This window comes from Rhodococcus sp. IEGM 1381, from assembly GCF_030056795.1.
Taxonomy (GTDB): domain Bacteria; phylum Actinomycetota; class Actinomycetes; order Mycobacteriales; family Mycobacteriaceae; genus Rhodococcoides.
Map to the genome: position 1 here is coordinate 56,771 of NZ_JASHKQ010000003.1, position 57,474 is coordinate 114,244.

The window sequence follows — 57,474 nt, forward strand, 5'->3', positions numbered from 1 at the left end:
GCCACCGTCACCATCATCGAACAGACACCGAAGGCGTTCGATGCGTTGATCCTCATCACCAAGGAACTGGCGCGTCAGCTGCAGACGGAATCGATCGCGCGTGGCGGTATGCGGCTGACATTGGAATCGACCACGGCACAGAATCCGAACGCTCGATCGTTCGACGATTGGATCGAGATGATCGCCACCCTGACCGGCCGCGCTCAGAGCGAAGGCGACGTCGTCGACGATGTGGATGTCGTGGCCCTCGCCAGGCTGATCGTCGCGTCGTTCACCGGAGTGCAGACCGTCTCGGAAATGCTCACCGGCCGCGCCGACCTACAGCTGCGGATGACCGAGATGTGGCATCTACTATTGCCCTCGGTTGTACCGCGCCGACGGCTCCCACGGGTCCGGGCTGTGGTCGACGGGCCTCTTATCGACTGGAACGTTCACTAGTTGCCAGCCACGGTTCCGATGTCGCCGTGACGGACACTGCCGACAGTACGGCTCCGTCGTGCTCGAACTGGATTCGGTGCACGCCGTCCGTGCAATCGGTGTCGACGATCACCGAGCACGGATTCGCCCACTCGGCGAACCCCATGAAGCGCACCTCGCACGAAGTGAAGTCCAGCGTCGGCGTTCCGGTTGCCAGACGCAATGCCTGACGGGCAGCTTCGAGCATGGTCACGCCGGGAAGATATTCGACGGAATGGTCGAACATCGCCAGGTTACGAGGATCGGGTGCGACGACGATCGTCCCGTCGGAGGTATGCCGTGCCAACACGACGTCGGAAGGATCGAGCCGTCCTACGGCCGAGGCCTCGACCACTTCGGTCCCGGCCGGCAGATACCGGAAGTGGGGGTCGGCCATCGACGAGGTGCGAAACTGCGAGTAGACCTCGGGGCCGAGCGACCGAACGGATGCCGTTCCGAACGCAACGAGTCGGCTACCGTTCAAGAGTCTGGCCGACAACTTCATGTTGTCCATCGACGTGTCGTCGAACGTCACGTCGCTCGTGATCGACTCGGCGACGAGCGAATCGTCGATCTCATCGACCGACAACGGATCGAGAATCTCGAAGCGAGAGTGCTCGATAAAGACGACGTGGTCGAGTGGCACTCCGTGATTGACGTGGCAGAACAGGCTGATCGCTTGACGCAGAGCCTCGGCCACCATCAGTGAGTCGTGGGTTCGACGAATCGGAGCGAACATCCGATGGGACGTCGGGAACTGAACAGCTGCCCGATGGGTTCCGTCCACCGTTTCGTAATCGGTCAACAACACGTCGGCCGGCGACCGCCGATGCACGAGGTGACGTGGAACGGTTGCTGCGTAACTCAAACTCATGAAGCCCCTTAAAACCGACCGATCCGGTTTTTTATAGCACTGTTGAGCCTCCCGGACCGCTCGTTCAGTATGTCGCGGACGACCGACAAAACCGGCATCCGTCGGATGGATTCATTCAATCGATATACAGCCAAGAGCGTCACGATCTGATAACTGACCGGGACCCGTGGTACCACCAACCCGGACGACGAAAATCCCCGCCCGGAGAACCGGACGGGGATTGCGCTCCCCCACCTGGACTCGAACCAGGAACCCTTCGATTAACAGTCGAATGCTCTGCCAATTGAGCTATGGGGGATTACCTCGCGGCGTCACACTCTCGTGCGAGCCGTTGGAAACAATAGCGCACTCACCCTGGTGAGTACCAAATCGCCCTGCTCGAGCTTCGTCGGAACTCCGTCGGGCAAGATGGACGTACAGCCGCACGCTCTAGGGAAGGACCCACTGATGATTCGTTTGGTACTGGCGGCTGGAGCTGCGTATGTGCTCGGAGCCAAGGCAGGACGGGGCCGGTACGAGAAGATTCGCAAGACTGCCAGCGCCGTTGCGTCGTCCCCGGCCACCAAGAAGGCCATCGAGGTCGGCCGTCAGAAGCTCTCCGATTCCCTCAACACCCAGCCGCGACTCGAGCCGATGCAACCGATCGACGACGAGACCCAGGTCTACGTCCCGCGCGATCAGCTGCGCCGCTAACCGACCTCGGCGACACTTCCGACGGCGAGCTCGAGCAGACTCCGGCGATACTGCTCGAGCGCGATGAGGTCGCCGAACAGCGCGTTGTAGTCGTCGGGCTTTTCGACCGGCGACATGCGCTGCAGCTTCGATTTGAGTTCTGCCACCTGCTGGCCGACCCACACCTCCTGCAGCCTCGCGAGTACACCCGAGATGTAGCGCGTGAGTGCGTCGTCGGCCACGCGCATCGGGTCGACGGCCAGCTCGGTCACCAACGACACCACTACGGCGTCCTTGGCCTGTTTGGCCACGGCGTCGACCCACTCCCCTCCGCCCAGTCCTGCGGCGGTACCTCCGGCAGCGGCCACCGCATCGCGCACGGCCGAGTATGCCGGGTGATGAAAGCTTTCCGGCGGGAGTGAGTCGAACACCGTGCCTGCCATGGCAGGCATCTGCAGTACCGCCTTGAGAGCCTCACGCTGCGGCCACAGAGACGGATCGGTGGGGTTCGGACGCGGCGGCCCGGCCGGGGCCTCGGTCGGCGTCGCCTGACGCTTCTCGAACGGCACACGCTTGCCGCTGGTGTCGCCCCGAGCCCCCTTCTTCGCCTCGTCGCGCACGCGGGCGAGCACCATCGCAGTGTCGTCCCAACCGGTCCAGCCGGCCAATTGCCGCGCGTACTCGTCCCTCAGCGACGCGTCCTTGATGCGCGCGACCACGGGTACGGTTCTCTTCAGGGCTTCGACGCGCCCCTCGGGTGTATCCAGATCATGTTCTCGTAGTAGCGATTTCACTACGAAGGCAAACATCGGGGTACGTCTGGCGACCAGATCGCGAACGGCGTTGTCGCCGGACTTCAGCCGCAGGTCGCACGGATCCATTCCGTCGGGCGCGACGGCGACGAAGGTCTGCCCGGCAATCTTCTGATCACCCTCGAATGCCTTCATGGCGGCAGCCTGCCCGGCATCGTCTCCGTCGAAGGTGTAGATCACTTCGCCGCGAAAGTAGCTGTCGTCCATCATCAATCGGCGCAGCATGGCCAGGTGGTCCTCGCCGAATGCGGTGCCGCACGATGCCACGGCCGTCTTGACCCCGGCCAGATGCATCGCCATGACGTCGGTGTAGCCCTCGACGATGACGGCCTGATGCGACTTCGCGATCTCCTTGCGCGCCAGGTCGAGACCGAACAACACCTGAGACTTCTTGTACAACATGGTTTCCGGGGTGTTGATGTACTTTCCCGGCATCGTGTCGTCGTCGAACAGTTTGCGGGCACCGAAACCGATGACGTCGCCGCTCTGACTGCGAATGGGCCACACCAATCGGCGCCGAAAACGGTCGATGGGCGTGCCGCGCTTGCCGGGTGTCGCCAGGCCCGCGTCCACGATCTCCTTGGCCTCGAAGCCCTTACCCAGCAGGTGTTTGGTGAGAGTGTCCCAGCCGTCGGGTGCGTATCCGCAGCCGTAGGCAAGGGCAGCGTGCCCGTCGAAGTTGCGTTCGGTGAGGTAGTCCCGCGCAGCCTGGGCGTCAGGACCACTGAGCCTGCCCGCATAGAACTCCTGCGCTGCCGCGTTCGCGGCGATCAGGCGCGCTCGAGTGCCGCGGTCACGTTGAACCGATGGCCCTCCGCCCTCGTAGGAGATCGAGTAGTTCAGCCGATCGGCGAGTTGCTCGACGGCCTCCACGAAGGAGATGTGCTCGATCTTCTGGAGGAAGGAGTAGGCATCACCACCCTCGCCGCAACCGAAGCAGTGATAGTGACCGTGGTTGGGCCGAACATGGAACGACGGCGATTTTTCGTCGTGGAAGGGGCACAACCCCTTCATGGAGTCGCCGCCCGCGCGCTTGAGAGAGACGTAGTCACCGACTATGTCTTCGATCCGTGTGCGTTCGCGAATGGCGGCGATGTCGCGTTCAGGAATTCGGCCGGCCACGTGTGAAGTCTAGCGTCGAACCAGACACCCGACACCCGCCGATCAACCCCAGCTGGCCTGAGCTCCCAGTGAGCGCTTGTCGATCAGTTCGAGTCGACTTTCGGTGTACGAGGCGATCTGATCGACGACCACTCGGGTTCGTTCGCCGTCGCTTTCTGCGCGCTGCCAGGCCGGGACCAGGATGGGGTCCAGCTCCCCTGGAGCCGAGCGCAGCAACCACTCGGCGACGCGGTGGATTCGGTCACGTTGACGCTCCTGGCGGATCTTGTGACCGGCGTCGGACATCACGTACCGCAACGCCATGGTTTTGAGCAACGCAACTTCTGAGCCGACGATCGACGGAACCACGAGGTCGGCGTCGTACCGGCTCAACGGCGCGGTGCCGTATCTCTCGTGGGTGCCCTCGATGGCGGCAGTCGCGAAGCGCCCGACGAGTTCGCTCGTCATGTGCTTGAGTGCGACGGACGCTTCGAGGGTTCCGTCGTAGCGTCCGACGGCGATAACGACGGGCATCCTCCACAACCGGCCCGCAGCGTCGATCAACTCGTCGACATCGAGTCCGCGAAATTCCGAGACGCCGAGTTCGGCGAGGGCGCGTTGCTCGATCGGGTCGGACAGCGCGCGTAGGTCGATGCGGGCGTCGATGACGCCGTCCTCGACATCGTGTACCGAGTAGGCCACGTCGTCGGACCAATCCATGGTCTGCGCTTCGAGGCACTTGTGCTTGTCCGGAGCACCGTCACGTACCCAGCCCAGAATCGCGGAGTCGTCGTCGTAGGCACCGAATTTCGCGCCTGGTACCGGCCGGATCCATGGATATTTGGTCGCGGCATCGAGAGATGCTCGGGTCAAGTTCAATCCCGCGCTGCGCCCGTCGGCGTCGAGAATCTTCGGCTCGAGGCCGGTGAGAATGCGTAGGTTCTGCGCGTTGCCCTCGAACCCACCACAGTCCGTGGCCACTTCGTCGAGGGCCCGTTCACCGTTGTGGCCGTAGGGCGGATGGCCGATGTCGTGGGCCAATCCCGCGAGATCGACCAGATCGGGGTCGCTGCCGAGGCCTTCGGCGATGCTGCGGCCGATCTGCGCGACTTCCAGCGAGTGCGTGAGCCGAGTCCGCGGAGTGTCTCCATCCCGAGGCCCGGTCACCTGGGTCTTGTCTGCGAGACGGCGCAGTGCGGCGCAGTGCAACACCCGCGCCCGATCGCGCGCGAAAGCACTTCGATGCGAGGCGTTGTTGGCCCCCGGTCTGAGGCCGGCGGTCTTCGGGGGTTCGGTGACGAATCGTTCGACGTCGTGCGCCGAGTAGGTGCCGGTCATGTCACTGGCCTGCCGTGTAGGAGAAGTCTGCCGTGAAATGGGTCAGCTGGTACCACAGCAATGCGCCTGTCTCCCTGGCAATTCCGTGTGCCTGGGACTCTCTGGTGTAGACGGCCGGGCCGGTACGCGTCGGTGAGGTCCATGCATCCAGCCCGGCGTCACGCGCCATGGTTCGAGTGCGCAGCGAATGCCATGGATCACTGACCAGCACCACCGACGACTTGCCCTCGTTGCGGAGTGTGTCACTCACGGCCTCGATGCTTTCGAGCGTGTCCGAGCCGGTCTCGACGGCCACGATGGCGTCGGCCGGCACACCCTGCTCGATCAGATAGTTGCGACCCGACGCGGCCTCGGTGAAGAGGTCGCCTTCCTGCTTGCCGCCGACGGTGACGATCTCGGGGGCGATGCCCCGCTCGTACAGCGACGCGGCCTGGGACAGTCGAGCCTCGAACACCGTCGAGGGTGTCCCGCTGTACTGCGCCGCACCCAGCACGACGATGGCGTCGGCCTTGGAGTAGTCGTCGATGCGGGCAACCTGCCACACCCGGACCGCAGTCCCTGCGACCAGCACCACCGCCATCAGGACCACTCCCGCGACCAGCCGACCGGTCCAGCGTCCCAGCGTTCCGAAGAAGCCGAGGCGCTCGGGACCGGGGTCCGAGGCATACCGATCGTCGTACGGGTCGCCGTACGGATCTCGGTCGAGAGTTGAATTCACCCCTCGAGTTTGCCAGGCCCGCGCATCGGCTCGGTCACGGCGCGCCTCGTGGGAGCTACAGCCACCCGCGGTCCTCGGCCACTCGGACCGCTTCCGCGCGAGTACTGGTACCGGTCTTTCCTATTGCAGACGACAGGTGGTTGCGCACCGTTCCCTCCGACAGGTGCACGGTGGCAGCGATGGAGCCGGCCGTCCCACCCTGAGCTGCGGCACGGAGAACCTCCTGCTCACGGGCCGTAAGTGGCGAGACGCCGTCGGTCAGGGTCTCGGTCGCCAGCGTCGGATCGACGACGCGAAGCCCCATGTGCACCCGCCGAACTGCATCGGCCAGCTGCTTGGCTGGAGTGTCCTTCACCACGAAACCCGACGCACCCGCATCGATCGCGCGGCGTAGGTATCCGGGGCGGCCGAACGTGGTGACGATCAGCACTCTCGACTCGGGTGCCACCAGGGTCAGCTCGGCGGCCACGTCGATCCCGTTCTTGCCCGGCATCTCGACGTCGAGCAATACGACGTCGGGTCGATGTTCCAGCACAGCCGCAACCACTTCGTCCCCTCGCCCCACCTCCGCCACGACGTCGAGATCGTGCTCGAGACCCAGCAGTGCTGCGAGGGCTCCACGCACCAGAGCTTGATCGTCGGCCAGTAACAGTCTGATACTCATGGTGCCGCGACCTCCACCTTGAATCCGCCAATCGGAACCCGGGCGACCGTCAGTGAACCACCAGCGGCGCTCACGCGTTCACCCAACCCGCGAAGCCCGTTTCCCCCACAGGTGTCCTCGGCAGGTCCGCATCCGTCGTCGACGATGGAAATGCTCGACGGCGTCAGCGTCACTCGGCAGTGTTGCGCGTGCGAGTGTCGAACCACGTTGGTCACCGCTTCACGCAGGACCCAGCCGAACAGTTCGCGGTGTCTCAGCGGCACCACATCGGCATCAGCGGGCAGGTCGACATCGATTGCTGCGGCGACCAGAGCTGTTCGAGCACTGGCCAGTTCGGTGCCGATGTCGATCTGCCGCATGCCGCCGACGGTGCTGCGCACATCGGCGAGAGCTTGCCGGGCAAGGGTTTCCAGTTCGGCGATCTCCACGGCCGCGCGGGCGGGATCGATCTCGATGAGCCGTCCCGCCAGCTCGCTCTTGACGGTGATGACGGTCAGAGAGTGACCGAGAATGTCGTGTACGTCCCGGCTCATCCGCTCACGTTCGGCGACGATTGCCAGATCAGCCAATTGTTGCCTGGCAACGGCCAATTCGTGGTTGCGCTGGAATACCTGAGTGATGCCCCACGCGGCGGCCGAGCTGATCAGCAACTGAAACGCAAAGAAGTTGTCTGGCTCCCAGGACGAAACGGCGCGGGGTACGAATTCGACGATCACCACCATCACCGCGACCAACGACCATGCTTGGCGGACCGGCAACGTCATCATCGCCAGGACCGCGATGTAGACGGTGGCGCCGAAGCCGGTGGTTCCGACCAAGGCACTCATCGCGACGGTCAGGGCGACCATCGCACCGAGTGCGATCCACGCCTGGGACGTGGGCAGCGGGTTTCCGCGGCGGTGACCGTTGCGAAAGCGCCAGAAGGTGGTCGTGAACACCACACCGAAAGAGACGATCGCAACGATCCCGGCGGCCCGTGCCGCCACCGAGGGAAGAGCAAGTATCTCGTTCAACGGATAGATCAGGTAGATAAGCCAGATGGCTCCGAACATCCAGCCGTATCGCCAGACCCGCCCCTCCGGCAGGTCGGCGGTGAACGTGGTCATGTCGCCCACGGTATCTCCGTGGGCGACATGATCGGTGGTTTCTGCGTCAGGCACGCTTGGTGTCTTTTCGGAACAGCAACGACGCTCCGGCGACGAAGACCGCAGCCCACACCACCAGATTGACCACGGCGATCGCGAGGGTGCCTGCATCGGCCGAGGTGAACGGTGCCCGGGCCACGGTCGCCAGGCCGTAGAGCGGGGTGAACTGGGCGAGCATCGGGAACCAGCCATCGTCCCCGAGTGGAACGAACAGGCCACCGGCCAGCGCCAGGAGTGCGAGCACCGGGCCGAGAATCTGCATGACATTCTCCGAGGGCAACAGGTAACCCATGAACAGCCCGAACGCGGCGAACACTGCAGATCCGAGCCACGCGATCACACCGCAGGCGAGCCACACCCAGATCGGCATATCGGCTCCGAAGAACTTCGCGACGACGAACACCACGACGATCGCAGCGGCACCCATCGTCATGGCCACGAGGACCTTGGTCACGATGTAGGCGACGGGCTTGAGCGGCGTCAGACGCAGTTGCCGACTCCAACCCTGCGCGCGTTCGACCGAGACCATCGCTCCCCCACTGGTGGTGGCAAGCATCGCGCCGTACACGGCCATACTGATCGCGATGTAGCCGGTGACGTTGCCCTGCGCGAAGGAGTAGTCGTCCTTGAAGCCGGACTGTGTCCCGAAGATGACGAAGAACATCGGCGGCATCACCAAGGTGAAGATCAGGGTCCGCTTGTTTCGGAACAGCCTGCGGATCTCGAGTCCGAGGAAGGTCGGCGAGAATCCGCCCCACGCAACGGCTCGGGCCGGTGTGCGGGTGGTGGTATGAGTGGTCGTGGTCATCGGATGCTCCCAGCGAGCTCGTTGTCGGAATCGGTGGTCAGGGCGAGGAACGCGTCTTCGAGGTTCCGCGAGACGATTTCCAAGTCGGTTGCGTGTGCATCGTTGAGTAGATAGCGGGCCACGGAGTCGGAGTCACGTCCGTGCACGATCACCCGATCGCCACGAGTTTCGACGCGGTCCACCCCGGGGAGTGCGAGCAACATCGACTGGTCGACGCCAGGCAGCGTGGCGGTGACGGTGCGTCCCGCGGCCAAGTTCTTCACCTCGGCGGCGCTGCCGTCGGCGACGATTTTGCCGTGCCGCACCAGCACGATGCGATCGGCATAGGCGTCGGCCTCGTCGAGATAGTGCGTTGCGAACAGCACCGTTCGACCGGTACTTGCATCCTGGCGAATGGCATTCCAGAAGTCGCGACGTCCCTCGACGTCCATACCGGTGGTCGGCTCGTCCAACACCAGGAGATCCGGGTCGGGTAGCAGTGCGAGCGCGAACCGCAGCCGTTGTTGCTGGCCACCGGAGCATTTCGCGACTCGTCGGTCGCCGATGTCGGCGATACCCGCGCGGGTGAGCACTTCCTTCACCGAACGGGTGTGAGAGAACAGCGCCGACGTCAGCTCGACGGTCTCGCGTACGGTCAGATCGCGCAGCAATCCTCCGGTCTGCATGACGGCCGAGATGCGGCCTTGTGCGATGGCGTCGGCAGGCGATCCGCCGAACACCGAGACCGACCCGGTGGTAGGTGTTGCCAGGCCGAGCATCATGTCGATGGTGGTCGTCTTTCCTGCTCCGTTCGGTCCTAGGAATGCGACGACCTCGCCCGGTTCGATCGACAGGCTGAGCCCGTCCACCGCCCGGACCGAGCCGTAGGTCTTGGTGACGTTGCGCAGTTCGACTGCCTTCGTTGTGGTCATGACAACTACTCTGCTGCCGTCAGAGCCCATCCACCTCGACCGAGCGTCACGATTGCACGATGACAACTGTCATGGATCGACCTGCTCGATTCGGACGCGACCCAGCCGGTAGATTTCATCGCATGGCAGTCCAGCACCGGCGGCACTCCAGCGCCGCAGTCCGTAGGTCGGTTCATCGATTTCGTCGTTTCGCCGCTACGGGTGCTCTGACCCTGTTCGCCGCGGTCTTGCTCGCGCCGGGGGTTGCATCCGCCGAGGCTCCCTCGCGGCTGGCCACCCAGATCACCGACAACGTCCAGGCTCTCGACCCTGATTCGCTGGCCGAGGTGCAGACCTCCATCGACGACCTCTACGGCAGCAGCCAGCTCAGGCTGTGGGTCACCTACGTTGCGGATTTCGACAACATGTCGGCCGCGAGCTGGGCCGAGCAGACGTACACCAGAAGTGACCTCGGTCAGCGCGACGTTCTGCTCGCCGTGGCCACCGTCGATCGGTCGTACCGCCTCGCCGTCAGTAACGATCTGTCGCAGATCACCGCATCCGAGCAGGACGATATTCGCGTCAACGACGTCGAACCCGCACTGGGCGAGGAGGATTGGTCCGGAGCCGCCATAGCGGCTGCCGGCGCTCTCGGCGAGGCCTATGCGTCGAGTGGCGGCGGTGAGTCGTCGGCACCGCTGTTGATCGGTGTCGGTGTGTTGGCGGTTGCAGGCGGCGGAGCAGTCGTCTACTCCTCGCGGCGCAAGAAGGCCAGGGTGGCCGCCGAGGTGGACGCCGTGGCGAAGATCGACCCGAGCGACCCGGCCGCGCTGGCTCGGTTCCCGATCGACGTTCTCGACACCCGCGCCAAGGAAATTCTGATCGAGACCGACAACGCCGTGCGGGCGAGTGAGGAGGAATTGACCCTCGCCCGAGGCGAATTCGGCGATTCAGCAGCCGCACCGTTCATCACCGCGTTCGACAACGCGAAGAAAGCTCTGGCCTCCGCCTTCGAGATCCGTCAGCGCCTCGACGACGCCATTCCCGAAACCCCTGATCAGCGTCGGGCGATGCTCGTCGAGATCATCTCCTCGTGCGGCCAGGCAGACCGCGAGCTCGACTCTCGGGTCGAGGAATTCGATGGATTCCGCGACCTCGTCATGAATGCCGGCTCGCATCTCGACGAGCTCACCCAAGCCATCATCGGCTTGACGGTGCGCATCCCGCAGTCCGAAACCGTACTGGCTCAACTGCATTCGGAGTTCTCCGAAACCGCACTGAAGTCGATAGCCGACAATGTCACGATGGCCAAGGATCGAGTTGCGCTAGCCGAGGAGAACATCGAAGCCGGCCGCAAGGCCGCAGCACTTCCGCCAGGAAAACAGGGCCCGGCCGTCACCGCGATTCGGACTGCAGAACGAGCCCTCGATCAGGCGAAATCGCTGCTCGACGGAGTCGACCACGCCCGCGACGACATCGGACACGCAATAGCCACCCTGCCCGACGCCATCGCGGACGTCCGACGCGACATCGAGCAGGCTCGCGGGTTGACCGAGCACGGCGGTGCCGAACTGCAGGCCGCCGTGGCCGCGGCGCAGACCGCATTGAAGAATGCGGAGGCCGCGCAGTCGTCCGATCCGCTCGGCAGTTACACCGCCCTTGCCGCAGCAGATTCCGAACTCGAAAAGATCGTCGACGTGGCGTCGGCGGAGAAGGCGGCCGAGGACCAGCTGCGGGCGCGTCTCGATCGCGATATCGCAGCTGCTCAGGCGCAGATCACCGCTGCCGCGGACTACATCTCCACGCGACGCGGCGGTGTGGGTGCCGATGCTCGTACACGTTTGTCCGAAGCCGAACGGCACCTGAGTGCGGCACGCCAGCTCGAACCCGAGAACCCGGACGAGGCGCTCAAGCACGCACATGCCGCCAGCCAATTGGCCTCGCGCGCATCGCAGATCGCCCAGTCCGACGTGCAGAACTGGGAGAACCGCCATGGGCCACGCGGCGGCGGCTTCGGCGGGGGCAGTGGCGGCGGAAACATCGCGGGCGCAGTACTCGGCGGCATCCTGATCAACAGCGTGCTGAACGGCAGTGGGGGCGGCGGCTTCGGTGGGGGCTTCGGCGGCGGCGGCGGGGGCGGCGGCGGACTCGGTGGCGGTGGCGGCCGCTTCTGACCATCGACCCAGAACACTGGTCAGGGCCCGACCTCTACACGAGATCGGGCCCTGCCGGTTGTCGTAAGTTCTTACGCGCCGATCAGTCGGGACGCGATGTAGCCCTCGACCTGATCGAGAGCCACCCGCTCCTGCGCCATTGTGTCGCGTTCGCGGATGGTGACCGCGTGGTCGTCGAGGGTTTCGAAGTCGACGGTGATGCAGAACGGGGTACCGATCTCGTCCTGACGACGGTAGCGGCGACCGATGGCTCCGGCGTCGTCGAATTCGACGTTCCAGTACTGACGCAGTTGCTGCGCAAGATCTTTCGCCTTCGGCGTCAGATCGGCGTTACGCGAGAGCGGGAGCACCGCTACCTTCACCGGGGCGAGACGGCGATCGAGCTTGAGCACGACACGCTTGTCGACACCGCCTTTGGCGTTGGGAGCCTCGTCCTCGGTGTACGCGTCGACGAGGAACGCCATCAGCGAACGCGTCAGACCCGCGGCCGGTTCGATGACATACGGGGTGTAGCGGGTGTCGGTGGCCTGCTCGTAGTAGCTCAGGTCCTGGCCCGACGCCTTGGAGTGCACCGAGAGGTCGTAGTCGGTGCGGTTCGCGACGCCCTCGAGCTCACCCCAGGCACTGCCCTGGAAGCCGAACTTGTACTCGATGTCGACGGTGCGCTTGGAGTAGTGCGACAACTTCTCCTTGGCGTGCTCGTAGAGACGCAGGTTCTCCGGGTCGATACCGAGGTCGGTGTACCACTTCATGCGGTAGTCGATCCAGTACTGATGCCACTCGTCGTCCTCGCCGGGCTTGACGAAGAATTCCATCTCCATCTGCTCGAACTCGCGGGTGCGGAAGATGAAGTTTCCGGGAGTGATCTCGTTACGGAAGCTCTTGCCGATCTGGCCGATACCGAACGGCGGCTTCTTGCGCGAGGTGGTCAACACGTTGGCGAAGTTGACGAAGATGCCCTGCGCAGTCTCTGGACGCAGGTAGTGCAGGCCCTCTTCGTTGTCGACCGGGCCGAGGAAGGTCTTGAGCAGGCCCGAGAACGCACGCGGCTCGGTCCACGAACCGGGCTCACCGGTCTCGGGGTCGCGGATATCGGCCAGGCCGTTCTCCGGCGGATGGCCGTGCTTCTCTTCGTAGGCCTCGATGAGGTGATCGGCGCGATAACGCTTGTGCGTGTGCAGCGACTCCACCAGCGGGTCGGAGAACGTCTCGACGTGACCGGACGCTTCCCACACCTGACGGGGCAGGATCACCGACGAGTCGAGTCCGACGGTGTCGTCGCGGCTGGTGATCATGTTGCGCCACCACTGCTTCTTGATGTTCTCCTTGAGTTCGACGCCCAACGGGCCGTAATCCCAGGCCGACTTGGTACCGCCGTAGATCTCGCCGCACGGGTAGACGAGGCCTCTGCGCTTGGCGAGGTTGGCGACGGTTTCGACTTTGGACTTGGGTGCCACTGGCGGAGCTCTCCATCTTCGGTTACATCGTGATTCTCGGTCACATCGCTCGAGGGGTGACGCGGGCGGTTTTCGCCCTGATCAGACTATCTGGCTCGGCGGGCAAATCCGAACACCGGTCGAGTTCGGAATTGACATGCGCATTTGTGCATATCACAATGAATACGATTTGCAATAGCGATAACTGCACTAACCTGATGCCAAGACGAAAGATCGTGCAGGGAGAGTTCGCCGAGAACGAATCGGCAACCGAAGGAGCCGCAACCGTGTCCACCGAGCAGGCCGTTCATACAGATTCGCCGGATCGGCAAGACCCCGAGCATCCAATGCACGAGAACGACCCGTTCGCCGCCGCTCCCCCGGCCCACATTCCACCGAAGGAGACCCTGGCCGCGGCCGGCGACATTCTGCGCGCGCTTGCGGCCCCGGTGCGGATCGCGATCGTGCTGCAGTTGCGCGAATCCGAACGATGCGTCCACGAACTCGTGGTCGCTCTCGGCGTCACGCAGCCGTTGATCAGTCAACACCTCCGGGTGCTCAAGGCCGCGGGTGTGGTCCGCGGAGAACGCAACGGCCGCGAGGTCCTGTACAGACTGGTCGACGATCACCTCTCCCACATCGTCGTCGACGCTGTGGCCCACGCCGAGGAAGGCCGGAACCTGTGACCGAGAAGTCCACCGATACCGCATCGCCGAGACGACCCGTCGTAGTCGGAGTACGAGCCACGAAGCAACGCAGTGCGATCTCGGACTTGCTCGACACCATCGAGGAATTCAAGTCCGCGCAGGATCTGCACGACGAATTACGCAAGCGCGGTGAGGGAATCGGCCTGACAACCGTCTATCGCACGCTCCAGACGCTGGCCGACGCCGGCACGGTGGATGTGCTCCGCACCGACAACGGCGAGTCGGTCTACCGGCGTTGCTCCTCGGGCCATCATCACCACCTGGTGTGCCGAGCATGCGGATTCACCGTCGAGGTCGAGGGGCCCACCGTCGAGAAGTGGTCCCAGAGTGTCGCCGAGTCCAATGGTTTCACCGACGTGAGCCACACCATCGAAATATTCGGCACCTGCAGCCAGTGCAGCGCGGCCGGTCGCTGACTGGCTTTCAGCCCACCGCACTCGCCAGGCGAGGCACCACCGAATCGATGGCGAACGGAATGGACAGCACCGAGTTGTACGTGATCGCCCCACGCTGATCGGTGGACAGCGGAACGATGGCATCGTTGCGGGCGGCTGCCAGTGTTCCGAAGATCGGATTCTCGGCCACGACGTCGATGTCGTCGCCGGTGCCGAGATAGAGCACCACATCGGCGTCGAGCGTGGAGATGTTCTCCGCCGAGACCGGAACGAAGAAGTTGGTTCCGTCGTCCTCGACCAGAATCGGGTCCGGAATGCCGAAGCCCAACGACGTGACGAAGGTGCCGCGCGCATCGCCGGGCAGGTATGCGCCGAACTGACCGTCGTACGGAAGTACAACGGCGGCAGTCTTACCCGCGAACTCCGGATGCGCGGCTCGCACCTGTTCGAGCGCAGCCGTGGTCTGCGCATTCAGCTCCTCGCCACGTTCTGATTCGCCCATCGCGCGCGCAATGGTATCGGTGGCCACCTCACGATCGACGGCGTAGGCCGCCGATCCCGCCGGTCGAGCGATCGTCGGGGCGATGTCGCTGAGTTGTGCGTAGGTGACCTCGTCGAAGCCGGCGTTGAGCCCGGTGATCAAATCCGGTGCCAGCGAGGCGATCAGCTCGAAGTTCGGTTCAGATTCCGAGCCCAGCAGCGTCAATGGTGCGTCGCCCACCAACTCGTCGGTCCACGGACCGAGTCCGGTCTCGTAGAACGTGTACCCAGTGTTCCCGACCGGCACAGTGCCGAGGGCAATGACGGCGTCGGCGTCGGACACTCCGAGTGTGACTATGCGGGTGGGCTTCTCCGGAACGGTCGTGCTGCCGTAGATGTGGTCGATGACGACCGGGAACGCACCGGCGGAAGATGGTGCCGCCGAGTCCTCCGAGCTTTCTGCCGAACAGGCCATCAGTGACACACCGAGGACGATCACCGCCACCACTGCCGTCGCTGTTCAGGCCAACCGTGCTGTCATCGCATCCGCCTCTACTCGAAGTAAGTACAGGCAAACCTTATCTGACAAATCAAGGCAGCAGGCCCTCGCGTGCTTTCTCGACGCCGGCCAGCACCAGAATCAGCATCGTCAGCATGGCCTCGTCGTCCAACCCATTCGCCGGAAAGGTGTAGCGCAGCAACACATCTGCGAGCTTGTCGTGGGTATTGACGGAGATCGCGCCGAATTGCGAATCGGCATTGCGGTCCGAGACCTTCTTGTGCAGAGCAGCCTTGAGTGGCCTGTCCCACGCCAACACCGCGGTGAGCGAGAGCACCTCGAGTTCGGGTGACAGCTGTACCGCCCGCAAGGAGCACAAGGCACCGGCGTAGTCGAAACCGAGTGACCCCTCCTCGCCGACGGTGACCGTCGCAAACTGCGACAGCGCCAGCCGAGCACGCGTCTGCAACGTCAACTCATCGGGGCTGTCGATACCCTGTACTTCGTCACTCATATTTCACTCCGCCGAATCGTCGATCACGCGAAGCGAATTCGATACACGCCTCCCATAGGTCCCGGCGATCGAAATCCGGGAAGAGCTTCTTCTGGAACACGAACTCCGCATATGCGGATTGCCACAGAAGAAAATTCGATGTTCGCTGCTCCCCCGACGGCCGCAGGAACAAGTCCACGTCCGGCATATCCGCTTCGTCGAGGTACTTCGCGACGGTTGCCTCGGTGATCTTCTCGGGGTTCAGCTTGCCCGCGGCAACCTGCCGGGCAATTTCCCTTGTCGCATCGGCAATCTCGGCACGCCCACCGTAATTGACGCACATCGTCAACGTCATCACGGTGTTGTGCTTCGTCAGCTCCTCTGCCACTTCGAGTTCTTTGATGACGCTGCCCCACAACCTGGGTCGCCGACCGGCCCAGCGGACCCGGACGCCCATCTCGTTCATCTCGTCGCGTCGACGACGAATGACATCACGGTTGAAGCCCATCAGGAACTTGACCTCGTCGGGACTGCGCTTCCAGTTCTCCGTCGAGAAGGCGTACGCAGACAACCACTGCACACCGATCTCGATACAACCGCAGACGGTATCCATGAGCACAGCTTCGCCTTGCTCGTGCCCCGCAGTCCGCGGCAGACCGCGATCCTGCGCCCACCGGCCGTTGCCGTCCATCACCAAAGCGACGTGGCGAGGTATCAATTCCGGCTGCAGAATCGGCGGCCGAGCGCCCGACGGGTGCGGATCGGGAGGGCGCACTGCCGACTGTCCGTCAGGCCGGGGTTGCGGCTCTCGTCGTCGAATCACGGTCCCCATCCTGCCCGACGGTGTCGGCGAACACGGAGTCAGGTTGCGCCAGCGGCACCTGATGCGGGTGCGAGCGTTCGATGAGTGGAAGTGTGCGCAATTGTCGTTCCAGATGCCATTGCAGATGCGCCGCCACCAGTCCACTGGCCTGCTTGCGAACGGCATCGGACGTGGTGACGGTGTAGTCCCACTCCCCCCGCTCGAGTGCGACCATCAGATCGAGAACCCCGGTCGACGGCGTCGCCGATCCCGGCGGGCGGCAGTGCACACACACCGCTCCACCGGCGGCGACATGAAATGCGCGATGTGGCCCGACTGCGGCGCAGCGCGCGCAATCGGTCAGTGCGGGTGCCCATCCGGCGAAGCCCATGGCGCGCAACAGATAAGCGTCGAGCACGAGCTCGGGAGGGCGGACGTGCTGGGCAAGTGCTCGAAGCGCTCCGACGGTCAGCTGATGCAGTCGCTGCGCCGGTGCATGCTCCTCGCCCGCCAGCCGCTCGGCGGTCTCGAGAACGGCACAACCGGTGGTGTAGCGGCCGTAATCGGCGACGATGTCTCCGCCGAACGCGTCGATGGTGTGCACTTGGGTGACGATGTCGAGGTTGCGTCCCGGATAGAGCAATACGTCGATGTGCGCGAACGGTTCCAGCCGCGCGCCGAACTTGGACTTGGTGCGACGCACCCCTTTTGCGACGGCCCGTACGATACCGTTCTCCCTGGTCAACAACGTGACGATGCGGTCGGCCTCACCCAGCTTGTGCTGGCGCAGGACGACTGCGTTGTCACGGTATGGCCTCACGGCTTCCAGTCTCCCACGGGTGCCGGGTCGGTGGCCGCTTCCCGCGCTGGAGAGAAGTCGATACTGTGCCAGGGTGGATTTCCATCGGTCGACTCTCGTTGCCCAAGCCGCCGCACTCGCGTCGGGTCGTATCACCTCGGTACAGGCGGTAACCGAATCACTCGACCGGATCGAGAAGAGCCAGCCCACTCTCAATGCCTTCCGAATCGTGCGCCGCGACGCCGCACTCGCCGAGGCCGCCGAGGCGGATCGCCTGCGCGCTGCCGGTGAAACCGCGACCCTGCTCGGCGTTCCGATCGCCGTCAAGGACGATGTGGATATCACCGGGGAGCCCACTGCCTTCGGCTGCGCCGGGCACTTTCCGCCTGCCACCGCAGACTCGGAGGTGGTGCGCAGACTGCGCGCGGCGGGAGCAGTGATCGTGGGCAAGACCAACAGCCCCGAGCTGGGCCAATGGCCGTTCACCGGCGGCACCTTCGGACACACCCGCAATCCGTGGGACCGCGAGCGCACCCCCGGTGGCTCCTCGGGTGGCAGTTCTGCAGCAGTGGCTGCCGAATTGGTCTCGGCTGCACTGGGTTCCGATGGAGCGGGCTCGGTCCGGATCCCGGCGTCGTGGACCAATCTCGTGGGCATCAAGCCGCAACGGGGACGGATATCGACGTGGCCGGACGCCGAGGCCTTCAACGGCATCACCGTCATCGGCCCGCTCGCGCGCACGGTCGCCGACGCCGCGCTTCTGCTCGACGTGGTCTCCGGTGGCCACGACGGTGATCTGCACCGTCCGGCTCCGTTGACCGTCTCGGACGCGGTCGGACGCAACCCCGGCTCGCTGCGAATAGCGCTGAGCCTGCGCAAGCCGTTCATCCCGACGCCTGCCCCGCTGGACCCGGAGATCGCGGCTGCGGCGTACGAGATGGCCGCTGTGCTGCGTTTGCTCGGACACCAGGTGGTCGTCGACGATCCCGCATACGGAATGTTGCTGGGGCTCAACTTCTTACCGCGCTCGCTGGCAGGCGTCGCCACGTGGCTCGATTGCCTTCCCGATCCGGCCCTCGCCGACCCGCGCACCCGAGCCAACGCCAAGAGCGGTCGGGCCCTTGCCGGAGCCCCGTTGCGCGCAGCCCGCGCTGCCGAGCCGCGCATCGGACGCCGCATCGGCCGGTTCTTCGACGACTACGACATCGTGCTCGCCCCGACGACGGCGACTCCCCCGCCGCGGGTCGATGCCATCGACGGCATCTCCAACGCCGACACCGATCGGGTCATCACCGAGCACTGCCCCTACACGTGGCCGTGGAACGTCCTGGGCTGGCCGAGCGTGAGCGTCCCCGCGGGTCTGACGAAGAGCGGGCTCCCCATCGGACTGCAGTTAATGGGGCACGAATCAACGGAGCCACTGTTGGTGTCGGTGGCCGCTCAACTCGAGAACGTGCTGCAGTGGCACCGCAGGCGCCCGGAGCCATGGTGGACCCAGGTGAGCGAAACTTCGTAGCCCACTACGAATTTCCGTGCACATGCGGCGAAGCCGCTCCCGGGTCAGAACCCGAGCTTGCCCATCTGCTTGGGGTCGGTTTGCCAGTCCTTGGCGATTTTCACGTGCAGGTCCAGGTAGATCCTGGTACCGAGCAACTTCTCGATCTGCAATCGCGACGCCGTACCGACCTCTTTGAGTCGCGAACCGCCCTTACCGATGATGATCGCCTTCTGACTCGACCGCTCGACGTAGAGAATCGCGTGCACGTCGAGCATGTTGTCGTGACCTTCGCGGGGCACGACTTCCTCGATGACGACGGCCAGAGAGTGGGGTAACTCGTCTCGGACGCCTTCGAGAGCGGCTTCACGGATGAGCTCGGCCATCAGGATTTCCTCGGGCTCGTCCGTCAGCTCACCGTCAGGGTAGAACGCCGGTCCCGGTGGCAGTTCCGACGCCAACAGATCGACCAGCTTCTCCACCTGCTCACCGGATTCGGCCGACACCGGTATTACGTGACTCGAATCGCCGAGGAGCTTCGACAGCGCCATCAACTGCTGCACGACCCGTTCCTTCTTGACCTTGTCGATCTTGGTCACGATGCCGATCAGCGTGGTCTTGGGGGCGATGTGGCGCACCTGCTCGAGAATCCAGCGGTCACCCGGTCCGATCTTCTCGTCGGCCGGGATGCACAGGCCGATGACGTCGACCTCGGAGTACGTGTCCTGCACCAGATCGTTGAGTCGCTGCCCCAGAAGCGTTCTGGGTCGGTGTAATCCGGGGGTGTCGACGAGGATCAGTTGCGCGTGCTCGCGGTGCACGATGCCGCGAATGGTGTGCCGCGTCGTCTGCGGACGAGAGGACGTGATGGCGATCTTCGACCCCACCAACGCATTGGTCAGAGTGGACTTGCCGGTGTTGGGTCGGCCTACGAAACAGACGAATCCGGATCGGAACTCACCGTTGTTCTGCTCGGACAAAAGAGCACCTCCAGATTTCAGTGTTGGTGAGTGACGTCCGACGAGTCGTCGTCCTCGGTGGATTCTTCGTCGGGTTCGATCTTTTCGACCAGCACGGTGGTGATGCGGACGCGCCCCTTCGGGTCGGCCCCACCTTCACCGCGCAGCAGCAGTCCGTGAGTCATTACCTGAGCACCGGGCAGCGGCACACGGCCGAGCTCGTACCCGAGCAGTCCGCCGACCGTGTCGACTTCTTCGGATTCGATCTCGATGCCGAAGATCTCACCGAGGTCTTCGAGCGGCACTCGGGAGGACACTCGATACCGACCGTCGTCGAGCTCCTCGATGGGCGCTACTTCGTCCGAGTCGTACTCGTCGGCGATCTCGCCGACGATTTCCTCGATGACGTCCTCGATGGTCACCAGGCCAGCGATGCCCCCGTATTCGTCGACGAGCAGTGCCATGTGGTTGCGGTCTCGCTGCATCTCGGCGAGCAGACTGTCGAGTGCCTTCGAGTCGGGAACGAACACCGCCGGACGCATCAGCTCGGACACCTGCACTCCGCGGCCGCCGTCGGTGGAGTAGTACGTCTGCTGCACAAGGTCTTTGAGGTACACGACGCCGACGACGTCGTCCACGTTCTCGCCGATCACCGGGATGCGGGAGTGACCGCTGCGCACGGCCAGCGAGGTGGCCTGACCGGCCGACTTGTCGGACTCGATCCACACCATCTCGGGGCGCGGGACCATGACCTCACGGGCGGAGGTGTCACCCAGCTCGAACACCGATTGAATCATCCGACGTTCGTCGTCGGCCACGACGCCGCGCTCGCGGGCCATGTCCACCAACTCCCGAAGTTCGATCTCGGAAGCGAAGGGGCCGTTGCGAAATCCCTTACCGGGGGTGATCGCGTTACCGATGAGAATGAGCAATCTGCTGATCGGTCCGAGAAGCCACCCGAGTGCGCGCAGGGGAAATGCAGCCGCCAACGCGATCGAGTACGCGTGCTGTCGACCCAAAGTCCTCGGACCGACACCGATCACGACGTAACTGACAAGCACCATGGTCACCGCGCTGATCACCAACGCAGTGGTGGAGTCGATCAGCTGAGTCAGGCCGCCCGCGAGCAGGACGGTACCGCCGATTTCGCACAGAATGCGCAGCAACACCATCAAGTTGACGTAGCGCGGGCGGTCGGCAACCACGACCACGAGACCGGAGGCACCCGGTCGCTCGTCCTTGACCATGTCGTCGATGCGCGCTCGCGACACCGTATTCAAGGCGGAATCGACAGCAGCGAACAGACCACCGAGAGGCACCAGAAGAACAGCGAAAACTATGAGTGCAACGGCACTGCTCACGCGGTGCTACCCCACACCTCGACCGACGAGGTGGCGTCGGTCATCGGTCGACACCGTCGACGAAACCGGCCTTGCCGAGGAGCCTGGCATCGCGAGCGGCCTGTTCCGCAGCCTGCTCCGCCCGCCTGGCGTCCTCGTACCACTCGGCCAGCAGACGGTTCTGCAGCTCGAACATTTCCTTTTCTTCGTCCGGCTCGGCGTGGTCGTAACCGAGCAGATGCAGCACACCGTGCACCGTCAGCAATGCGAGCTCGTGCTCGAGCGAATGGCCCGCAGCGGCAGCCTGATCCGCAGCGAACGACGGGCAAAGCACGATATCGCCCAGCATCGCCGGTCCTGGATCGGGGGCATCGGGACGGCCGCCGGGCTCGAGCTCGTCCATCGGAAACGACATCACGTCGGTGGGACCGGGCAGATCCATCCACCGCATGTGCAGATCCGCCATCGTGGCCGAATCCACCAGCACCATCGACAGTTCAGCGGCGGGATGCACGTCCATGCCGGCGATCGCGAACCGTGCGACCGAGACCAGCTCGGGTTCGGAGATGTCCATCCCCGACTCGTTGGACACTTCGATACTCATCTGGCCACTACCCACGCTCTCGTTGCCTGCGTCTGAATCATCTTCTTGCCGAACGCGGTCCGCCGGTACGGCGTTGCTCGCGGTTGGGGATCACACTCTGTTCGGCCGACTCGAACCGCTCGTACGCGTCGACGATCTCCGAGACCAATCGGTGCCGCACCACATCGCTGCTGGTGAGCTGCGCGAAGTGGATGTCGTCGAGGTCGGTGAGAATCTCGGATGCGGCACGCAATCCTGATTTTGCGCCACCCGGAAGATCGACCTGGGTGACGTCGCCGGTGACGACGATCTTCGAGCCGAACCCCAGACGCGTCAGGAACATCTTCATCTGCTCGGCCGTGGTGTTCTGTGCCTCGTCGAGAATGATGAATGCGTCGTTGAGCGTGCGGCCGCGCATGTATGCCAGCGGAGCGACCTCGATGACCCCTGCCTGCATCAGCTTGGGGATCGCTTCGTCGTCCATCATGTCGTGCAACGCGTCGTGCAGCGGGCGCAGGTACGGGTCGATCTTCTCGTGCAGTGTTCCGGGTAGAAAGCCGAGGCGCTCCCCCGCTTCCACTGCCGGACGCGTCAGGATGATGCGGCTGACCTGCTTGGTCTGCAGCGCCTGCACGGCCTTCGCCATCGCGAGGTACGTCTTGCCGGTACCAGCCGGCCCGATGCCGAACACGATGGTGTTGGCATCGATCGCGTCCACGTACCGCTTCTGGTTCAGTGTCTTGGGACGGATCGTCTTGCCGCGGCGAGAAAGGATGTCCAAGCTCAGCACCTCGGCCGGCGAATCCGATACGCCTTCGGTGAGCATGGCGATCGATCGACGGACGGCGTCGGGAGTCAGCGGCTGGGCGCGCTTGGCGAGCGCGGCCAACTCGGAGATCACCCGTTCCGCCAACGCCACGTCGGCCACTTTTCCGGTGAGCGTCACGGCGTTTCCTCGTACGTGGATATCTGCCGTCAGCATCTGCTCGAGCGCCCGCAGGTTCTCGTCGGACTGTCCCAGCAATGGCATCACTGCTTCGGGGGCGAGCTCCAAGGTGGACCGAACATCACGCTCGGCGGGAAATTCGCTGTGTTCACTCACGTGGTGGCTATGGCCTGCTCTCTTGTTTCGACTCTGGTGACATGTATCGGTGTTCGAATGAAGTTTAACGCCGCGGCATCGATGCGCATTCCTATTACTCGCCGCTCCCGCCCAGCACGGCGTCGAGCGAGAGTGCCCAACACCGCGAATCCGGATTGAGGAATGCGAAGTGGTCCTCGCCCGGGACGATCGTCAGCTTCGCGTCGTCTCCGGACGCTTTCGCAGCTTCGACGTACTGCTTGCTCTGCGCCGCCGGGACCTGAACGTCCTCGGTCCCGTGCAGGCAGATCGTCGGTATACCGATGGGTGCACGGGCAGCAGGCGAGGCCGATCGGTACAGCTCCGGATCATCCTCGTATCGAGCCTGCAGCAACGCCTCGACCGCCGGATTGGTCCGGCCCGACGCACCGCGCGGCTCGAGATCGAGGACACCGGCCTGCGAGACGATCCGCGACGGGCGGACCTTCGAGCCGGTTTCACCGCCGAGCCACACTGCCAGGTGCCCGCCGGCGGAGTGTCCGATGACGCGAACATTGTCGATGCCCACCGGTGCGTGGTGTTGCACCTCACCGGCAACGACATCGAGAGCCGCGAGGACGTCGGACTGCATCTCCGGCCAATGCCCGCCCGCGCCGACACGTCGATACTCGATGTTCCACGCCACCGCACCCGCTCCCGCAACAGCGCGCGCGAATTGGGTGCCCAGGTTCGATCCGTACTCCCCGCTCCAGAATCCGCCGTGAATCACCACGACGACCGGCGTCGATGAATCGACCGGCTCGGGCGGCAGATAGAGATGGCCGAATTGCTCCGGGTGATCGCCGTACGCGATTTTGATCCGCGCGCTCATGCGTTCTGGAAGTCGGGCGGTAGTTGGGTCCACCGCGAGGTCAGGACGCCCAGCGCGCCGAGAGCCACAGCTCCTGCCGTCGAGGTCCGCAGCACCGTGGGGCCCAGCACCACCGGGGTTGCCCCCGCCTCGGTCAGAGCGGCGACCTCCCTGTCGTCGAGCCCGCCCTCGGGTCCGACGACGATCGCCACCTCGGGTACCGAGTCGAACGGCAGGTCGCGGAACGCCGAGATGGCGGCCTCGTGCAGCACTGCGACGATTCCGCCGCGGCCGGTGATCTCGCCCACCAGGGCGTAGACCGCACGCGAATCGTGCAGCTCTGTGACGTCGGGGATGTATGCCCGACGCGACTGCTTGGCTGCTTCCGCCGCGGTGCTGCGCCACTTCGCGACGCCCTTGGAGGCCTTCGCGCCCTCCCACCGTGCGACGCACCGCGCGGACTGCCAGGGCACGACAGCATCGACGCCGGCCTCGGTGGCCAGCTCGACCGCCAGCTCCGACCGGTCCGCCTTGGGCAATGCCTGCACCAGCGTCACCACCGGAGTAGGACGCGCCATCTCGCTGCGCGAGTTCACGGTCAGTTCGAGTCGATTCTTCTCCGCAGCCGCCACGACCGTATCGGCCAAGCCGCCCGCTCCGTCACCGAGCAACACCCGCTCTCCGACGCGAATGCGTCGCACCGTCGCAGCGTGATGCCCTTCCTTGCCGTCGAGCACGGCGATCTCGCCGACCTTCGGAAGCGGCGAGAGATAGAAGACCGTGGGGGCCATGGATCAACGACCGCTGAACGCTTCCCGCAACCGCGAGAACAGTCCGCCGCTGTGTGCCGAACCGGTCGTCACGACCTCTGCCGAGTCGCGATCTCGCATCGACTTGAGCTGCTCGAGCAGATGGGTCTGCTTACTGTCGAGCTTCGTCGGCACGATGACCTCGAGGTGCGCGTGCAGGTCACCGCGAATACCGGAACGGAGCTTGGGCATACCGTGCCCGCGCAGCACGGTCGTCGAATTCGGTTGCGTGCCTTGTTCTATCGAAATTTCGGTAGGCCCATCGATGATCGCGTCGATGTTCACCGAGGTGCCGAGTGCGGCGTCGACCATCGGAACGCGGACGGTGCAGTGCAGATCGTCACCGTCGCGGACGAACACCTCGTGCTGCTGCTCGACGATTTCCACGTACAGATCTCCGGCGGGGCCACCGCCCGGACCGACCTCACCCTGGGAGGCAAGTCGGATCCGCATGCCGTTGCTCACCCCGACGGGAACCTTGACCGAGATGTCGCGACGCGAGCGCACGCGTCCGTCGCCGCCACACTTGCGGCAGGGATCGGGAATGGTCTCGCCTGCGCCGCGGCAGGTGGGGCACGGCCGGCTGGTCATGACCTGGCCGAGGAACGAGCGTTGCACCGACTGCACTTCACCGGCACCGCCGCAGGTGTCGCACCGGACAGGCTTGGAGTCACCGTTGGTGCCCGAGCCGGTGCACAGATCGCACAGGATCGCGGTGTCGACGGTGATGTGCTTGGTCACGCCGGTTGCGCACTCGTCGAGGGTGAGTTTGGTCCGCAGCAGCGAATCCGCTCCCGGTTGCACACGACCCTTGGGCCCGCGCTGGGCTCCACCGGCACCGCCGCCGAAGAATGCCTCGAACACATCTCCTAGGCCACCGCCGAATCCGGCTCCACCGAACCCACCGCCGCCGCCTCCGCCGCCCTGCTGGAGCGGGTCGCCGCCGAGGTCGACGATGCGGCGCTTTTCCGGATCGGAGAGCACCTCGTACGCGGTGGAGATGTCCTTGAACCGGGCCTGCGCGGCCTCGTCCGGGTTGACGTCCGGGTGCAGTTCTCGCGCCAGTTTTCGGTAGGCGCGCTTGATCTCCTGGTCCGTCGCCTGCTGGCCGACGCCCAAAGTCCCGTAATAATCCCGTGCCACGTCGTCTCTTTCGTCCTAGAAAATGAATCTCGTTCGTTGATGCTTTGTGCCGGCGGCCAGTGCCCCCGCTGCCGGTCTTCGATCGGTTCTCGCTCGTCTCAGCGCTCGGCCAGGACCTCGCCGATGTACCTGGCAACCGCGGCGACCGACGCGATTGTTCCTGGGTAGTCCATCCGGGTCGGCCCCAGAACACCCATTCCTCCGAGGACCATGCCAGCCGACCCGTAGCCGGTGGAAATCACCGACGTCCCACGCATCTCCTCGACCTGCGTTTCCTCACCGATCCGCACGGTCACGGTGCGGGTGTCCTGCGTCACTGCGAGCAATTTGAGCACCACCACTTGTTCTTCCAGCGCCTCGAGTACCGCTCGGAGCGACCCGGGAAACCCCGCGTCGCCGGCGAAGTCCGCGGCGTTGCGTGTCAGGTTCGCCGTTCCGCCGAGTACCAGGCGTTCCTCGGGGTGCTCGACCAGCGATTCGACCAGCACCGTGGCCGACCGGATCATGGCGTCCCGTAGCCCGGCCGGAGCGTTCTCGGCGAGTTCGGCCACCGCGACAGACGCGGCTGCCAGTCGCTTTCCTTCCAGCGCGCTGCCGAGCAGGCGACGCAGCTGCGACAGATTCTCGTCGTCGAGGACGTCGCCGAGCTCGACGATGCGCTGATCGACTCGCCCCGAATCGGTGATGAGTACCAGCAGCAACCGAGCCGGGGTGAGCGCCACCACCTCGAGATGCCGAACCGATGACGCCGACAGTGTGGGGTACTGCACCACGGCAACCTGACGGGTCAACTGAGCCAGCAGTCGGACGCCGCGCCGCAGTACATCGTCCAGGTCGACGCCGTTCTCGAGAAACTCCAGGATGGCGCGACGTTCGGCCGCAGACAGAGGCTTGACCTCGGCGATGCGATCGACGAACCGCCGATAACCCTGGTCGGTCGGTACCCGACCGGAGCTGGTGTGCGGTTGAGCGATGTACCCCTCGGCCTCGAGAACAGCCATGTCGTTGCGAACGGTGGCACTCGAGACGCCCAGGTTGTGACGCTCGACCAACGCCCGTGAACCGACGGGTTCCTGGGTGGACACGTAGTCCGCCACGATCGCTCGTAGAACCTCGAACCGCCTGTCGTCGGTGCTCGACATCGGTGCCCACCTCCGTTCTCGTTTCCAATCGTCGCTCGAGTCTAGTAGCCGAGGTACGCATGCTCGTGCAAGGCCTTACTGTGGTCCGAGTGGAAACGTTCTTTCGATTCGGTCCGACGGCTCGGGGCTCGCGATGATCTTCAAGGGTGTTCGTGACGGAAAGCCGTACCCCGAGCACGGCCTGTCCATCAGAGACTGGTCCAGAATCCCGCCACGTCAGCTCCGTTTGGACGAGATCGTCACCACCACGAAGGTGCTCGAACTCGACCGATTGCTGTCCGAGGACTCCACCTTCTACGGCGATCTCTTCCCCCACGCCGTGCAGTTTCGCGGCGTCATCTACCTCGAAGACGGTCTGCACCGCGCAGTGCGAGCAGCACTGCGGAACCGAACGGTGTTGCACGCCAGAGTGTTCGACTACGACGCGCTCGGTGCTTAGGACAGGTCTTCAGGCTGCAGCGATGCTGCGCACCACCGCGTCGGCGAGCAATCGGCCTCGATCGGTCAGGATCAGTCGATCGCCGCGACGCAGCATCAACCCGTCTGCGACCGCCTGTTCGGCCGCGGCGCGCTCGGCCGGCCCGAGCACACTCATCGGCACTCCTGTGCGGAGTCGGACGGTCAACATCAGCTCCTCCAGGTGTCGATCCTCGGTGCTGAGTAATTCGCTGCCGTGCACCGGCAGCACTCCCGTGGCCAAACGATCGGCGTATGCCGCCGGGTGTTTGACGTTCCAGAACCGGGTGCCGCCGATGTGGCTGTGTGCGCCCGGCCCCGCGCCCCACCAGTCGCCGCCGTCCCAATAACCGATGTTGTGGCGGCACTGCGCGTCGGCATCGGTAGCCCAGTTCGACACCTCGTACCAGGAAAGGCCGGCTGAGTTCAACGCCGAATCGATGCGTTCGTATCGGCTCGCCAGCACGTCGTCGTCGGGGGCGGGCAGCTCACCGCGGCGCACTTTGCGGGCCATGGCCGTGCCGTCCTCGACGATCAACGCGTACGCCGAGACATGGTCGACGCCTGCCTCGAGCACGGCGGCAAGCGACTGATCGAGGTCGCTGTCTCGCTCGCCCGGAGTGCCGTAGATGAGGTCGAGGTTGACGTGCTCGAACCCGGCCTCGCGAGCCTCCTCAGCCGCAGCGACCGCTCGACCTGGTGTGTGGGTGCGATCGAGAACTGCGAGCACATGCGGTGCGGCGGACTGCATTCCGAGCGAGACCCGGGTGAAGCCTGCGGCGCGGAGTCTGTCGAAGAACTCCGGAGACGTCGACTCCGGGTTCGATTCGGTGGTCACCTCGCCGCCGTCGGTGACGCCGAAACTCGACCGGACCGCCCCGAGTACGTCGGCCAACCCGTCACCCCCGAGTAGAGACGGTGTGCCGCCGCCGACGAAGACGGTGTCGGCCGTCGGAACGCGACCCGTACCCGCTTCGATCAGACCCGCGGCGATGTCGAGTTCACGGCGCAGGCCCTCCAACCAGGACTGCGGGGACGCCGACGTACCGAGCTCCCCAGCCGTGTAGGTATTGAAGTCGCAGTAGCCGCAGCGCGTGGCGCAGAACGGAACGTGCACGTAGATCCCGAACGCCCGGTCCCCCACGCCGTCGAACGCCTCGATCGGCAATTCGAAGGTGGACTGGACGGGTACGACGGTATTCACGGTCTCCAGTCTCCCAGAGAGTGCAGGCCCTTCTCCCCACCCGCCGCCGAGTGCAAAAGCACCAGCCCTGCCAGCCTATTTACCCCGAAATCGGGGTAAATAGCCGCCGCGGTCTTCCGTCGCCCCGATGACGTGGCACAATGGCACCCGTGACCGACTCAGGAATTCGACTCGTGGCGCGCCGCCATGTCGATCTCGGCCGTGTCTGCAGCGCGTCGTGTCGACACACGACCGGCTGCTGACCCAGCCTCCTTCGAGCACGTCCATTCGATCCACCGGCTTCCCACTCGTGTCGCGAGCATCTCGCGCGACGACCCGAAGACTGTCAGCACGGAAGCCGGCCAGCACAGAAGATGCAGGAGCAATGCATGTCGTCGACCAGCGACGCGACCACCGACGCTGTCTCCGTCACACCACGGGAGCGCACGCCCCGGCCGACCAAGCGTCGTGCCGAGGGACAGTGGGCACTGGGTTACCGGGAGCCACTGAACGCCAACGAGCAGTCCAAGAAGGACGACAATCCGCTCAACGTGCGTGCCCGCATCGAGAACATCTATTCCAAGCAGGGTTTCGACAGCATCGACAAGGGCGACCTTCGCGGCCGCTTCCGCTGGTGGGGCCTCTACACCCAGCGCGAGCAGGGATACGACGGCACCTTCACCGGTGACGACAACATCGATCTGCTCGAGGCGAAGTACTTCATGATGCGCATCCGGTGCGATGCCGGCGCGTTGAATCTCGAGCAGCTGCGCACTCTGGCGCAGATCTCGCAGGAGTTCGGTCGCGACACCGCCGACCTGTCGGACCGCGAGAACGTGCAGTTCCACTGGGTCGAGGTCGAGAACGTTCCCGAGATCTGGCGTCGGATCGAAGCGGTCGGACTGAAGACCACCGAGGCGTGCGGCGACTGCCCGCGTGTCGTGCTCGGCTCTCCGCTGGCCGGGGAGGCTGTGGACGAGATCATCGATCCCACCTCGGCCATCGACGAGATCGTCGAGCGCTACATCGGTAAGCCCGAGTACTCGAACCTGCCGCGCAAATTCAAGACGGCGATCTCGGGCCTGCAGGACGTGGTGCACGAAATCAACGACTGCGCATTCGTCGGCGTCGTACATCCCGAGCACGGGCCCGGACTCGACCTGTGGGTCGGCGGCGGACTGTCCACCAATCCCATGCTCGCGCAGCGCGTCGGCGTATGGGTTCCCCTCGAGGACGTCCCGGATGTCTGGGAAGGCGTCGTCTCGATCTTCCGCGACTACGGCTACCGCCGACTTCGCACCAAGGCGCGCCTGAAGTTCCTCATCAAGGACTGGGGCATCGAGAAGTTCCGCCAGGTCCTCGAGGACGAGTACCTGCACCGCAAGCTCATCGACGGCCCAGCTCCCGAGAAGCCCGCTCGGCCCCGTGATCATGTCGGAATCCAGAAGCTCAAGAACGGGCTCAACGCCGTCGGTGTTGCACCCATCGCGGGCCGCGTGTCCGGCACCATCCTCGCCGCCGTCGCCGACGCGGCCGAGAAGGCTGGGTCGGATCGCGTCCGGTTCACGCCGTATCAGAAGCTGATCGTCCTCGACGTTCCCGACGAGACGCTCGAGCAGCTGATCTCCGACCTCGATGCGCTGGGCTTACCTGCCCGGCCCTCGCACTGGCGCAAGAACCTGATGGCGTGCAGCGGCATCGAGTTCTGCAAGCTCTCGTTCGCCGAAACCCGTAAGCGTTCACAGGTTCTCGTACCGGAGCTCGAAGAGCGCCTGTCCGACATCAACAGCAAGCTCGACGTGCCGATCACGATCAACATCAACGGCTGCCCCAACTCGTGCGCACGGTCGCAGATCGCCGACATCGGTTTCAAGGGCCTTCTGGTCGACGACGGAGCCGGGAATCAGATCGAGGGTTTCCAGGTTCATCTCGGAGGCAGCCTCGGACTCGACAGTGCATTCGGCCGAAAGTTACGCCAGCACAAGGTGAACAGCTCCGAGCTGGGAGATTACATCGACAGAGTGGTGCGCAATTTCGACAAGCACCGCGAGGACGGCGAACGGTTCGCTCAATGGGCCGTGCGAGCAGACGAGGCGGATTTGCGATGAGTACCAGGATGAATTTGACGGTAGAGGAATTGAAGGACATCGCCGACCGCGGTGCCCGCGAACTCGACGGTGCCAGCCCGCTGGAGCTGCTCCAGTGGACCGAGGACAACTTCGGTAGCGACTTCATCGTTGCCTCCAACATGCAGGACGGGGTTCTCGTTCACCTCGCTGCACAGGTTCATCCGGGTGTGGACGTGCTGTTCCTCGACACCGGCTACCACTTCGCCGAGACCATCGGAACGCGCGACGCTGTCGAGGCCGTCTACGGTGTTCACGTCGTCAATGCCCGCGCCGAGAAGACTGTCGCAGAACAGGATTCGATCGAGGGCAAGGACCTGTTCGCCCGCGAGCCCAATCGCTGCTGCGCGATGCGCAAGGTCGCGCCCTTGAAGAAGGAGCTGGCGAACTACAGCGCGTGGGTCACCGGCATCCGTCGGGTCGAGGCCCCCACCCGGGCCAACGCCCCGCTCATCTCCTTCGACGACGCCTTCGGCCTGGTGAAGATCAACCCGATCGCACCGTGGTCGGACGAGCAGATGCAGGCCTACATCGACGAACATTCGATTCTGGTCAATCCCCTCGTCGACGAGGGATATCCGTCCATCGGGTGCGCGCCGTGCACCGTCAAACCAGCCCCCGGCGCCGACCCACGTAGCGGTCGATGGGCCGGCAAGGCCAAGACCGAATGTGGGTTGCACGCCTCATGACACTCGATCTCACCTCGGCCACCGTCGGTCGAACCCATCTCGATGCAGATCGGTTCGACACCCTCGACGCACTCGAATCCGAAGCCATCCACATCTTCCGTGAGGTGGCGGGCGAGTTCGAGCGCCCCGTCATCCTGTTCTCCGGCGGCAAGGACTCGACCGTCTTGCTGCACCTGGCGATCAAGGCGTTCTGGCCCGCTCCCCTACCGTTCGCGCTGCTCCACGTCGACACAGGCCACAACCTGCAGGAGGTGCTGGACTTTCGCGATCACGTGGTCGCCAAGTACAACCTGCGCCTGCATGTGGCCAGCGTCGAGGAGTACCTCGCCGACGGGCGTCTCACCGAGCGTCCCGACGGCATCCGCAACCCGCTGCAGACCGTGCCTCTTCTCGACGCGATCTCCGAGAACAGATTCGACGCAGTCTTCGGCGGAGCGCGACGGGACGAGGAACGAGCCCGCGCCAAGGAGCGAATCTTTTCGCTGCGCAACGCCTTCGGGCAATGGGAGCCCAAGAAGCAGCGCCCCGAACTGTGGAACCTGTACAACGGCAGGCATTCCCCCGGCGAGCAGGTGCGCGTGTTCCCGCTCAGCAACTTCACCGAACTCGACATCTGGCGCTACATCGCCCGCGACGACGTGGAACTGGCGAACATCTACTACGCGCACCAGCGCCCCGTCTACCAGCGCGACGGCATGTGGATGACCCCCGGTGTATGGGGCGGACCGGCCGAGAACGAGGAGCTGCAGACCCTCTCGGTGCGCTACCGCACCGTCGGCGACGGATCCACCACCGGTGCCGTGCTGTCCGAAGCCGCCGACAACCAAGCGATCCTCGCCGAGGTCGCCGCATCTCGACTGACCGAACGCGGAGCCACGCGCGGCGACGACCGTGTCTCCGAGGCTGCCATGGAAGATCGCAAACGAGAGGGATACTTCTGATGAGCAGCACAGGAACTCAGCTCCTTCGCCTCGCCACCGCGGGTAGCGTCGACGACGGCAAGTCCACCCTCGTCGGGCGGCTGTTGTACGACACCAAGTCCGTTCTGGCAGACCAGATCGACGCCGTCACTCGCGCGTCGGTCGACAAGGGACTGGCCACGCCGGATCTGTCTCTCCTGGTCGACGGTCTGCGCGCCGAGCGTGAACAGGGCATCACGATCGACGTTGCCTACCGCTACTTCGCGACGCCGCACCGCTCCTTCGTACTGGCCGATACTCCTGGCCATGTGCAGTACACCCGCAACACCGTCTCGGGCGCGTCGACGGCGCAGTTGGTCATCCTGCTCGTCGATGCCCGCAAAGGCGTGATCACCCAGACCCGCAGGCATGCAGCGGTTCTGGCCCTCCTGGGCGTTCCGCGCCTGGTACTTGCGGTCAACAAGATCGATCTGGTCGAGGACCCCGCAACGGTGTTCGCCGAGATCTCGGCCGAGTTCAACTCGCTGACCTCCTCCCTCGGCTGGTCCAGCGACGACGTCATCGAGATCCCGGTGTCCGCACTGCACGGCGACAACGTCGCGGTGAAGTCCGACAAGACTCCGTACTACGACGGTCCCACCCTCATCGAGCACCTCGAGTCGGTCCCGGTCGACGCCGAACCGCACCGGGTCGGTCTGCGATTCCCCGTGCAGTACGTGATCCGACCCCGCACAGCCGAATTCCCCGACTATCGTGGGTACGCCGGTCAGGTCGCTGCAGGCACCGTGGGCGTCGGAGACGAGGTCGTCATTCTGCCCTCCGGTACCAGAACCACGGTCGAGCGCATCGATACTGCGGACGGCGAATTGCGCACGGCTCACGCTGGACGCAGTGTCACACTCGTCCTCGTCGACGACGTCGACGTCTCGCGTGGCGACACCATCGCCTCCCCGCAGGACGCACCGGAGCCGATCGGCGATTTCGAGGCCACCGTGTGCTGGCTGGCGGAGAAGCCGCTTCGCCCTGGCGCTCGCCTGCTGCTCAAGCACGGAACCCGCACTACCCAGGCCATCGTCGGGACTCTGATCGAGCGGTTCGACGAACAGCAGCTCACCGCCCAGGAAAGCCCGGAATCGTTGGAGCTCAACGAGATCGGCCGCATCTCGGTGCGAGTCGCCGAGCCCATCGTAGCGGACGACTACGCCGTCAACCGGCACACGGGCAGCTTCTTGCTCATCGATCCGGCGGGCGGTAACACACTGGCCGCCGGGCTCGTCGGCAACGCTCTGGCTGCAGTCGAGCTGGGGTCGGCAGTTCCGGCGTGAGCGCACTGATCGCGGTTGCCCACGGCAGTCGTGACCCGCGCTCGGGCGCAGCGATCCACCGCGCCGTCGACGTCCTACGTCGGCGGCGACCGGATCTGGACGTACGCGTCGCGTTCCTGGACCTCACCGAGCCCAGCGTCGGGCACGTCGTCGACGCCGTGGTCGACGCTGGACACACTCACATCGTCAGCGTCCCGTTGTTGCTGGGCAAGGCCTTTCACGCCAAGGTCGACCTGCCGGAGCTGCTGGCCGACGCACGCACCCGACATCGGCACGTGTCGATCGTGCAGGCCGACGTACTGGGCGACGACCGCCTCCTGATCGAGGCAGTCCGTGACCGCATCCTCGATACCGGTGTCGCACTGGATGATCCGACTGTGGGCGTCGCATTGGCTGCGGTCGGATCCTCGGTGTCACCGGCGAATCAGCGCACCCGAGTGGTCGCTCAGAAGCTGCTCGCCGGGACGGGCTGGGCAGGGGCCGTGACCTGTTTCGCAACGTCCGTCGAGCCGTCCCCTGAGGACGCCGTCGCGCACTTGCGCACGATGGGTGCCACTCGCATCGTCGTGGCACCGTGGTTCCTGGCTCCGGGACTGCTCACCGATCGGATAGAAGCATCACTGTCGGACCGACCGGACGTGGTGCACGCCGACGTGATCGGAGCTCACCCAGCTCTGGCCGAATTGGTATCGCAGCGCTACGACTCGGCAGTTACGCGTGCCGCATCGGTGGCGTCGGCAATAGTCGGTACCCGAGTCGCTCGCACGTAGACGGTCTCGCCCTCGCGGAGTCCGAGCGCCTCGCTGTCGCCTCGGGTGATCTGCGCGGCGAACAGTTCACCGGTTGCCGCATTCTTGAGCTCGACCTTCACCTCGAAGCCGAGGTGCACCACGCGCTCGACGACGGCACGCGTCACACCGGCCGATTCTGCAGTACCGCTGGCCTGTGCCTGCGCCAGCGACGGGTCACGCCCGACGCGAATGTCGTGCGGACGCACCAGAAGTCCGTTCAACTTGGCCACCTGGCCCAGGAACGACATCACGAAATTGTTGGCCGGCCTGTCGTACAGATCCTCCGGGCTGCCGACCTGCTCGATTCGGCCCTTGTTGAGCACCGCGATCCGATCCGCGACATCGAGGGCTTCCTCCTGGTCGTGCGTCACCAGAACCGTCGTGACGTGCACCTCGTCGTGCAGGCGACGCAGCCACGTCCGTAGATCGGCGCGCACCTTGGCGTCGAGCGCACCGAAGGGCTCGTCGAGGAGAAGCACCTGCGGGTCGACGGCGAGGGCGCGAGCCAGCGCCATGCGCTGGCGCTGGCCACCGGAGAGCTGTGCCGGGTAGCGACTCTGGAAGCCGGCCAGCCCGACGATCTCGAGCAGTTCGTCGACCTTCTTGGCGATCTCGGCCTTGGGCCGTTTGCGGATCTGCAGACCGAACGCGACGTTGTCTCGCACCGTGAGGTGTTTGAACGCCGCATAGTGCTGAAAGACGAAGCCGATCTCGCGGCGCTGCGGGCTGACCCACGTCACGTCCTGGCCGGCGAGCACCACCCGACCGGAGTCGAGTTGTTCGAGGCCGGCGATCGAGCGCAGCAGAGTGGACTTGCCAGAGCCGCTGGGGCCGAGCAGCGCCGTCAGCGATCCCTTGGGGATGTCGATGCTGACGTTGTCGAGAGCAGCGAAATCGCCGTAGTGCTTGTTGGCACCGACGACGGAGATCTCGATCTCGGAGGATTTCTCGGTCATTACTTCGTCCTCTTCTTGTCGAGAACCGTCATCAGCAGCAGCACGATGACGGCGATCGCCATCAGCAGCGTGGACGCGGCGTACGCGCCCTGTTGATTGAAGTCCTCGTACCGTGAATTGACCAGCAGAGTCAGTGTCTGCGAAATACCGGGCAGGTTGGTCGAGACCATGATGACTGCACCGAACTCACCGAGCGAACGCGCGACAGTGAGTACGACGCCGTAGGTCAGGCCCCACCGGATCGCCGGAAGGGTGATGCGCCAGAACGTCTGCCATGAGCTTGCACCCAGGGTCGATGCTGCTTCTTCCTGCTCCTCGCCTATCTCGTACAGAACCGGTTCGACTTCGCGTACGACGAACGGCAGCGTCACGAAGATGGTCGCTATGACCATGCCGGGGAGCGCAAAAATCACCTTGAAGCCGAGACTTTCGACGCCTCCGAACCACCCGTTGGCACCCCAGAGCAGAATCAGCGCGACACCGGTGATGATCGGCGACACCGCGAAAGGCAGATCGACGATCGCCTCGATTACGCCTTTACCGCGGAACCGCCCCCGCACCAACGCCAGCGCGGTGACCACACCGAAGACGACGTTGATCGGTACCACGATGGCAACGATCAACAGCGACAGCTGCAAGGCCGATTGTGCCGCAGGAGTTGTGATCTGCTCGAAGAACGACACGACGCCGTCCTCGAACGTTCGATACAGGATGGCAGCGAGCGGAAAGAGCACGAGTACAGCGAGATATATCAATGCAATCGTGCGCAGGGACAGTTTGACCGGAAGGCTGATCTTCACGAGAGCTGCTCCTCACGTCTGGCCAGCCGGTTTCCGATGATACGAAGCACGAACAGCACTGCAAACGCAATAGCCAACAGCACCACCGAGATAGCCGCGGCATCGATCGGCCGGTCGTACTCGATCAGCTCGCGAATGTACTGCGACGCCACCTGGGTGTCGTTGGGGATGTTGCCGCCGATGAGCACCACCGAGCCGAACTCCCCGATCGCGCGTGCGAACGCAAGGCCCCCGCCGGACAGCACTGCCGGCAACAATACCGGCAGAACGATGCGTCGGAAGATGGTCCAGTTGTTGGCTCCGAGCGACGCGGCCGCCTCCTCGACGTCCTTGTCCAGCTCGATCAGCACCGGTTGCACCGCACGCACCACGAACGGCAATGTGACGAACAGCAGAGCGACGATGACCGCAGGCTTGGTTGCGTTGAACACCAACCCGATCGGACTCGCCGGTCCGTAGAGAGACAGCAACACCAAACTGGCGACGATGGTGGGCAGTGCGAAGGGCAGATCGATCAGGGCGTTGACGAATCGTTTACCCGGGAACTCGTCCCGCACCAGGACCCACGCGATGAGGGTTCCCAGGAACAGGTTGATCACTGCGGCCGCGACGGACACCAGGAGGGTGACCTTGAACGTGGCCAGTGCACGCGGCACGGTGACCGCATCCCAGAAGCCGGCCAGACCGTCGTCGAACGACTGAACCGTCAACGCGGCCAACGGAAGCAGCACGATGACGCTGAGCCACAACACAGCGACCCCGAGACCGAGTGGCCCCACCGACCCAGGGCCCCTGAACTTTCGGCCTTCTCGCCCGGCACGAAACCGAGGTCTCGTACCGGGCGGGACTGGCGAACCCGCAGTTGCGGTTTCGGTGGTCGAAGATGGCATCGATCTCTACCGAGTACTTTCCTGATAGATCGTCGTGATTGCGCCGTTGTCGCCGAACAGATCGGCGTCGACCTGCGTCCAGCCACCGAGATCATCGATGGTGTAGAGCTTTTCGGGGGTGAAGAACTTGTCGGAATACTCCGAGGCGATATCCGGGTTCGTCGGCCGGAAGCCTGCCTCGGCCCAGATCTTCTGCCCCTCGTCGGTGTAGATGAAATCGTTCAGAGCATTGGCTCGGTCGAGATTGGCACTGCTGTTGATCACTGCCACAGGATTGTCGATGCGGAAGGTGACGGGAACGTCGACGTGCTCCACCTTCTGTCCTTGTTCCTCGATCAGCAGCGCCTCGTTCTCGTAGCTCAGCAGCGCATCGCCCTGCCCCTGCAGGAAGGCTTCGGTTGCTGCGCGGCCGGATTCGGGCTGAACCGGGAAATGGTCGGAGACGAGGGTGCGAACGAAATCGAGACCGGCCTGCTTGTCCTGGCCGCCGTTGCTCTTCGCCGCATACGGAGCAAGGAGATTCCACTTGGCCGAGCCGGAGCTGAGTGGACTGGGGCTGATGACCTGCACATCGGGCTTGATCAGGTCGTCCCAGGTACGAATGTTCTTCGGGTTGCCCTCGCGCACGACGATCGTCACCACAGAACCGAACGGCACTCCGCCGTAAGCATTCTGGTTCCAGTCCTCGTCGACCTTGCCGGCCTTGACGAGTCGCGTGACATCGGGTTCGACCGAGAAATTGACGATGTCGGCGGGTGCACCGTCGGCCACCTTGCGAGACTGGTTACCGGACGCGCCGTAGTCGGCGTTGATGGCGGTTCCCTCGCCGTCCTCGGTGGCCGCGAAAGCGGGACCGATTGCGTCCCAACCGTTCTTGGGGACGGCGTATCCCACGAGAGTCAAGGCCGGACCGCTGGCGGTGTCCGATCCGCCACCGACAGCATCGCTCGAGCCACCACCGCAGGCAGTCAGTAGCAGAGTTCCCACAGCCGCGAACGTGGTCAGGAGGTAACGAGAACTATGCCTCATTATGGGGGGCCTTTCGTGATGTGACGAAGAAGGAAATCGAAAGAGTGGACCGGAAGACCGTCGAACCGAAACAAGACCGAAACCCGCACCGAAGATTCGAGACAGCCTCCCAGCCCAGGGCCAGGGAGAGCTGGGCCCCGCGCACGCGCACAGCACGGCAAGACCTAGGCGACCCGCGGAATCGATTCGACTGAGGAACGAATCAACAACAGTCGATATCGGCGACTGCCAACATGCCGACAGCAATCAACGCCAACTGATGGCGGACGCGGTACTCGGCGGCAGAAGACACGGTCAGGAATCTAGCAGAGGTTTCGGACGGACTCTAATTCAGCGGACGCGTCCGGTGACTCGACGGCGCAGCTGTCGGCCGAGCTGTCGAGACGAGGCCCTACCGAGTGAGCAGCCAGGCGATGACAACCAGCACCAGCAGCGCGATGAGCGCCAGCGTTACCCGAGACCGCGGCATTACTGTCCATCCTTCGTCGTGGTGGAGGCGGCAGCCGTCGACTCCGCCTCGCGAGCAGCGCGGGCGTCGCGACCGAGCAGGCGTAGAACCACCGCGAGGAGTCGATCGAACACCCGTGCCAGCAGGAACGCCGTCGGCACGATGACCAGCAGCACGACAATCGCCTGCGGTACGAACGGCAAGCCCGTCACCCACAGTTCGACGCCGTCCCACCATCGCGCAACCGGTTCCACTCTCGCAGCTTAAACCAGCGCGTCCGGTGCCCACGCCACGCCGATCGGCGACCAGCAGTGGACGACTGCCACCGATACGTCGATGATTACGCCATGACGGCATTCGAAGATGTTTCGCCCGTGCCTCCGGTGGCCGACGAGCCCGCGATGGGATCGGGGCACCCAGAGTTGGGCGGGATCGAAGTTCAGGGAGCGTTGGGCAGTACCGACGCACCGGTGTCCACCCTGACGTCCTACCGCAGCGCCTTTCCGCCGATCGACGACTACGCGTTCCTCTCGGACTGCGAGACCACCTGTCTGATCGCGCGCAATGGGTCCGTCGAGTGGATGTGTGTGCCCCGGCCGGACTCCCCCAGCATCTTCGGAGCGATTCTCGATCGCAGTGCCGGCCACTTTCGCGTCGGCCCCTACGGTCAGTCGGTCCCCGCGGCGCGGCGCTACCTGCCCGGCGGTCTGATCGTCGAGACCACGTGGCAGACCGAGACCGGCTGGTTGATCGTGCGCGACGCCCTCGTCATGGGGCCGTGGCACAACACCGATCAACGCTCTCGCACCCACAAGCGCGCACCGAGCGACTGGGATGCCGAACACATACTGCTGCGCACCATCAAATGTGTCAGCGGCACAGTCGAATTGGAGATGAGCTGCGAGCCCGCCTTCGACTACCACCGGGCACCCGCGAACTGGGAGTACACCGGCAAGGTGTACGAGGAGACCACCGCAACCTGCGAGGCGAGCGCGGACGGTGACCAGCCGACGCTGAAGTTGACCACCAATCTTCGTATCGGCATCGAGGGCCGTGAGGCTCGGGCCCGAACTCGAATGACGGAGGGCGACAATGTGTTCGTCGCTCTGTCCTGGTCCGACCTTCCTGCGCCGCAAACCTTCGAGGAAGCAGCGGAGAAGATGTGGCGCACCTCCGAATGCTGGCGGCAGTGGATCACCATCGGCCGGTTCCCCGACCACCCGTGGCGGGGCTACCTGCAGCGCAGCGCATTGACACTCAAGGGCCTGACCTACGCGCCCACCGGTGCCCTGCTGGCGGCATCGACCACCTCGCTCCCTGAAACACCAGGCGGAGAGCGCAACTGGGACTACCGCTACACCTGGGTGCGCGATTCGACCTTCGCACTGTGGGGCCTCTACACGCTCGGACTGGACCGTGAAGCCAACGACTTCTTCGCGTTCATGTCCGACGTGGCCACGACGGCGAACGGCGAGGTCAATCCGCTGCAGGTGATGTACGGCATCGGCGGCGAGAAGACCCTCGACGAGAGCGAGCTACCGCACCTGTCCGGATACGACGGCGCGCGGCCGGTGCGGATCGGCAACGGGGCCTACGACCAAGAGCAGCACGACATCTGGGGCACCATGCTCGACTCGGTGTACCTGCACGTCAAGTCACGTGAGCACGTCCCGGAATTCCTGTGGCCGCTGCTCAAACGTCAGGTCGAGGAAGCGATCGCCAACTGGCGCAAACCGGACCGTGGCATCTGGGAGGTACGCGGCGAACCGCAGCACTTCACGTCTTCGAAGCTCATGTGTTGGGTCGCACTCGATCGCGGTGCCAAGCTCGCCGACATCCACGGCGAGAAGGACTACTCCGACCAGTGGAACGAGATCGCGGACGAGATCAAGGCCGACATTCTCGAAAACGGCACCGACTCACGCGGAGTGCTGACCCAGCGCTACGGCGACCCGTCGCTGGACGCGTCGTTGCTGCTGGCACCGCTGCTGCGATTCCTGCCGGCCGACGACGAGCGAATCCGTGCCACGGTGCTCGCCATAGCCGACGAGTTGACCGAGGACGGATTGGTGCTGCGCTACCGAACCGACACGACCGACGACGGATTGGCAGGTGAGGAAGGGACGTTCACGATCTGCTCGTTCTGGCTGGTCTCTGCGCTGGTGGAAATCGGCGAACTCCCCCGCGCGAAGCACCTCTGCGAACGGCTACTCGGCTACGCGAGCCCGCTCAAGCTCTACGCCGAAGAGATCGACCACCGCACCGGCCGTCACCTCGGCAACTTCCCGCAGGCGTTCACCCACCTTGCCCTCATCAACGCAGTAGTGCACGTCATCCGGGCCGAGGAAGCCCAGGCGTCCGGACACTTCCAGCCGGCTCACTCCAACCCCTGATCGGGCAGGTTCAGCGGCCGAGTTGCCTCGCCCATTCGGCGATCAGCTCGGCCGCGGGCTTTGCCTGAGCGCGGCGATGGCCGGTACCGGCCCACATCGACAGTCCCGACGGGTCGCCCGCTGCTGCGGCCTTCGCGCGCATCGGCGCGGTCAGGTAGTGCAGATCGGGATACGCCAGCGGAGCGGCTTCGGAGTTCTCGCGCATGAACTCGTTCACCAGACCCCGCGCAGGACGGCCGGAGAACGCTCTCGTCACTGCGGTGTTCGGAGCCAGTGTCAGCTGTTCGCGGTGCACTGGTTTGGTGCCGGCCTCAGGCGTGTTCAGGAGGGCCGTCCCGAGCTGCGCGGCATGGGCTGCACCCGAATCCAACAGTGGCGCAATGTCGTTGCCGTCCATCAATCCACCTGCAGCGATGCGAGGGAGTTCCGAGATCTCGCGGACCGCAACGAGCAGATCGGCCAGCGGCTCGTCCGGGGCCGACCCGTCGAACGTACCTCGATGCCCACCGGCTTCGGGCCCCTGCACAACGAGAGCGTCGACGCCGTTGGCGGTCGCCACCGACGCGTCGGACGCGGTGGCGACTGTGGCCCACACCTCGGTCCCGACGGCGTGCAGTTGGGCTACCTCGTCCGCATCGAACGTCGCGAACGTGCTCGAGACCACCGGTACCGGGTGCTCGAGGAGCCATGCGAACTTTTCGCCGTAGAAGTCGTCTCGTCGCAGCAGCTCTCCTGGTTCGGCGTCGAACCGCTCGAACCACGATGCCAGGTGCTCGGCGTAGCTGTCGACGTCGGCACCGGACGGCTCCTCCGGCAGGAAGAGGTTGACACCGAACGACAGTCCTCGGACCGAATCGATCTGCGCTGCAAAGGCTTCAGGTGTCAGTAATGCGCCCGCGATCATGCCGAGACCGCCCGCCTCCGAGACCGCGCGGGCGAGTTCGGGAGTACTCGGGCCACCCGCCATGGGAGCACCGACGACGGGCACACGCAATTGCTTCAGAATCGGCGTAGTCACAGGTTCGAAATGTACTCGCAGCACGGTTCGGTGGGACCGCGCGCCTTTGTTGACGACCGCGCACCCAGTTCTGAGGCGAGCGGCGACGCGCGGTCGGTAAAAAGGGTGTGAGGCTACTTCCGGACTACTTCTTGGGCTTGTCTGTGGACGATTCCGAGGACAGTGCCGCAACGAAGGCTTCCTGCGGCACCTCGACGCGGCCGATCGTCTTCATCCGCTTCTTGCCTGCCTTCTGCTTCTCGAGCAGCTTGCGCTTACGGCTGATGTCGCCGCCGTAGCACTTGGCGAGCACGTCCTTACGGATGGCGCGGATGTTCTCGCGGGCGATGATGCGCGATCCGATAGCAGCCTGAATCGGTACCTCGAACTGCTGCCGCGGAATCAGTTCCTTGAGCTTGGTCGTCATCTTGTTGCCGTAGGCCGCGGCGGCGTCCTTGTGGACGATCGCGCTGAACGCATCGACGGCCTCACCCTGCAACAAAATATCGACCTTCACCAATTCACCGGCCTCCTCGCCGATCTCCTCGTAATCGAGGCTGGCGTATCCGCGGGTACGTGATTTCAGGATGTCGAAGAAGTCGAAGATGATCTCGGCCATCGGGATGGTGTAGCGCAGCTCCACGCGGGTCTCGGACAAGTAGTCCATACCGCCGAGTTCGCCACGTCGACCCTGACACAGTTCCATGATGGTGCCGATGAACTCGCTCGGAGAGATGATCGTGCACTTGACCATCGGCTCGAACACCTCCCGAGCCTTGCCCTCGGGCCAGTACGACGGATTGGTGACGATGTGCTCGGCACCGTCTTCCATTTCGACCCGGTACACCACGTTCGGCGAGGTCGAGATCAGGTCCAGGTTGAACTCTCGCTCGAGTCGCTCACGGGTGATCTCCATGTGCAGCAGCCCGAGGAAGCCGCAGCGGAATCCGAAGCCCAGAGCAACGGAGGTCTCCGGCTCGTAGGTCAAGGCCGCGTCGTTGAGTTGCAGCTTCTCGAGAGCATCACGCAGGTCTGGGTAGTCCGAGCCGTCGAGCGGGTAGAGACCGGAGTACACCATCGGCCGAGGCTCGCGGTAGCCGGTCAGCGGCTCGGTTGCGCCCTTGCGGAAGGTGGTGACGGTGTCGCCCACCTTCGACTGACGGACGTCTTTGACTCCGGTGATGAGGTAACCGACCTCGCCGACGCCCAAGCCCTTGGTGGCCTTGGGATCGGGCGAGACGATGCCGACCTCGAGCAGCTCGTGCGTCGAGCCGGTCGACATCATCGTGACCTTCTCGCGCGGGTTGAGCGCGCCGTCGACCACTCGCACATACGTGACGACGCCGCGGTAAGTGTCGTAGACCGAGTCGAAGATCATCGCGCGGGCCGGGCCGTCCGGGTTGCCGACCGGAGCCGGGACCAGCTTGACGACCTCGTTGAGCAGTTCCTCCACGCCCACACCGGTCTTACCGGATACGCGCAGTACGTCGTCGGCCTCGCACCCGATGATGTGGGCGATCTCGGCCGCGTAGCGATCCGGGTCGGCCGCGGGGAGATCGATCTTGTTGAGTACCGGAATGATCGTGAGCTCTTTGTCGAGAGCCAGGTACAGGTTGGCCAATGTCTGCGCCTCGATGCCCTGTGCGGCGTCGACCAACAGCACTGCCCCTTCGCAGGCCTCCAGCGCGCGCGAGACCTCGTAGGTGAAGTCGACGTGGCCGGGCGTGTCGATCAGGTGCAGGACGAACTCTTCGCCGTCCTTCACCCACGGAAGCCGCACGTTCTGCGCCTTGATGGTGATTCCGCGCTCGCGCTCGATATCCATCCGGTCCAGGTACTGCGCGCGCATCGACCGGTCGTCGACGACGCCCGTGAGCTGCAACATCCGGTCTGCCAACGTCGACTTGCCGTGGTCGATGTGGGCAATGATGCAGAAGTTCCTGATCCTGGACGGATCGGTGAACGTCGTGTCGGCGAAGCTGGGCACTCGTATCCTTCGGCTGGCGTGTTCGAAATGAGCGAACGGGTAACTCCATCGTCCCACGCCGAGAACGATGCGCCGTCCCCGGCTGTCCGACTCCGGCTTCGACGTCGCCACAGTCTGGGCTGTGAGCAGCGACGTCAGGGTGGCTACACTCGCCGGATGGCTGGCAATTGGAGCAGATTCGGCAAGGAACTGGGCAAGATCGCGATGCGTGAGGGCCCGCGACTGCTGCGTCAACTGCAGAAGTCCGGTGCCCTGCAGAAGGGCAAGGACGCAATCAGTGGAACGACAACCAACACGTCCGCTCCGGCTCCGCGTCCCGGCCGGCCGGTGGCGTCGCAGACCAGGCCGACGGCCCAGCGCGCCCGCACCGTCGAGTACTCCCCCGATCTGGACGGCAAGGCCGATCCTGGCGAGATCGTCTGGACCTGGGTCACCTACGAAGAAGACGCCAGTCAGGGCAAGGATCGCCCGGTCTTGGTCATCGGGCGCGAGGGCAACAATCTGCTGGGTCTGATGCTGTCGAGCCAGAGCAGCCGTGACGGCGACCGCGACTGGCAGTCGATCGGATCCGGTTCCTGGGACGCTGAGGGGCGACCGAGCTGGATTCGTTTGGATCGCGTTCTCGACGTGCCAGAGGACGGTATCCGCCGCGAGGGCGCGATTCTGAGCAAGCCCCAATTCGATTCCGTCGCAGCTCGATTGCGTCGAGACTTCGGCTGGAACTGACTTCGTTCGCGTTGTGCGTACCCGCGGATACGCACAACGCGCACGGGCATCAGGCCAATCGCGTGATTTCCACGACGACGTCGAGCGCCGTCGAACCGCCACCGGAGAAGATTCCCTTGAGCGGGGGCACATCGGCATAGTCGCGGCCGAGGCCGACCGAGACATGCTGTTCGTTGACGGCGATCGCGTTGGTCGGGTCGTAGCCCCACCAGGCACCGGTCCAGGCCTCGATCCAGGCGTGGCTCTGGCCCTCGACGGTCGCACCGATCGCTGCTTCCTTCTTCGGGTGCAGGTATCCCGAGACGTAACGACTCGGAATACCGATGCTGCGCAGCATCAGCAGCGTCAGGTGGGCGTAGTCCTGGCAGACGCCCTTCTTCTCCGACCAGGCCTCGACGGCCGAGGTATGTACCCCGGTGGTTCCCGGCACGTACGACATCTCCTGGTTGACCCAGTTGGCGATTTCGACGACCGATTCCTGCGGCGGCAGTCCTTTCGACAGCTTCTTCGCCACCGCGGCTAGTTGGCGGTTCTTCGGCACGTAGACCGTGTTGTCGAGCACCTCGTTGAAGCGGTCGGTCACCGGCTCGCTGGCCAATTCCTCCCAGGACGCGTTCTCGTCCGGATAGACGAAGGGATCGGTCTCGACCACCGAGGATCCGGTGACCTCGAGTTCGGTGTGCGGTGCGTGCAGGTCGAATGCGGTCACCGCCGTACCCCAGTAGTCGGTGTACCGGTAGGAACGCGTCACCGGGTTGGTCTCGACTCGGTTCAGAATCACGTTCTGCCGGTTGTCACTTCGCGGCGTCAACCGAGCTTCGTTGTACGACGACGTCACCGGTGCGTCGTACTGATAGCCCGTGGTGTGCACCACACGCATACGCCAGCTCACAGTTCACCTTCCAATTGATCTTCGTAAGCGCCGGATCCGGCGTCCGTCCACGCCACCCACGGCGCGGCGTGGAAGTACTGCTTGGAGATAGCTTCCCCGAGTTCGCGGCACGTTTCCTGTAGAGCCAGGAGGCGCTCCTGCAGGTCGTCGAGAATGGCACCCGGACGCAGGAATTCGAGTTCACTGCGAGCTCGGCCGAGCAAACGCTGAGCCTCCGCACGGGCACCGACGCGACTGTTCGGCTGATGGTCGAGCTCGTCGAGGCAGCGCTCTGCTTCGGTCAGTGCATAAAACACCGAGCGCGGAAAGAGCCTGTCCAACAACATGAATTCGAGAACTCGCTGCGCATCGAGCGCACCACGGTAGGTCCGCAGGTACGTGTCGTGTGCGCCCGCGGAGCGCAGGACGGTCACCCACGCAGGCGAGGACGGACGATCGCCCGCACGGGAGAGCAGCAACCGCACGATCATGTCGATACGCTCCACCGAACGCCCGAGCAACAGGAAGCGATATCCGTCGTCTCGGCTGAGCGTCGAGTCTGCCAGTCCGGCGAACATTGCCGCCCGCTCCTCGATGTAGCTGAAGAACTCGTACGGTCCGGTTCTCTTGGACGCTCTCATCCGTTCGTTGAGGCCGTTGTACGTGGTGTTGAGGCACTCCCACATTTCGGTCGACGTCACTTCTCTTGCCCCACGGGCGTTCTCGCGGGCACTCGACAGTGAGTCCACAATGGAACCCAGTCCGTCTCGACTGAAGGCGACGACCTCGGTGAGCGACCAGACGTCCAGTGAGACATCGGGCTCGTGCTTGAACCCGAGCACCCGCAACAACACTCGCGAAGTGTGGTCGGGATCGACCGTTGCGTCTTCGAGAAGCTGGTGGACGGTGACATCGAGAATGCGGGCAGTGTCGTCCGCTCTCTCGACGTACCGTCCGATCCAGTAGAGCGACTCTGCGTTGCGCGCGAGCATTTACTGTCCACCGCCGTTCGAGTCCGAGTTCGTTGCCTGCTGCTGCTGCTGTTGCTGCTGCTGCTGATTCATCTGCTGGTCCATCGTCAGCTCTGGGCCCTGTTCGGCCATCGGCGACTCCGGCGGAACGCTGACGATCTCCTCACCCGCCAATTCCTGCTCCTCCTGCGAGGTTCGGGTGGCGAGCACCCAGGTGTCCTTGCTGCCGCCGCCCTGGCTCGAATTGACCACCAACGAACCCTCCGGCAGCGCAACTCGGGTCAAGCCGCCGGGCAGAACCCAGACGTCGTCGCCGTCGTTGACCGCGAACGGCCGCAAGTCCACGTGCCGGGGAACCAACCGGTCGCCGATCTTGGTGGGCACGGTCGAGAGCTGCACCACGGGCTGCGCGATCCAGCCGCGCGGATCTGCGCGAACCTTCTTGCTGATGGTCGCCAATTCCTTCGGCGAGGCGTCCGGTCCGAAGACGATGCCGTAACCACCGGACCCTTCGACCGGCTTGATCACCAGTTCGTCGATGCGATCGAGCACTTCCTCGCACTCGTCGTCCAGCCAGCACCGGAACGTGTCGACGTTGGCGAGCAACGGCTTCTCGCCCATGTAGTAGTCGATGATCGTGGGCACGTAGGTGTAGACCAGCTTGTCGTCACCGACGCCGTTGCCGACGGCGCTCGAGATGACGACGTTGCCTGCGCGGGCGGCGTTGACGACGCCGGCAACTCCCAGAACCGAATCCGGTCGGAACTGCATGGGGTCGAGGTAGTCGTCGTCGATGCGTCGGTAGATGACGTCGACCTGGCGCTCACCCTCGGTGGTGCGCATGTAGACGATGTTGTCCCGGCAGAAGAGATCGCGTCCCTCGACTAGTTCGACGCCCATCAGCCGGGCGAGCAACGAGTGCTCGAAGTACGCGGAGTTGGCCACACCTGGGGTCAGCACCACCACAGTGGGGTCGGCTTCGTTGAGAGCCGCGGCGGAGCGCAGAGCGCGCAACAGATGCGAGGCGTAATCGCCGACGGCACGCACGCGGTGACTGGCGAACAGGTCCGGGAACACCCGGGCCATGGTGCGCCGGTTTTCCATGACATACGACACACCGGAGGGCGATCGCAGATTGTCCTCGAGGACGCGGAACGTGCCCTGTGCATCACGGACCAGGTCGATTCCGGCGACGTGGATGCGCACGCCGTTGGGCGGTGTGATGCCGACGGCCTCGCGGTGGAAGTGCTCGCAGGAGGTGATCAGCCGCTTCGGCACTACGCCGTCGCGGAGGATTTCCTGATCGCCGTAGATGTCGGCGAGGAACATCTCGAGCGCTTTGACGCGTTGCTTGATGCCCCGCTCGAGCCGTGACCACTCCCCTGCGGCGATGACGCGGGGAACCTGGTCGAGCGGGAACGGGCGCTCCTGGCCGGACAGGGAGAACGTGATGCCCTGGTCGACGAATGCGCGTCCCAGTGCGTCGGATCTCGCGTCCAGGTCGGACGCGTTCGCCGGGGCAAGGGCTGTGTGAATGCCCTTGTAAGGAGTCCTGGTTCGTCCGTCCGCGTCGAACATCTCGTCGAAGGCGAGACTGTACTTTCCGACGTCGGAGTAACCCCCGAACACCCCGTCTACCTCGGGTTCGACGCGATCCGCTGACTTGGTTTTGGTCGCTTTGGCCTTGGTGGCGGCATGCGTTGCCGATCGCGGACTCATTCTGGTCATGTTGCTACAGAGACTGGAGTTAGGCGCGGTAGAAGCGTTAATTTCTTGAAACGCATCGTCACGGGTGCACCCAATTGGGTTCTGCCCCGCCGGGCTGGTATTCTCGATCTTCGGCGCAGGGCTCCAACGCTCTGCAGCAGACTTCGGGCATTCCAGCATGGATCGCCCTGACCGGAATACCGACGAAGACAAGAAGGATTTTACGCGTGGCCAATATCAAGTCCCAGAAGAAGCGGATTCTCACCAACGAGCGTGCACGTTTGCGCAACCAGTCGGTGAAGTCCTCCCTTCGTACCGTCATCCGCTCGTTCCGCGAGGCACAGGCTGCGGGCGACAAGGACAAGGCTTCCGAGATTCTCCTCGACGCAGGCCGCAAGCTCGACAAGGCCGCCAGCAAGGGCGTCATCCACAAGAACCAGGCTGCCAACAAGAAGTCGGCACTGGCTCTCGCAGTCAACAAGCTCTGATTCACCGCTGAGCTCGACCGAGCCCGCTGCATCCGATACGGAGGCAGCGGGCTTTCTCGTGCGTCGCTGGGCTTTCTCGGGTAAACGGGAGCGCGGGTGCTACCGGCCCAGCCCCGCGACCTCTGAAACCGCCCTTTCCACCGCGTAGTCCGCGTCCGCTGCCTGACCCTTGACGTCGGCGTTCAGTTGCGCCACAACCCGTAACGCCTGCGCGATGGATCGACCGTTCCAGCCTCGGGCCTGACCCTGCGCCTTCTTGATCTTCCACGGCGGCATGCCCAACTCGCCTGCCATTCGGAACGGGTCGCCGCGACCGGCCGAACCCACCAGCGCAATGGTGCGCACGGCATCGGCCAAGGCGTCGGCCAACAGCACGTGCGCCACTCCCCGATGCATCGCCCAGCGAACAGCCTCGAGCGCGCCCGCTCGGTCTCCGATCACCGCTTTGTCGGCGACGTCGAATCCCGAGACTTCTGCCTTGCCCGAGTAGTACTGGCGCACTGCGGCCAGATCGACCTTGCCGCCGGTGTCGGAGACCAACTGCGAACAGGCCGAGGCCAATTCGCGGAGTTCGTTGCCGACCGATTCGACGACAGCCTCGATCACGTCGCCGCTCACGCGAACGTCGGCGGCACGGAATTCACCACGAACGAAGTCGATCCGTTCGGCGGGCTTGGTGAGCTTGACGCACTCGTGCACCTGAGCGCCGCACTTCTGCAGAGCACCGACCATGGCCTTGGCCCGACCGCCGCCGGAGTGCATGACCACCACGACCGCCCCCTCGGGCGGATCGGTTGCGGCGTCGAGCACCAGTGCCGCGGCATCCTTACCTGCCTCGGCCGCTGCCTCGAGCACAACCACGCGATCCTCCGCGAACAGCGACGGGCTGAGCAGTTCGGCAAGTTCGGGGGCGCTGGCGTCGCCGGTGCGCAACCGCGTGACCGGCAGGTCCTCCCCCGGAATCGCCGCATTGGCACGCACCTGCGCCACGATCGACGCTACCGCGCGATCCATCAGAAGTTCCTCGTCGCCGAGAACCAGATGCAGAGGAGCCACACTCGAAGTCACACCCGTGATCGTGCCATGTGGGGCCGACAGCTCGGGCATCCGCTTCTTTTCGAGCACTCACCACAGCCCAGCACTCACCACAGTCCCACCACTCACCACAGCACGTGCGCAGTCCACATGGCCAGTGCCGCAATCGCCACCACTGCAGCAACCCACCGCAGCGCCCGAAACCGCAACGCCACCAGCAGCGTGGCCGTTCCGACGGCTGCCAGCGCTGCACCCAGGAGACCGTCGGGAACGACGATGCCCGCAATCGGCACCGACGCGGCCCGCTGCGCCACCGTGATCAACCACCACAACGGTGCCGACGCCAGCTGCGCCGTCAGTTCGGCGAGAGACGTGCTGACGGTGGCGATCACGGCCGTCACGATGCCCACCACCGTTATCGGAGCGACGACCGGTGCCACCAACACGTTCGCAACGACGCCCACCACACTGATCGTTCCCGTCATCGCCGCTACCACCGGTGCCGTCACCGCGTGCGCCGCTGCAGCGACGGCCACCACCTCTGCGGCTGCCCTGGGCCAGCCGCGGGCTCGGAGCCAGTCGACCCAGATCGGTGCGACCAGGACGAGTCCGGCGGTGGCGAACACCGACAGGACGAACCCGACGTCCACCGCCAGCCTCGGCCACCATGCGAGCAAACCCAGCACCGCGCCGCACAGAGCCGGAACGGCCTGCCGCCGCCTGCCGGTAACGAGGGCCAACAACCCGATCGAACCCATCACCGCCGCACGAAGCACACTCGGCGACGGGCGAGCCACGATTACGAACGCGACGAGCACGACGAACGCGACTGCGACCGTCGCTCGGGGTCCGATCCCGATGCTGCGCAACACCAGCAGGACCGCACCGATCAGAATGGAGAAATTGGCACCCGACACCGCCGTCAGGTGCGTCAGGCCCGCTGCCCGGAAGTTCTCGGCCACGGTCTCGTCCATCCGCGAGACATCCCCCACCACGAGTCCCGGCAGCAGACCGGCGCGATCCGGCGGCATCGAATTCTGGGCCACCGCAGTCAGTTCGGATCTGACCGTGCCGGCTCCGGCAGAAATCGTCCCGGGCTCACCGACGCTGACGGGTGGGCCCGATACACGGATCACCGCTACAGTCATGTCCGGTCGAATCGGTTCGCCGAGCCTGCCCCGGACGGTGATCTGTTGACCCGGCAGCAGCGCCGACCAGCTCGACTCCGGGGCGATGATCGAGACGCGTCCGCCGACGTACAGCGCGTCACCTCCGACGTCCACGCGAGTCAACTCTGCCTTCGTCATCACCATCGAGGGTCCCGCGGACGTCAGTCGGCGTGGGTCCTCCTCCAGCCGCACCGATGCGGTGATCCACGCACGTTTCTCCGCGGCAGCAGCCACGGGATGTTCTGCTACTGCGCACATCTGAAGCCAGATTGCACCGCCGAAGCACAGCGCGAGCGCGATCACCGTGGCCACTCCCGCCCAGCTGGGACCGGGCGCGGCGCATCGTGTCGCCAGCCGTCGCAGCACCAGCGAACCGAGCAACACCACCACCGAGGTCGACGCGGTGGCCGCCACCGCCGCGCCGGGGCCGCCGAGAATTCCGACCGCGGTGATCGACCAGCACACCGCCACGGCCGGAACCAGCCGCACATCGAAGGGCAGAAACTCTTCGGTCTGCGCAGTGGCGCTCGATACGGCGTCGGTGCTCATCCGATGTGCACGAGATCGCGGATCTTCGCCAGCCTTCCGGGCCCGATCCCGTCCACTTCGGCGAGCTGATCGACAGAAATGAAGCGGCCGTTGGTCTCTCGCCAACTCACGATCGACGTCGCGGTCACCGGCCCGACCCCGGGTAACGCGTCCAACTCGGCCACGGTGGCGGCATTGAGGTCCACCGTCCCGCCGAGCGGCGAACCCGCAGGCAGATCGGCCGGGACCCCACCGTCCACCATTCCACCGCCCACGGCAACGCCCTGAGTCGAGGAAGTGCCACTCACTGGCGGGGGTGCCTGTGGTGGCACGACACCGACGACGATCTGATCACCGTCGGCCACTCGCGCGGCCATGTTGAGCGCCAACAGATCGGCACCCTCGACAGGTCCTCCCGCCGCGGCGATCGCGTCCGCGATTCGCGAACCCGGTTGCAGCCGAACCAGTCCGGGCTGTACCACCAGACCGACGACGCTCACGACCAGCTCGGCCTCCACTGCCGGTAGCGGTTCGGTGAGTACATCCGAATCCTTCGCATCGGATGCAACCACGGCCAGCGGTGGAGCAGGTGCAGGCGTCGGCGCATCTCGAAACACCGCGAATGCCGCGACGAGCACGACAAAAACGCCGGCTGCTGCCAGGGCGATGGCGCCCTGTCTTCCCGGGTCCACCCGAGCGGAACGCCATCGTTGCGGAAGTACGGACGACCACGGGGAACCGAGCCGAGGAGAACTCGAGATGAGCCAATCCGGTTCCGGAGTCGTCATGTCCGGGCCGGCTTCCTCCATCTCGACGCGCGCGGGCATCCCGTCCGGGCGTGCGGAATCAGGTTGTCTGCGCACGGCATTCAGTCGCGCCACCGTGTGCGCCCGATCGTCGTCACCGCCCATGCATCAGAACGCTAGTTCTGGCGGCCGGACTCACACGCAGCGAGACGCTGGTCGCGAATTGCCCTGTGCACAACTCGATACCTGTGGATGATCGGTGGGATCAGCGCGACTACCGGCGTCCCGGCGCCACGACAACGCCGACGGCACCGGGTCCGACATGCGCTCCCAGCACTGCACCGAAGGGATACACGTCGATGCTGGTGAAGCCCGGAATTCGAGAGGCCAGCATCGCAGCGACATCGTCGGCACGCTCCGCGCACAACATATGGTGCACGGCGAGCGCAACCCCCGAATCGTCACCGACCTCGGATGCGGCGGCGACGGCTGCGTCGACCAGTTTGTTCAGCGCCTTGGACGAGGTCCGCGTCTTCTCCCGCAGCACGAGTGAGCCTCCGCTGATGTGCAACACCGGCTTCATGGCCAGTGCAGTGCCGAGGAGGGCTGCGGCAGTGCCGATTCGACCTCCGCGTCGCAGATGGTCGAGGCGATCGACGACGATGAAGCACCTCGAGGTCGTCGACGCAGCGACGGCGCCGTGATAAACCGTGTCCAGGTCCGCTCCCCCGGCCGCCGAACGAGCAGCCGCCAGCACGGCAAATCCCAATCCCATTCCAGCAGAACCGGAATCGACCACTCGAACGGCAGTGCCAACCTTGTCCGCGGCCTGACGCGCTGCTTCCCACGTGCTCGAGAGCCCCCGGGAGATGTGCAGCGCCACCACACCGGCCCCTCGACTGCGTTCGAGAGCCGCGGCATACACCTCGGTCAGCTCGCCCGGTGACGCGCCGGCGGTGGTCACCGGATTTCCCGATGCGGAGTGCTCGGGGATCTCGTCCACACCCTCACGATGGTCGATTCCGTCCACCAGTACGTGCAATGGCACCACCGAGATTCCCCGCTCGGCCGCAAGCGTGGCAGGCAGGCAGGACGAGGAGTCGGTGACGACGGCGACGGTCATGGCTTCGGGGTCACTGCAGGGTTCACGGTCGACGCTGAGGCAGCCGCCGGTCGCAACGCCTCGAGCATTGCCTGTGCCACCGCACGATGCGCGTCCCACCCCCAGTGGATGCCGTCGGGGTTCGCGTCCTCGGATTCGATGTTCGGGCGCACCGCGTCCGCGAGATCGACCATCGGAACGTTCTTGTCCGTACTCCACGCCCGCAACGCACGTACGGCGGGCTCGCGGCCCGAGTGCACCCGCCCGTAGGCATCGCAGCGGTGCACCGACGGATAGGTGCCGATGACGGGAAGTTCGGGACGGACGTAGGCCAATGCGGCGCGGGCCTGCTCCAGGTAGTCGACGCTGAGCCGCGGCGGCAGCGCAACGGGCCAACCCAGATGTGACAGAGCTGGTTGCACCGCTTGATATCCCGCGCGAACCACGCGTCGCAGAGCCGGCGGTCTGATGTACCGGATCTGCTCCCGCAGCGCGGTAGGCAACGGCGAGGGAAGCGAATCCATGCCGCCGATGGCGAACACGACGGCAGCGGCACGGGGAATCGCGGCCCACACTCGCGGATCCTGAGTCAGAGCCCACCACGCGTCACGACTCGTCCAGCCGATGCGCGCAACCAAATCCACTGTCCAACCGAGCTCGGCTGCAACCAGATTGGGCCACAGCCGCGGATCGTCCACCGGCAGCCCGCCCTCGGGTCCGTAATAACTCAGCGAGTCCGCGAGCACGAGCAGCGTGGGGCGCACCGCCATCTCGTCAGAGGACGTCACTGGCCACTCGCGCCGAGGCGTTCCACACGTCCAGGCGCCAGGACGGCTGAGCGCCCGCTCCGTGTGCGCCGAGCTGTACCCAGCTGGTGTTGGCGAGCCCACCGAGCACCGGCCAACGGTCCGTCGGCAAATCGAGCAACGCTGCCGTCAGTGCCGCGATCAGGCCCCCGTGCGCTACGAGTACCAGTGGCCGCTGGTCGCCGGCGGCACCCCACTCGTCGACGCCGCTCAGAAGCTCGCGAACCAGGGGAACACTGCGACGGGCGACGTCGATACGGCTTTCCCCGCCCGGTGGCGCGACGGTGGCATCGGCTCGCCATGCCGGCCGAGCGCCGGGTGCGATGTCGTCGACCTCGGTGTGGGTGAGACCCTGCCACTCGCCGAGATGGGTTTCGCGCAGCCGCTCGTCCTGTGTCACCGAAACACCGGCGGCGTCCCCCAGAGCAACGGCGGTGTCGAGCGCCCGTCGCAAGTCGGACGAGACGATCCGAATCGGCTCACGCGTCGCCAGCTCGGCAGCGGCCGTCGTGGCTTGGGTGCGACCGAGCTCGGACAGATCGGTATCGAGCTGACCCTGCATGCGGTCGGTGGCGTTGTATTGCGTCTGACCGTGCCGAAGCAGGATGAGCCGTCGGATCATTGCTCCGATTCCGCAGCCGGGTGCTGGCCGAGACCGGGGACCTCGATGGTCGGGCAGTCCTTCCACAACCGCTCGAGGGCATAGAAGTTGCGCTCTTCGTTGTGTTGGACGTGGACGACGATGTCGGAGTAGTCCAACAACGCCCAGCGACCTTCCTTGGTCCCCTCGCGGCGGACGGGCTTGTGTCCGGCTTCACGAAGCTGATCCTCGATGTTGTCCACGATCGAGTTGACCTGACGCTCGTTGGGCGCAGAGGCGATCACGAAGCAGTCGGTGATGTAGAGCTGGTCGGAGACGTCGAGGATCACCACGTCGCTGGCCAGTTTGTCGTCGGCTGCGAGCGCGGCGATACGCGCCATCTCGGCGGCTTCGGCTGTTGCAGTCACTTGGGTGTACTCCCACTCGTATGGTTCGGGTTCGCGGTCATTGCGCTGGTGACCGGCCCTTCCGGTTGCTTCTTCTGGGGTGCCGGCTCCGACATGGTGACGGAGCCGTCGAGGCGCAGCGCGCCTCGTGGTCTGTAGAGATTTCTCTTCGAGATGTATTGCACGACGCCGTCCGGCACGAGGTACCAGACAGGCCGATTCTCACCGGCTCGAAGTCGACAGTCCGTCGACGATATCGCGAGTGCCGGGATTTCCATCAATGTGAGGGTGCCGGCAGGCAACGACCGGAGGTGGTTGGCCAGATGTTCGACGCCCAGCTCGAACCCCGGACGCGAGACTCCGACGAACTTGGCGAGCTCGAACAGCTCCTCCCAGTTCTGCCACGTCAAGATCGACTCGAGGGCGTCCGCGCCGGTGATGAAGAAGAGCTCGGCATTAGGGTGCTGCGCCCGCAGATCGCGCAGGGTGTCGACGGTGTAGGTCGACTTCTCTCGATCGACGTCCACGCGACTGACGGAGAATCGGGGGTTGGACGCCGTCGCGATCACGGTCATCAGGTAGCGGTCTTCCGCTGGGCTGACCGTTGTCCCTTCCTTCTGCCAGGGGTTTCCGGTGGGCACGAAGATGACCTCGTCCAGACCGAACTTGTTCGCCACTTCGCTGGCAGCGACGAGGTGCCCGTGGTGTATCGGGTCGAAGGTGCCGCCCATCACGCCCAATCGGCGAACGGACTGCTTCCCTGTGTCGTCACCGGGGTCGTATTCGTGCTGCACAACCGCCGATTCTACGTCCGCTGCGCTGCCGGGCGTCACACGCCTCACACCGGCAGCAGACGTGAGACCACGGTGGCGAGCTGCTGGGCGGATCGGCACTCGTGCATGGCGATCACGTCGGCGTACACCTTGGCTGCCGAATCGCCGGATCCCCACTGTGATTTCGGTTCGGGATTGAGCCAGTACGCGTGCTTGGCCACCGAGACGATATGCGCCAACGCGGGCAGCTTGGGTTCGCGGTAGTTGGTGCGGGCGTCGCCGAGAATCAACACCGAACTGCGACTGGTGACCGCATGCGCGTACTTCTCGTCGAAGGTCGTCAGCGCGTGGCCGTAGTCCGAGTGGCCGTCGTACGTCACCAGATCGGACTCCCGGATGATGCGGCTCATCGCGGCACCGAGGTCGGAGCCGGAGTCGAAGAATCGCGTCACCTCGTCGGTGGAATCGATGAAGGCAAAGATCCGAACACGCGAGAACTGCTCTCGCAGTGCATGCACCAACAGCAGGGTGAAGTTACTGAATCCCGCGACCGAGCCCGAAACATCGCACAGCACAACCAATTCGGGGCGTGCTCGGCGCGGCTTGCGCTCCACCAAGTCGATCGGAATGCCACCGGTGGACATCGACTTGCGCAGGGTACGTCGCAGATCGATCGAACCGTGCCTGCTTCTGCTGCGCCGCACTGCAAGTCGTGAGGCAAGCAGCCGAGCCAGCGGGGTGACGTTGCGTCGCAGCGCCGCCATCTCCGTGTCCGAGGCCCGCAGGAAGTCGACTTCCTCGGCCAGCTTGGGCACACCGTAACTTGCTACCCGCTCGCGGCCCAGCTTCTCTGCCGACCTCCGTCTCGTCTCGCTCTCGACCATCTTGCGAAGGTCCACGATGCGTTGCGCTGCAGTGCGTTTGGCCACTTCCGATTCGTAGTCGTCGGTGGGCCGATCCCGTGTGTCGTCGGCGCGGCCGAGCAGCCCATCGAGGATCTTGCGCAACAACGTATCGGGGGCGACGTCGCGCAGGGCCTGATAGGCCGAGAACGACGGTCCGTTCGAGGATTTGTACTGACCGAGCTCCTCCACCATCTGCGCCGCCAGCATCTGGGTCAACTCCGCGGCCTCGGCCGAATCGTCGGACAGCAGATCCACCAGCAGCTCTCGGAGCGCATCGATGTCGACGTCGCCGCCTTCTGTGCGGGGAAGCGCAGTGTCGATCTGTCCCGAGTCCCGCGTGCCCGACGCCACCGGAAACCATAGGTCGAAGAGCGCGTCGAACACCCCGCGGTGCGTCGGTCGTCGCAGCAACGAGCAGGCCAGCCCCTCTCGCACAGCTTCCCGGTCGAGTAGATCCAGGACCGACAGGACGCGTCCGGCATCTACGGTTTCCGACGGTCCCACCGAGATTCCGCGCTTTCGCAATGCCTCGACGAAGCCGACCAGATGCCCGGGAATTCCGTGCGGGGCCAACATGTCAGTTCAGCCGCAGTTCGGCGGCCGCACGCACCTGATCGGACTGATGCTTGAGCACCACTCCCAGCGTCGTCCGGACCGCATCCTCGTCGAGGGTGTCCATTCCGAGGGCCAGCAGCGTGCGACCCCAGTCGATCGTCTCGGCGACGGAAGGCAACTTCTTGAGCTGCATTCCCCGAAGTACACGGACGGTCTTGATCATCTGCTCGGCAATCGCCTCGGGCAGTTCCGGAACCCGACTGGCCAGGATTCGACGCTCGAGGTCCGCGTCGGGGAAGTCGAGGTGCAGGAAGAGGCAGCGGCGCTTGAGGGCCTCCGACAGTTCGCGAGTCGCGTTGGACGTCAGCACCACGAACGGGGTGCGCTCGGCCGTGATGGTACCGAGCTCGGGAATGGTGATCGCGAAGTCGCTGAGCACCTCGAGCAGCA

At 64.7% G+C, this 57,474-nt stretch carries 58 protein-coding genes and 1 tRNA gene (2 of these 59 only partly in view); 15 read left to right on the forward strand and 44 right to left on the reverse strand.

Annotation, left to right across the window (positions count from 1 at the left end; translation table 11 throughout):
* A protein-coding gene (locus QM797_RS12310) for a ScbR family autoregulator-binding transcription factor (RefSeq protein ID WP_283275905.1) crosses the window boundary here: on the forward strand, window positions 1-438 show its 3' portion. The gene continues 204 nt to the left of window position 1, outside the view; the window shows 438 of its 642 coding nt (coding positions 205-642); its start codon lies beyond the left edge, outside the window; it ends in the stop codon at window positions 436-438.
* Here QM797_RS12310 and QM797_RS12315 read toward each other — a convergent pair.
* Window positions 416-1,330: an AfsA-related hotdog domain-containing protein gene (locus QM797_RS12315; protein ID WP_283275906.1), complete on the reverse strand. Its 915-nt coding sequence runs from the start codon at window positions 1,328-1,330 to the stop codon at window positions 416-418. The genes QM797_RS12310 and QM797_RS12315 overlap by 23 nt on opposite strands.
* Before the next feature lie 225 nt (window positions 1,331-1,555).
* Window positions 1,556-1,628: transfer RNA gene (locus QM797_RS12320), tRNA-Asn, on the reverse strand.
* Window positions 1,629-1,777: 149 nt separating this feature from the next.
* On the opposite strand from QM797_RS12320, the gene QM797_RS12325 reads away from it, so the two are divergent.
* Window positions 1,778-2,023 (forward strand): hypothetical protein, encoded by a 246-nt coding sequence (locus QM797_RS12325; protein ID WP_283276100.1) that lies wholly within the window; start codon window positions 1,778-1,780, stop codon window positions 2,021-2,023.
* On the opposite strand, the gene dnaG is transcribed toward QM797_RS12325, so the two are convergent.
* The 7 genes from dnaG to QM797_RS12360 are packed head-to-tail and all read right to left on the reverse strand — an operon-like array spanning window position 2,020 to window position 9,499.
* Complete coding sequence (gene dnaG, locus QM797_RS12330) at window positions 2,020-3,936, reverse strand: DNA primase (RefSeq protein WP_283275907.1); 1,917 nt, start codon at window positions 3,934-3,936, stop codon at window positions 2,020-2,022. The two genes, QM797_RS12325 and dnaG, sit on opposite strands and share 4 nt — an antisense overlap.
* 42 nt (window positions 3,937-3,978) lie before the next feature.
* Window positions 3,979-5,253 (reverse strand): deoxyguanosinetriphosphate triphosphohydrolase, encoded by a 1,275-nt coding sequence (locus QM797_RS12335; RefSeq protein ID WP_283275908.1) that lies wholly within the window; start codon window positions 5,251-5,253, stop codon window positions 3,979-3,981.
* A gap of 1 nt (window position 5,254) precedes the next feature.
* Entirely contained in the window at window positions 5,255-5,971 is a 717-nt protein-coding gene (locus QM797_RS12340; RefSeq protein ID WP_283275909.1) for a YdcF family protein, read from the reverse strand.
* Between the two features lie 55 nt (window positions 5,972-6,026).
* A complete protein-coding gene (locus tag QM797_RS12345) occupies window positions 6,027-6,635 on the reverse strand; it encodes a response regulator transcription factor (protein WP_094704615.1) in 609 nt (202 codons plus the stop codon).
* Window positions 6,632-7,741 (reverse strand): sensor histidine kinase, encoded by a 1,110-nt coding sequence (locus QM797_RS12350; RefSeq protein WP_283275910.1) that lies wholly within the window; start codon window positions 7,739-7,741, stop codon window positions 6,632-6,634. The genes QM797_RS12345 and QM797_RS12350 overlap by 4 nt, the downstream gene beginning before the upstream one ends.
* A 46-nt stretch (window positions 7,742-7,787) precedes the next feature.
* On the reverse strand, window positions 7,788-8,588 hold the full coding sequence (locus QM797_RS12355; protein ID WP_283275911.1) for an ABC transporter permease: 801 nt from the start codon (window positions 8,586-8,588) through the stop codon (window positions 7,788-7,790).
* Window positions 8,585-9,499: an ABC transporter ATP-binding protein gene (locus QM797_RS12360; protein WP_283275912.1), complete on the reverse strand. Its 915-nt coding sequence runs from the start codon at window positions 9,497-9,499 to the stop codon at window positions 8,585-8,587. The genes QM797_RS12355 and QM797_RS12360 overlap by 4 nt, the downstream gene beginning before the upstream one ends.
* Window positions 9,500-9,621: 122 nt before the next feature.
* Between QM797_RS12360 and QM797_RS12365 the strand changes: the two genes are divergently transcribed.
* Entirely contained in the window at window positions 9,622-11,652 is a 2,031-nt protein-coding gene (locus QM797_RS12365; RefSeq protein ID WP_283275913.1) for a TPM domain-containing protein, read from the forward strand.
* Window positions 11,653-11,723: 71 nt separating this feature from the next.
* On the opposite strand, the gene QM797_RS12370 is transcribed toward QM797_RS12365, so the two are convergent.
* Window positions 11,724-13,109, reverse strand: a complete 1,386-nt coding sequence (locus tag QM797_RS12370) for a glycine--tRNA ligase (protein ID WP_283275914.1) — start codon at window positions 13,107-13,109, stop codon at window positions 11,724-11,726.
* A gap of 326 nt (window positions 13,110-13,435) precedes the next feature.
* On the opposite strand from QM797_RS12370, the gene QM797_RS12375 reads away from it, so the two are divergent.
* On the forward strand, window positions 13,436-13,774 hold the full coding sequence (locus QM797_RS12375) for an ArsR/SmtB family transcription factor (protein WP_032379570.1): 339 nt from the start codon (window positions 13,436-13,438) through the stop codon (window positions 13,772-13,774).
* Entirely contained in the window at window positions 13,771-14,211 is a 441-nt protein-coding gene (locus QM797_RS12380) for a Fur family transcriptional regulator (RefSeq protein WP_283275915.1), read from the forward strand. The genes QM797_RS12375 and QM797_RS12380 overlap by 4 nt, the downstream gene beginning before the upstream one ends.
* A gap of 7 nt (window positions 14,212-14,218) precedes the next feature.
* Here QM797_RS12380 and QM797_RS12385 read toward each other — a convergent pair whose 3' ends face one another.
* The 4 genes from QM797_RS12385 to recO all read right to left on the reverse strand — a co-directional run bounded on the left by QM797_RS12385 (window position 14,219) and on the right by recO (window position 17,284).
* Window positions 14,219-15,175, reverse strand: coding sequence for an iron-siderophore ABC transporter substrate-binding protein (locus QM797_RS12385; RefSeq protein WP_283275916.1), 957 nt, complete (start codon window positions 15,173-15,175; stop codon window positions 14,219-14,221).
* Between the two features lie 85 nt (window positions 15,176-15,260).
* A complete protein-coding gene (locus tag QM797_RS12390) occupies window positions 15,261-15,683 on the reverse strand; it encodes a hypothetical protein (RefSeq protein ID WP_283275917.1) in 423 nt (140 codons plus the stop codon).
* Window positions 15,676-16,494, reverse strand: a complete 819-nt coding sequence (locus QM797_RS12395) for an isoprenyl transferase (protein WP_052058432.1) — start codon at window positions 16,492-16,494, stop codon at window positions 15,676-15,678. The genes QM797_RS12390 and QM797_RS12395 overlap by 8 nt, the downstream gene beginning before the upstream one ends.
* Window positions 16,451-17,284, reverse strand: coding sequence for a DNA repair protein RecO (gene recO, locus QM797_RS12400; RefSeq protein ID WP_283275918.1), 834 nt, complete (start codon window positions 17,282-17,284; stop codon window positions 16,451-16,453). The genes QM797_RS12395 and recO overlap by 44 nt, the downstream gene beginning before the upstream one ends.
* Window positions 17,285-17,357: 73 nt before the next feature.
* On the opposite strand from recO, the gene QM797_RS12405 reads away from it, so the two are divergent.
* Window positions 17,358-18,779: an amidase gene (locus QM797_RS12405; RefSeq protein WP_283275919.1), complete on the forward strand. Its 1,422-nt coding sequence runs from the start codon at window positions 17,358-17,360 to the stop codon at window positions 18,777-18,779.
* Window positions 18,780-18,823: 44 nt separating this feature from the next.
* Here the strand turns inward: QM797_RS12405 and era are convergent, their stop codons facing one another.
* From era to hrcA, 8 genes are all read right to left on the reverse strand, one after another.
* Complete coding sequence (era, locus tag QM797_RS12410; RefSeq protein ID WP_032379164.1) at window positions 18,824-19,738, reverse strand: GTPase Era; 915 nt, start codon at window positions 19,736-19,738, stop codon at window positions 18,824-18,826.
* A gap of 17 nt (window positions 19,739-19,755) precedes the next feature.
* Window positions 19,756-21,078: a hemolysin family protein gene (locus tag QM797_RS12415; RefSeq protein ID WP_283275920.1), complete on the reverse strand. Its 1,323-nt coding sequence runs from the start codon at window positions 21,076-21,078 to the stop codon at window positions 19,756-19,758.
* A 40-nt stretch (window positions 21,079-21,118) separates the two neighbouring features.
* Window positions 21,119-21,661, reverse strand: a complete 543-nt coding sequence (gene ybeY, locus QM797_RS12420; RefSeq protein ID WP_057479916.1) for an rRNA maturation RNase YbeY — start codon at window positions 21,659-21,661, stop codon at window positions 21,119-21,121.
* Window positions 21,662-21,698: 37 nt separating this feature from the next.
* Window positions 21,699-22,742: a PhoH family protein gene (locus QM797_RS12425; RefSeq protein ID WP_283275921.1), complete on the reverse strand. Its 1,044-nt coding sequence runs from the start codon at window positions 22,740-22,742 to the stop codon at window positions 21,699-21,701.
* A gap of 94 nt (window positions 22,743-22,836) precedes the next feature.
* Complete coding sequence (locus QM797_RS12430; RefSeq protein WP_283275922.1) at window positions 22,837-23,592, reverse strand: alpha/beta hydrolase family protein; 756 nt, start codon at window positions 23,590-23,592, stop codon at window positions 22,837-22,839.
* Window positions 23,589-24,362: a 16S rRNA (uracil(1498)-N(3))-methyltransferase gene (locus tag QM797_RS12435; RefSeq protein WP_283275923.1), complete on the reverse strand. Its 774-nt coding sequence runs from the start codon at window positions 24,360-24,362 to the stop codon at window positions 23,589-23,591. Before QM797_RS12435 ends, QM797_RS12430 begins: the two co-directional genes overlap by 4 nt.
* A gap of 3 nt (window positions 24,363-24,365) precedes the next feature.
* A complete protein-coding gene (dnaJ, locus tag QM797_RS12440; RefSeq protein ID WP_283275924.1) occupies window positions 24,366-25,523 on the reverse strand; it encodes a molecular chaperone DnaJ in 1,158 nt (385 codons plus the stop codon).
* Window positions 25,524-25,621: 98 nt separating this feature from the next.
* Window positions 25,622-26,665, reverse strand: a complete 1,044-nt coding sequence (gene hrcA / locus QM797_RS12445; protein ID WP_283275925.1) for a heat-inducible transcriptional repressor HrcA — start codon at window positions 26,663-26,665, stop codon at window positions 25,622-25,624.
* 133 nt (window positions 26,666-26,798) lie between these two features.
* Here hrcA and QM797_RS12450 point away from each other — a divergent pair, with 133 nt between their 5' ends.
* Window positions 26,799-27,104 (forward strand): type II toxin-antitoxin system VapB family antitoxin, encoded by a 306-nt coding sequence (locus QM797_RS12450; RefSeq protein ID WP_008715485.1) that lies wholly within the window; start codon window positions 26,799-26,801, stop codon window positions 27,102-27,104.
* A gap of 9 nt (window positions 27,105-27,113) precedes the next feature.
* Here QM797_RS12450 and hemW read toward each other — a convergent pair whose 3' ends face one another.
* Window positions 27,114-28,325, reverse strand: coding sequence for a radical SAM family heme chaperone HemW (gene hemW / locus QM797_RS12455; RefSeq protein WP_283275926.1), 1,212 nt, complete (start codon window positions 28,323-28,325; stop codon window positions 27,114-27,116).
* 368 nt (window positions 28,326-28,693) lie between these two features.
* Here hemW and QM797_RS12460 point away from each other — a divergent pair, with 368 nt between their 5' ends.
* Genes QM797_RS12460 through QM797_RS12480 form a run of 5 tightly spaced genes read left to right on the forward strand, consistent with a single transcriptional unit; the run spans window position 28,694 to window position 34,134 of the window.
* Window positions 28,694-30,412, forward strand: a complete 1,719-nt coding sequence (locus tag QM797_RS12460; RefSeq protein WP_283275927.1) for a nitrite/sulfite reductase — start codon at window positions 28,694-28,696, stop codon at window positions 30,410-30,412.
* A gap of 8 nt (window positions 30,413-30,420) precedes the next feature.
* Window positions 30,421-31,119: a phosphoadenylyl-sulfate reductase gene (locus QM797_RS12465; RefSeq protein WP_502942333.1), complete on the forward strand. Its 699-nt coding sequence runs from the start codon at window positions 30,421-30,423 to the stop codon at window positions 31,117-31,119.
* Window positions 31,116-32,060 (forward strand): sulfate adenylyltransferase subunit CysD, encoded by a 945-nt coding sequence (cysD, locus tag QM797_RS12470; protein WP_283275929.1) that lies wholly within the window; start codon window positions 31,116-31,118, stop codon window positions 32,058-32,060. Before QM797_RS12465 ends, cysD begins: the two co-directional genes overlap by 4 nt.
* A complete protein-coding gene (locus QM797_RS12475) occupies window positions 32,060-33,364 on the forward strand; it encodes a sulfate adenylyltransferase subunit 1 (RefSeq protein WP_283275930.1) in 1,305 nt (434 codons plus the stop codon). Before cysD ends, QM797_RS12475 begins: the two co-directional genes overlap by 1 nt.
* On the forward strand, window positions 33,361-34,134 hold the full coding sequence (locus tag QM797_RS12480; RefSeq protein ID WP_283275931.1) for a sirohydrochlorin chelatase: 774 nt from the start codon (window positions 33,361-33,363) through the stop codon (window positions 34,132-34,134). Before QM797_RS12475 ends, QM797_RS12480 begins: the two co-directional genes overlap by 4 nt.
* Here the strand turns inward: QM797_RS12480 and QM797_RS12485 are convergent.
* The 6 genes from QM797_RS12485 to QM797_RS12505 all read right to left on the reverse strand — a co-directional run bounded on the left by QM797_RS12485 (window position 34,062) and on the right by QM797_RS12505 (window position 38,532).
* Complete coding sequence (locus tag QM797_RS12485; protein WP_283275932.1) at window positions 34,062-35,111, reverse strand: sulfate/molybdate ABC transporter ATP-binding protein; 1,050 nt, start codon at window positions 35,109-35,111, stop codon at window positions 34,062-34,064. The two genes, QM797_RS12480 and QM797_RS12485, sit on opposite strands and share 73 nt — an antisense overlap.
* A complete protein-coding gene (cysW, locus tag QM797_RS12490) occupies window positions 35,111-35,911 on the reverse strand; it encodes a sulfate ABC transporter permease subunit CysW (protein ID WP_283275933.1) in 801 nt (266 codons plus the stop codon). Before cysW ends, QM797_RS12485 begins: the two co-directional genes overlap by 1 nt.
* A complete protein-coding gene (gene cysT, locus QM797_RS12495; protein ID WP_283275934.1) occupies window positions 35,908-36,801 on the reverse strand; it encodes a sulfate ABC transporter permease subunit CysT in 894 nt (297 codons plus the stop codon). The genes cysW and cysT overlap by 4 nt, the downstream gene beginning before the upstream one ends.
* A gap of 6 nt (window positions 36,802-36,807) precedes the next feature.
* On the reverse strand, window positions 36,808-37,830 hold the full coding sequence (locus QM797_RS12500) for a sulfate ABC transporter substrate-binding protein (protein WP_032379181.1): 1,023 nt from the start codon (window positions 37,828-37,830) through the stop codon (window positions 36,808-36,810).
* A gap of 202 nt (window positions 37,831-38,032) precedes the next feature.
* Window positions 38,033-38,122 (reverse strand): Ms4533A family Cys-rich leader peptide, encoded by a 90-nt coding sequence (locus QM797_RS26235; RefSeq protein ID WP_310180897.1) that lies wholly within the window; start codon window positions 38,120-38,122, stop codon window positions 38,033-38,035.
* A gap of 176 nt (window positions 38,123-38,298) precedes the next feature.
* Window positions 38,299-38,532, reverse strand: coding sequence for a hypothetical protein (locus QM797_RS12505; protein WP_032379182.1), 234 nt, complete (start codon window positions 38,530-38,532; stop codon window positions 38,299-38,301).
* A 93-nt stretch (window positions 38,533-38,625) separates the two neighbouring features.
* On the opposite strand from QM797_RS12505, the gene QM797_RS12510 reads away from it, so the two are divergent.
* Window positions 38,626-40,671 carry a glycoside hydrolase family 15 protein gene (locus QM797_RS12510; RefSeq protein WP_283275935.1) on the forward strand — a complete coding sequence of 682 codons (2,046 nt, stop codon included), beginning with the start codon at window positions 38,626-38,628 and terminating at the stop codon, window positions 40,669-40,671.
* A gap of 10 nt (window positions 40,672-40,681) precedes the next feature.
* Here QM797_RS12510 and QM797_RS12515 read toward each other — a convergent pair whose 3' ends face one another.
* Together QM797_RS12515 and lepA are read right to left on the reverse strand one after the other, a co-directional pair.
* Window positions 40,682-41,689: a nitronate monooxygenase gene (locus QM797_RS12515; RefSeq protein WP_283275936.1), complete on the reverse strand. Its 1,008-nt coding sequence runs from the start codon at window positions 41,687-41,689 to the stop codon at window positions 40,682-40,684.
* 124 nt (window positions 41,690-41,813) lie between these two features.
* The gene (lepA, locus tag QM797_RS12520; protein ID WP_371833890.1) at window positions 41,814-43,661 is read right to left on the reverse strand and encodes a translation elongation factor 4; all 1,848 of its coding nucleotides are present in this window, start codon (window positions 43,659-43,661) and stop codon (window positions 41,814-41,816) included.
* Window positions 43,662-43,811: 150 nt separating this feature from the next.
* Between lepA and QM797_RS12525 the strand changes: the two genes are divergently transcribed.
* Entirely contained in the window at window positions 43,812-44,381 is a 570-nt protein-coding gene (locus QM797_RS12525; RefSeq protein WP_283275938.1) for a type II toxin-antitoxin system PemK/MazF family toxin, read from the forward strand.
* Window positions 44,382-44,430: 49 nt separating this feature from the next.
* Here QM797_RS12525 and QM797_RS12530 read toward each other — a convergent pair whose 3' ends face one another.
* The 3 genes from QM797_RS12530 to QM797_RS12540 are packed head-to-tail and all read right to left on the reverse strand — an operon-like array spanning window position 44,431 to window position 47,801.
* On the reverse strand, window positions 44,431-45,261 hold the full coding sequence (locus QM797_RS12530) for a transglutaminase family protein (RefSeq protein WP_283276101.1): 831 nt from the start codon (window positions 45,259-45,261) through the stop codon (window positions 44,431-44,433).
* Between the two features lie 8 nt (window positions 45,262-45,269).
* Window positions 45,270-46,244, reverse strand: a complete 975-nt coding sequence (locus QM797_RS12535; protein WP_283275939.1) for an alpha-E domain-containing protein — start codon at window positions 46,242-46,244, stop codon at window positions 45,270-45,272.
* Window positions 46,245-47,801 (reverse strand): circularly permuted type 2 ATP-grasp protein, encoded by a 1,557-nt coding sequence (locus QM797_RS12540; RefSeq protein ID WP_283276102.1) that lies wholly within the window; start codon window positions 47,799-47,801, stop codon window positions 46,245-46,247.
* 356 nt (window positions 47,802-48,157) lie between these two features.
* On the opposite strand from QM797_RS12540, the gene rpsT reads away from it, so the two are divergent.
* Window positions 48,158-48,418, forward strand: a complete 261-nt coding sequence (gene rpsT / locus QM797_RS12545; RefSeq protein WP_027497522.1) for a 30S ribosomal protein S20 — start codon at window positions 48,158-48,160, stop codon at window positions 48,416-48,418.
* Window positions 48,419-48,517: 99 nt separating this feature from the next.
* On the opposite strand, the gene holA is transcribed toward rpsT, so the two are convergent.
* The 10 genes from holA to QM797_RS12595 all read right to left on the reverse strand — a co-directional run.
* Complete coding sequence (holA, locus tag QM797_RS12550; RefSeq protein ID WP_283275941.1) at window positions 48,518-49,486, reverse strand: DNA polymerase III subunit delta; 969 nt, start codon at window positions 49,484-49,486, stop codon at window positions 48,518-48,520.
* 92 nt (window positions 49,487-49,578) lie between these two features.
* Complete coding sequence (locus tag QM797_RS12555; protein ID WP_283275942.1) at window positions 49,579-51,171, reverse strand: ComEC/Rec2 family competence protein; 1,593 nt, start codon at window positions 51,169-51,171, stop codon at window positions 49,579-49,581.
* Window positions 51,168-52,061: a ComEA family DNA-binding protein gene (locus QM797_RS12560; protein ID WP_283275943.1), complete on the reverse strand. Its 894-nt coding sequence runs from the start codon at window positions 52,059-52,061 to the stop codon at window positions 51,168-51,170. The genes QM797_RS12555 and QM797_RS12560 overlap by 4 nt, the downstream gene beginning before the upstream one ends.
* 109 nt (window positions 52,062-52,170) lie before the next feature.
* On the reverse strand, window positions 52,171-53,019 hold the full coding sequence (locus tag QM797_RS12565; RefSeq protein ID WP_283275944.1) for a DegV family protein: 849 nt from the start codon (window positions 53,017-53,019) through the stop codon (window positions 52,171-52,173).
* Entirely contained in the window at window positions 53,016-53,786 is a 771-nt protein-coding gene (gene octT, locus QM797_RS12570) for a diglucosylglycerate octanoyltransferase (protein WP_283275945.1), read from the reverse strand. The genes QM797_RS12565 and octT overlap by 4 nt, the downstream gene beginning before the upstream one ends.
* Entirely contained in the window at window positions 53,773-54,426 is a 654-nt protein-coding gene (locus QM797_RS12575) for a histidine phosphatase family protein (RefSeq protein WP_283275946.1), read from the reverse strand. The genes octT and QM797_RS12575 overlap by 14 nt, the downstream gene beginning before the upstream one ends.
* The gene (gene rsfS, locus QM797_RS12580; RefSeq protein WP_032379193.1) at window positions 54,423-54,812 is read right to left on the reverse strand and encodes a ribosome silencing factor; all 390 of its coding nucleotides are present in this window, start codon (window positions 54,810-54,812) and stop codon (window positions 54,423-54,425) included. Before rsfS ends, QM797_RS12575 begins: the two co-directional genes overlap by 4 nt.
* Window positions 54,809-55,522: a nicotinate-nucleotide adenylyltransferase gene (gene nadD, locus QM797_RS12585; RefSeq protein WP_371833889.1), complete on the reverse strand. Its 714-nt coding sequence runs from the start codon at window positions 55,520-55,522 to the stop codon at window positions 54,809-54,811. Before nadD ends, rsfS begins: the two co-directional genes overlap by 4 nt.
* A gap of 107 nt (window positions 55,523-55,629) precedes the next feature.
* Window positions 55,630-57,045 (reverse strand): vWA domain-containing protein, encoded by a 1,416-nt coding sequence (locus QM797_RS12590; protein ID WP_283275947.1) that lies wholly within the window; start codon window positions 57,043-57,045, stop codon window positions 55,630-55,632.
* 1 nt (window position 57,046) lies between these two features.
* On the reverse strand, window positions 57,047-57,474 hold the end of the coding sequence (locus tag QM797_RS12595) for an AAA family ATPase (protein ID WP_269604090.1). Its footprint extends 454 nt past the window's final position; the window shows 428 of its 882 coding nt (coding positions 455-882); its start codon lies beyond the right edge, outside the window; its stop codon occupies window positions 57,047-57,049.

Coding starts and splice junctions, on each gene's coding strand:
- QM797_RS12315 (WP_283275906.1), bottom strand. CDS start 1,330: ATGAGTTTGAGTTACGCAGCAACCGTTCCACGTCACCTCGTGCATCGG.
- QM797_RS12325 (WP_283276100.1), top strand. CDS start 1,778: ATGATTCGTTTGGTACTGGCGGCTGGAGCTGCGTATGTGCTCGGAGCC.
- QM797_RS12335 (WP_283275908.1), bottom strand. CDS start 5,253: ATGACCGGCACCTACTCGGCGCACGACGTCGAACGATTCGTCACCGAA.
- QM797_RS12345 (WP_094704615.1), bottom strand. CDS start 6,635: ATGAGTATCAGACTGTTACTGGCCGACGATCAAGCTCTGGTGCGTGGA.
- QM797_RS12350 (WP_283275910.1), bottom strand. CDS start 7,741: ATGACCACGTTCACCGCCGACCTGCCGGAGGGGCGGGTCTGGCGATAC.
- QM797_RS12355 (WP_283275911.1), bottom strand. CDS start 8,588: ATGACCACGACCACTCATACCACCACCCGCACACCGGCCCGAGCCGTT.
- QM797_RS12360 (WP_283275912.1), bottom strand. CDS start 9,499: ATGACCACAACGAAGGCAGTCGAACTGCGCAACGTCACCAAGACCTAC.
- QM797_RS12365 (WP_283275913.1), top strand. CDS start 9,622: ATGGCAGTCCAGCACCGGCGGCACTCCAGCGCCGCAGTCCGTAGGTCG.
- QM797_RS12375 (WP_032379570.1), top strand. CDS start 13,436: ATGCACGAGAACGACCCGTTCGCCGCCGCTCCCCCGGCCCACATTCCA.
- QM797_RS12390 (WP_283275917.1), bottom strand. CDS start 15,683: ATGAGTGACGAAGTACAGGGTATCGACAGCCCCGATGAGTTGACGTTG.
- QM797_RS12395 (WP_052058432.1), bottom strand. CDS start 16,494: ATGGGGACCGTGATTCGACGACGAGAGCCGCAACCCCGGCCTGACGGA.
- ybeY (WP_057479916.1), bottom strand. CDS start 21,661: ATGAGTATCGAAGTGTCCAACGAGTCGGGGATGGACATCTCCGAACCC.
- QM797_RS12430 (WP_283275922.1), bottom strand. CDS start 23,592: ATGAGCGCGCGGATCAAAATCGCGTACGGCGATCACCCGGAGCAATTC.
- QM797_RS12435 (WP_283275923.1), bottom strand. CDS start 24,362: ATGGCCCCCACGGTCTTCTATCTCTCGCCGCTTCCGAAGGTCGGCGAG.
- hrcA (WP_283275925.1), bottom strand. CDS start 26,665: ATGTCGAGCACCGACGACAGGCGGTTCGAGGTTCTACGAGCGATCGTG.
- QM797_RS12450 (WP_008715485.1), top strand. CDS start 26,799: ATGATCTTCAAGGGTGTTCGTGACGGAAAGCCGTACCCCGAGCACGGC.
- QM797_RS12460 (WP_283275927.1), top strand. CDS start 28,694: ATGTCGTCGACCAGCGACGCGACCACCGACGCTGTCTCCGTCACACCA.
- QM797_RS12465 (WP_502942333.1), top strand. CDS start 30,421: ATGAATTTGACGGTAGAGGAATTGAAGGACATCGCCGACCGCGGTGCC.
- cysD (WP_283275929.1), top strand. CDS start 31,116: ATGACACTCGATCTCACCTCGGCCACCGTCGGTCGAACCCATCTCGAT.
- QM797_RS12475 (WP_283275930.1), top strand. CDS start 32,060: ATGAGCAGCACAGGAACTCAGCTCCTTCGCCTCGCCACCGCGGGTAGC.
- QM797_RS12485 (WP_283275932.1), bottom strand. CDS start 35,111: ATGACCGAGAAATCCTCCGAGATCGAGATCTCCGTCGTCGGTGCCAAC.
- cysT (WP_283275934.1), bottom strand. CDS start 36,801: ATGCCATCTTCGACCACCGAAACCGCAACTGCGGGTTCGCCAGTCCCG.
- QM797_RS12500 (WP_032379181.1), bottom strand. CDS start 37,830: ATGAGGCATAGTTCTCGTTACCTCCTGACCACGTTCGCGGCTGTGGGA.
- QM797_RS12510 (WP_283275935.1), top strand. CDS start 38,626: ATGACGGCATTCGAAGATGTTTCGCCCGTGCCTCCGGTGGCCGACGAG.
- QM797_RS12525 (WP_283275938.1), top strand. CDS start 43,812: ATGGCTGGCAATTGGAGCAGATTCGGCAAGGAACTGGGCAAGATCGCG.
- QM797_RS12530 (WP_283276101.1), bottom strand. CDS start 45,261: ATGCGTGTGGTGCACACCACGGGCTATCAGTACGACGCACCGGTGACG.
- QM797_RS12535 (WP_283275939.1), bottom strand. CDS start 46,244: ATGCTCGCGCGCAACGCAGAGTCGCTCTACTGGATCGGACGGTACGTC.
- QM797_RS12540 (WP_283276102.1), bottom strand. CDS start 47,801: ATGTTCGACGCGGACGGACGAACCAGGACTCCTTACAAGGGCATTCAC.
- QM797_RS12555 (WP_283275942.1), bottom strand. CDS start 51,171: ATGAGCACCGACGCCGTATCGAGCGCCACTGCGCAGACCGAAGAGTTT.
- QM797_RS12560 (WP_283275943.1), bottom strand. CDS start 52,061: ATGGGCGGTGACGACGATCGGGCGCACACGGTGGCGCGACTGAATGCC.
- QM797_RS12565 (WP_283275944.1), bottom strand. CDS start 53,019: ATGACCGTCGCCGTCGTCACCGACTCCTCGTCCTGCCTGCCTGCCACG.
- QM797_RS12575 (WP_283275946.1), bottom strand. CDS start 54,426: ATGATCCGACGGCTCATCCTGCTTCGGCACGGTCAGACGCAATACAAC.
- nadD (WP_371833889.1), bottom strand. CDS start 55,522: ATGGGCGGCACCTTCGACCCGATACACCACGGGCACCTCGTCGCTGCC.
- QM797_RS12590 (WP_283275947.1), bottom strand. CDS start 57,045: ATGTTGGCCCCGCACGGAATTCCCGGGCATCTGGTCGGCTTCGTCGAG.